Below are 56447 nucleotides of genomic sequence, written 5' to 3' on the forward strand. Positions count from 1 at the left end.
GTGATCAAGACCGTCGCCCGCGACGCCTACGGCTTCCGCAACCCCATCAATCAGCGACTACGCACCCGCTGCGCCACCACTCGACGAACCCGAGGACACCTCAACCCCCGCTAACTTCGCTGAGCCTCAATGTTGAGGCAGGGGTGCCGAGCTCTGCCGCGTTGCGGATCAGTGTTGTCGCATACTCACGGGTCTGCATGAGGCCAGGTAGAAGGGTGAGATTGTACGAGCAGATGCGCTCGGCGCGGCTCTCCAGCCAGGGGTAGTCGATGAAGGAGGCGTCGACCACGTCGCCGTAGTCCTCGTCCCAGCGGTCGGTACGCCACACCTCCTCCGCCAACCCCAGCAACCGAGCCCGTTCGGTGGCGTGGTGGAAGCCGTACAGGTCCAGCAGCGCGACCACGTCGCCCTTGCGGATCGGCCAGTCGCCACGTTCGTAGCGGCCGAGCGCGGACATGTCGCGGGCCAGATGCTCGGCGACGAGTTTCAAGGTCATCCCCCGCTCCTCGCGCAGCGCCCGCAACTGACTGCCGAGCCACTGCGCCCGCAGGGTGCGGATGAAGGGCTTGTGCGGCACGGTATCCACCACCTTCTCGAAGAATCTTGGAAAGGCCCGCGAAGGAACCATTGCTCCAGTTCAGACGCACTGGAAGCGTGGCCTTCGGGTGATGGTGATTACCGGCCCCCGGGAACCCCCGGTGCAAGCACGACAACCGCGGCTGTAGCCAACAGCCGAGAAGGTGTCGAGAGACGGCCTCGCGTATGGCAGACGCATATCGACTCTCGGCGGGTCTCAACTAGAGCGTCGAGATTCCCGCACAGGAATCCCGGCCCCGAACCGACTTACCGAAATACCTATCACAAACGACCGGTCCCCCGCGACCCCCCGAACACCAACGCGCCACCAGGAGGTGCAGATCAACTTGAAGAGAGCGTCTCCGTGGATGAGCCGGGTCCGGGTTCGGGACTACAAGAGCATCGCGGGGTGCGATGTGGCTGTGGGGCCGTTGACCTTGCTCGTCGGCCCGAACGGTGCCGGGAAGAGCAACTTCCTGGACGCGCTCGCCTTCGTCGCGGACGCCGTCACCACCACGCCGCACCAGGCGATCGAAACCCGGAAGAGGCTGTCGGAGATCCTGCGACGGGTGCCGGAGCCGGCACAGTCCTTCAGCGTCGTGCTCGACTTCGTCCGCGACCGGGGACGTGACGAGTCCGAGTGGGAGCGCTGGACGTACGGCTTCGAGATCGCGCCGGCGTCCGGCAGCAGTGCAGCGTTCGAGGTGCGCTGGGAAGAGTGCCGGATGACCCGAGGCCCGGAGAGGACTGCGGGCTTCCGGGTGGAGCGGGGAATCGTCGGACACCCGGACCGCTACCGGGGCGCTGCCGTCGAGCCGGGAAACCTGTTCGTGCCGACGATCGGCACGGTGAGCCCGCGACTGAGCCAGCTCACCGGGACCCTACGAGGGATGCGTTTCTACGACATCGATACCAGCACGCTGCGGCTTCCACAGCCATCGGTTGAGCGCGCTGTACTCGGCCGGCGCGGCGAGCACCTGGGCGATGTGCTGGGCGATCTGCTCACCACGTACCCGGAGGTCAAGGCCCGGGTGGATGACTACATGGCGGCCGTCGCTCCTGGGGTGACCGGCATCGAGCGGCAGACGGCCGGGCGGTATGTGACGGTCGAGATGCGGCAGCGTACGGAGGTCGGAGCGGAAGCGAGGTTCGGCCCGGATGCCGTGTCGGACGGGACCATCCGCGCGGCCGGTGTGCTCGCCGCACTGTTCCAGCCTCCGGTGCGCGATCGACACATCAACCTGGTCGGCATCGAGACGCCAGAAGCCGGGCTGCATCCGGCCGCCGCCGACGCTCTGTACGACGCGCTGACGGAAGCCGCCGAATCCGTCCAGGTGATCGCGACGACACAGAGCAACAGTTGGCTGGACCGGGACGACATCGACCCGGACAGCGTGCTGGCGTTCGCGAACAGCGCTGGTGCCACCATCATCGGACCGCTCGACGCGACCAGGCGACGGCTCATCCAGGATGGTCTCTACACCGTTGGCCGAACGACGTGACACCACTCATGCCGCGAGAAGGTCGGTAAGAGCCGAGAGGTGGGCAACCTTGTTCCGGTGCTGTCGGGCTTGGAGGACCAGGTTCGCCACCACGAGCGCGGGATCGATGTCGGGCACGTCGAGGCCGATGTGCTCGCGAATCCACGGCGCAACCTCACTCCAACGGTAGAAGGACGCGCCCTCCCGCGAGGGATTGACCGGGGGCGGGAAGCCTCCTGGCCCTCGCGCGCCAGTGGCATAGCGCCGAACGGACTCACGGCTTTGGCCGATCCGGTCGGAGATGTCGGCGAGCGTCAGCAAATCCTCATCCACCACGCGGACCGCGGTGAGTCCCGCCGATTCGATCGCCCGCACCGCTGACGCGATGGCATCGGCCAGGGTCGCGGCTTTTCGGTCGAACTGCGCTGTCGCAACTCCGTGGTCGACACCGAAGGCGGCGTCGTCACAGCCGGCCTCGAACAGTGCGTCAATCTCGTCGTCGGTCGGCGGATGGTCCAGGACAACGGTGAATACCTGAACCTTCACTGCTCAGCCCTCCCTTCGCTTGCCTAGTCCGGCAGCGAGCCGACCGGCGCGACGGGGTGGGTGTGGTTGCGAGTAAATCGGTCGATCTGCTTGGCATGGGTCGCCGGCACACGGGGCGTAGACCAGACCGACTGAGTCGCAGGGCAACGACGGCACCTTATCTCACCCCATCGATGCCCTTTGTGGACTTCGGTGACCACCAGGCCGCCAAGTTCCGCCCGGCGCAGGGCGGCTGCGATATCTTTGTTCTGGTGGCGTCCCGAACTGACCATGCTCTACTCCCGAGCGTCGAAACCGATTCACTCTTGATCATTGCGCCTCCATTAGTCGTCTTGCCAGTTGCCCTTTTGCAGTCTTGCCAGTTGCCCTTGTTGTATTGCTCAGTTGCTCACTTGTAATTTGAGGGCGTGTTTTCCAGTGTCCAGATCCGGGACACCACGACACTACACCAGTGTGGTGCACTAGTACACCACCGGCGGCAAAACGTCTCTCAACATCCCTGGTGCGGCTGTCACCGGCCCAGGAAGTCGAACTCACCCTCCTTGATACCGCCGACGAAGGCGTCCCACTCTTCGCGGGTGTAGACGATCACGGCGGCGTCGGGGGCCTTGCTGTGTCGGACGGCGACCCGACCGGACCCGTCCAGGATCGGCCCTGCCTCCACGCAGCTTCCGCCGTTGCTGTCGCTCTTGGTGCTGATGTGCCAGGCAACCGGGGACGAAATCTCGCTCATGACAACTCCTCCGCGATGGTCTCGATCAGCCGCGCCGACGCGCCTTCCTCCAGCGCGCTCTCCCAGAGCCGAGCGTACGCGCGGACGAAGCGCTCCGACTTGGGCGATTCGACGTAGAGGCGGCCCCCAAGGGACTCCACATAGGCCACCTCGGGGTAAGGGTCCGGAAGACGGAACAGCCAGAAGGTGCCGTCGAGTCCTTGGTGAAATCCGGTCGAGGCCGGCAGGACCCGGATCTGCACGTTGGGCCGGCGTTGGAGCCGGAGCAGGTGTTCGAGTTGCCCCCGGTGGGCAGCAGGACCACTGCCCTGACGACGGATCACCGCCTCGTCCAGGACCGTCGAGATCTTGATCGGGTGCTCCTTGCTCAGCACCTGTTGCCGTGACATCCGCAGCTCGATCCATCGTTGGATGGTCGACTCGGGCACGTCAGGCTCGGCAGCGTTGCGGATCACCGCCTCGGCGTACTCGCGAGTTTGGAGCAGTCCCGGCACGAGGGTGAGGTGGAAGCAGCTCACGCTCTCGGCTCGGCTTTCCAGCCAGGGGTAGTCGATGAAGGAGGCGTCAACCACGTCGCCGTAGTCCTCGTCCCACCGATCGGTGCGCCAGACCTCCTCCGCCAACGCCAGCAACCGAGCGCGTTCGGTGGCGTTGTGGAAGCCGTACAGATCCAGCAGCGCGACCACGTCGCCCTTGCGGATCGGCCAGTCCCCGCGTTCGTAACGGCCGAGCGCGGACATGTCCCGGGCCAGGTGCTCGGCGACGAGTTTCAACGTCATCCCCCGCTCCTCCCGCAGCGCCCGCAACTGACTGCCGAGCCACTGCGCCCGCAGGGTGCGGATGAAGGGCTTGTGCGGCACGGTATCCACCACCTTCTCGAAGAATCTTGGAAAGGCCCACGAAGGAACCATTGCTCCAGCCAGAACCCACTGGAAGCGTGGCCTCCGGGTGATGGTGATTACCGGCCCCCGGGGACGCCCGGTGCAAGCACGACAACCGCGGCTGTAGCCAACAGCCGAGAAGGTGTCGAGAGACGGCCTCGCGTATGGCAGACGCATACCGACTCTCGGCGGGTCTCAACTAGAGCGTCGAGATTCCCGCACAGGAATCCCGGCCCCGAACCGACTTACCGAAATACCTATCACGAATCACCGGTCCACCGCGACCCCCGAAACACAGACGTGTCACCAGGAGGTGCAAAAACGTGAACCGCGCTCCCCTCAACGAGCCCGACCCGCCCGACCACGGCGGCCCGTCCACGCAGGATCTGGACAACGCCGATCTCGTCCTGGCCAGTCACTCGCCCGTGGCCGTCGCCTGGCTGGCCTGCGCCTGCGGCGAGGACTACCCGTGTGACGAGGTCCGCTTCGCCCAGCTCGTGAAGGAGGGTTTGTGACCGGCCTGTCCCCCACCGACCTGACGGACTACGCCGACCAGCAGTTCGCCGAGGCACAACAGACCATCGACGCGCACACCACCTCCGCGTACACCGGTCTCTGCCTCGCCTGCGGACGGCCCGGCCCCTGCGAGACGCTGACCGCCGCGCGCGAGCAGGCCCGCGCCTACAGCCGGCCGGGCCTGCCGATCCAGGCCGCCGCGCCGCCGCCGCAGGCGCACGCCGTCACGTCGGCCGCCGGCGCGATGGAGGACATGCGGAAGGCGATGCTCGCCGCCATCGCCTCCGCCGACCGGACCACCGCCAACCTCAGCGGTGTGCCGGGTCTGCGCCGGTGGGTGGCGCCCTGGGAGCACGCGATCACCGCCGGCTGGGACGCGCTCGGCCACGTCCACGCCGGGCTCGGCCACGCCCGTCGGCTGCCCGACACCCCCGGCGGCAACGTCGGCGAACTGCTCGCCGAATTGCGCACCGCGCGCACCGACGCCGACCGCGCCGCCGCCCTGGCCGGCGCCGCGCGGCTGCGCCTCACCGTCGCCGAGGACCAGCTCCGCCGTACCGGAATGCCCGCCGGGCTGGTCGCGGCCCGCCGGTGGGCGGCGGCGATCAGGCGGCTCGACCTGCTCGCCGCCCGCCTGGCCGTCGCCGCCCGATCCCTCGACCGGTACGCGGACAACCTCACCGGCCTCCCGCCCAAGCCCCCGGCCGCGCTGCCGATCCGACGAGGCGGCCCGGTCCCGGACGTGACCGCCGCCGCGAAGCAGGCGGTCCACCTCGTCACGGCGGCCAGACACCGCACCCGGCCCGGCCTCCGGGCCACCGTCCGCCACTACCTACGACTGGAGAACCGCACGTGAACCAACCCCGCGCCGCCCTGCACGACCTCATCGGCGGCCAGGTCCGCCAACACGACCGACGGCTGCGCCGGTTCAGCGAACCGGACTGGCAACGCTACGCCGACCTGCTCTCCGGAGCGTTCCTGCTCGCCGTGCGCCGCCGCTTCCGGCCCGGCCAGGAACGGGCGCCGATCATCCGGTTCGTGGCCACCGTGCGGGAGCGGTTCGACCACACCGGCCACGACCTCGACCCGGTCATCGCCGAACGACTCGTCTGGGCCGCCCTCGGCGAAGGCAAGCCCGAACCGGCCACCTCGGCCGCGATGGCCGCACAAACCCTCCTCGTCCTCGGCCTGCTCGAAGACGAAGGCATGGCCGAAACCGAACTCGACGAATTCCTCGCCACCGCCGACACCCTGGCCCGGACCGCGCCCACCGGAGCCGAGGCGGCGCCGCCCGAGACCGACAGCCCGGTGGCCGACCAGGTCGCCGCCGACCCGGATGGCGATGGGGTGGCCGACGTGCCGGTGGCCGACGGTCCGGTGGCCGGCGTGCCGGTCCCTCGTGCCTCGGTGCCGCCGGTTGCCGCCGGCCCTGTGGCCGACATGTCCGACACGGACGGACGGGCCGGGCCGACGGACGGGTGAGTCAACTGCCGGCGGGCCGGCTCCCGTGGGGGCCGGTCCGCCGGCGCGCGGCGCACGCCGGTGGCCGGGCGGCGGCCGGACGGGTGGTTGTGCGGCGACAGACGGTAGGCGAGGATGATCGCCAATGGATGCCGTGCACACCGAGAAGCAGCTTGAGAACGCGATCGAGACCGCCCTGCTGGGCGCCGGTTGGCAGTCCGGGCCGGACAACTACCGCCCGGAGTTGGCGCTCGACACCGGCGAGCTGGTCACCTTCCTCGGCGCCACCCAGGCCAAGGTCTGGGAACGCCTGGTCGAACGGCACGGCGACCGAAACCGGGCCCAGGCCGAGTTCGGCAAGCTGCTGGCCGCCGAGATCGACGGGCGCGGCACCCTGGACGTGCTGCGGCACGGGGTGCGGGACCGGGGCACGCTGATCCGGCTCGCCTACTTCCGGCCCGGTCACACCCTCGCGGCCGGCGCGCTCGACCAGTACGACGCCAACCGGCTGACCGTCGCGCGGCAGCTCCAGCCGTTCGAGCGAGGCACCGGAGCGCCCGACCTGACGTTGTTCCTCAACGGCATCCCGGTCGCCACCGCCGAACTCAAGAACCCCGGCACCGGCAGCACCGTCGAGGACGCCAAGAAGCAGTACCGGCGCCGCGACCACCGGGAACGCTTCCTCGCCCGGCGTACCCTCGTGCACTTCGCGGTCGATCCGGACATGGTCTTCCTGACCACCCGGCTCGCCGGGGAGCAGACCCGGTTCCTGCCGTTCAACACCGGCTCGGCCGGCCCGGGACTGGACGGTGGCGCCGGGAACCCGCCGGCCGCCGGACCGGACCGGCACCGGACCGCCTACCTGTGGGAGCGGGTCTGGCAACGGGACAACTGGCTGGACCTGCTGCACCGCTTCCTGCACGTGGAGAAGCCCGCCGGCGCGAAGGGGCGGCGGGCCGCGGCCGGGCCGATGATCTTCCCGCGCTTTCACCAGTGGCACGCGGTGCGCGAGCTGACCGGGCACGCCGCCGCGCACGGCGCCGGCCACAACTACCTCGTCCAGCACTCGGCCGGGTCCGGCAAGTCGAACACCATCGGCTGGTTGGCGCACCGGCTGTCGTCGCTGCACTCGGCCGACAACGAGCTGGTCTTCGACAAGATCGTGGTGCTCACCGACCGGCTCGCCCTGGACCGGCAACTCCAGGACACCATCTACCAGTTCGACCACGTCGTCGGGGTCGTCAAGAAGATCGACCAGGACTCCGCCCAGCTCGCCGACGCGCTGACCGGGCAGACCGCCCGGATCATCATCACCACCGGGCAGAAGTTCCCCTTCATCCTGGAGAAGATCAGCCAGGCGGGCAAGGCCAAGGAAGTCGCCGGGCGGCGCTACGCGATCATCGTCGACGAGGCGCACTCCGGGCAGACCGGGGAGATCTCCAACAAGTTGAAGGAGGCGCTCGGGCAGCTCGGCAGCGAGGACGGCGACCTGCTCACCGCCGCCGCGCTGGCCCGCGGGCGGCACCCCAACCTGTCCTACTTCGCCTTCACCGCCACGCCGAAGCAGAAGACCATCGAACTGTTCGGCACCCCGCGCGGCGACGAGGTCCATCCGTTCCACATCTACTCGATGCGGCAGGCCATCGACGAGGGGTTCATCCTCGACGTGCTGCGCAACTACCTGATGTACCGGACGTACTGGCGGCTCAAGAACGCCGCCGCCGACGAGGCCGACCGGGAGGTCGACCCGCGCAAGGCCAAGGCGAAGCTGGTCCGGGCCGCCGAACTGCACCCCACCTCGCAGGAGCAGCGCGCCCGGATCATCGTCGACCACTTCCGCGAGCACACCGAGCACCGGCTCGACCACCGGGCCAAGGCGATGGTGGTCACCGGCTCCCGCGAGCACGCGGTCCGGCTCTACCACGCCATCCGGGCGTACGTGGCCAAGCGGGGCTTCACCGACTGCGGCACCCTGGTCGCGTTCTCGCAGACCGTCACCCTCGACGGGACCGACTTCACCGAGACCAAACTGAACGGCTTCGGCGAGAAGGAGCTGCCCGACCGGTTCGAGTACGTCGCCGCGGACGACCCGCACGCCGCCACCCGCAACCAGCCCGAATACCGGCTGCTGGTGGTCGCCGACAAATACCAGACCGGCTTCGACCAGCCGCTGCTCACCACCATGTACGTCGACAAGCAGTTGCGCGGCGTCGCGGCCGTGCAGACGTTGTCCCGGCTCAACCGGACCCACCCGCTCAAGGACCAGAGCGACATCTGCGTCCTCGACTTCGTCAACGACGCGCACGACATCCAGGAGTCCTTCCGGCCGTACTTCCGGGAGACGGTCACCCAGCCGACCGATCCCAACCTGCTCTACCAGTTGGAGCGGAACGTCAAGGAATTCCAACTGCTCGCCGACTCGGAGATCGTCGCCTTCGGCGAGGCGTTCGCCGCCGGCAATCAAGCCACCGCCACCCGCGCCCAACGGGAGAAGGCGCACGCCCAGCTTCAGCACCTCACCGACCCGGCCGTCGACCGGTTCGAAGCCCTCGCCGCCGAGGACCCGGAGGCCGCCGAGGAGTTCCGCGCCGCGCTCACCGACTACACCCGGGCGTACGGCTTCCTGTCCCAGGTGGTCGGCTACGAGGACCGGCAGTTGGAAGCCCTCTACTACTTCGCCCGCTACCTGTGGAACCGGCTGCCCCGACCGCGCGATCCGGGCGTCGACATCGGCGAGGTGGACCTGACCCACCTGCGGATCACCAAGCGGGGCGAGGCCGACGTCCGGCTCAGCGCCGAGGACGAGGCCGCACCGCTGCGCGGCCTGTCCGGCGAGGGACGCGGCGCGGCCGGCGAGGTGGAGGAGGTGCCGCTCGCCCAGGTCATCGCCGAACTCAACGAGCTGTACGGGCTCAACATGAGCACCGGCGACCAGATCCTGGCCGGCCAGTTGATCGTCGCGGTCGCCGAGGACCCGGAACTCAACCAGGCGGGCCGCGCCAACGAGCCGGAGAAGTACGGCCAGGTCTGCGACAAGAACCTCGACCGGATCGTCATCGAGAAGGCCGAACAGAACTCCGAGTTCATCCGCCGGTACTTCGACGACCGGGCGTTCCGGGAGGCGTTCACGGAGGTGGCGCGGCAGCAGTCGTACGCGATGATCCGCAGACCGCTGCGCCGCTCCGCCGAACGCCGCGCGACCGGCGGTGGGACGGGCGGGACGGGCCGGTCGTGACGGACGGTCTCGCCCGGGTCATCGCCGACCGGTACCGGTTGGAGCACCCGATCGGCCAGGGCGGCATGGGCGAGGTCTGGTCCGGCTACGACCTGCGGCTCGACCGGCGGATCGCGGTCAAGCTGATGAAACCGCCCAGCGGGCTGGCCGCCGTCGACCCGGACGCCGCCGACACCGCCCGCAAACGGTTCCTCCGGGAGGTACGCACCACCGCCGGGCTCAACCACGTCGGCATCCCGGCGGTGCACGACACCGGCGTCGACGACGTCTCCGGCGACCTCTACCTGGTGATGCAACTGCTGCGCGGCGCCGAACTGCACGACCTGATCGGCGAGGCCGACTACGACTCGGAGCCGCCGTCGGTCGCCTGGGCCGCCGCGATCGGTACCCAGATCGCCGCCGTCCTCACCGAGGTGCACCGGCTCTCGGTGGTGCACCGGGACATCAAGCCCCGCAACGTCTTCGTCACGCCGGGCGGCGTCGTGAAGGTGCTGGACTTCGGCATCGCGGCCCTGCTGGACGGCGGCGACGCGAGCCGACTGACCCGGGTCGGGATGACCGTCGGCACCCCGCCGTACATGTCGCCGGAGCAGGTGCTGGCCAGCCAGATCGGGCCACCGTCCGACCTGTACTCGCTCGGCTGCGTGCTGCACGAGATGCTCACCGGCCGGCCGCCGTTCGAGGAGACCACCGGCGTCTCGGTGCGGTACCAGCACATCAACTCCACTCCCCCGACGGTTCGGATGGCCCGGCCGGACGTACCCGGGGCGGTGGACGAGCTGATCCGGGCGTTGCTGCACAAGACGCCCGAGCGGCGGCCCACCAGCGACGAGGTCTACGACCTGCTGCTGCCGTACTCCCTGGGTCCCCCGCGGGACCGCGACGGCCGGCCGGGCGGCGGGCCACGGGACGACCTCGACCCGACCCGGCCGTTCCGCCGGCCGATGGCCGCGACCCCACGCGCCGCCCCGGCGTACGTCGTCCCGGCCGCGGCGCCCGACCTGCCGGCGCTGTCGGTCGACGAGGCCGAGGACGTGATGGACCGGGCGGCCGACCTCGCCGCGGAACGGCGGTTCACCCAGGCGGCCGACCTGCTCGGCGCGGCGATCGGCCGGACCGGCGCCGACGACGAACTCGCCGCGGAACTGCGACTCCGGCTCGGCCACGTCTTCCTGCTCGCCGGCGACTTTCGGCGTGCCGCCGCCGAGTTCGACGCCGCCGGATCCTGGTTCGGCGAACGGCACGGCAGCGACGACGAGACGGTGCTCGAATGCCGGTACTACGCGGCCACCTGCCGCGCCGCCGACGGCGAGGACAGTCGCGCGCTCACGGAATTCCGGATGTTCCTCGACGACTGGACCTCGATCGCCGACGAACGGGACGACCGCAGCATCGACGTACGCCGGCAGATCGGTGGTCTGCTCATCAGGCTCGGCCGGGCCGCTGAGGCTCGGGAGGAACTTGCCCGGCTGCACGCCGACGTCGTCCGCTGGGACGGCCCGGACAGCCTCCAGGCCCGCCGGATCGCCGCCATGCTGGAACGCGTCGAACGCTACGAACCCTGAGTCGGGCCTTTACCTTGACCTAGGCCGTCGCCCGCCCTCACTTGCCCGTCTCCCGCTCGCTCGGCCCCCGCCGCTTCCGCGCAGCCACCCGAAGCAGCGGCACCCCGCACGCCCGGCACGCCCGCACGCCCCGCACGCCCGCGCGCCCCGCGCGCCCCACCCGCGAAGCAGCAAAGTCCCCGACATTGCTGTTATCCGCCCACGCGAAGCAGCAATGTCGGGGATTTTGCTGTTATCCCGGCCAAGCGAAGCAGCAATGTCCCCGACATTGCTGCTTCCAGCCCTGCCGGGAGGGTGCGGCAGGCTTGGATGGCGTGCGAGGGACGGGGTCGGGGGTGAGGGGCGCGGGAGGACGGGGTCAGGAGCGGGAGCGGAGGGCGGCGCGGAGTTCGGCGACGAAGCCGTCGAAGTCCTCGCGCATCCGCTTGGCGGTCACGTGCAGGACAATCCAGTCCGAGCCGAGCAGCTTGTTCAGACGTCGACGATCACGGTGAAGTTGCTCCTCGGCCGCGTGCCAGACACCGTCGTACTCGACCGCCACCCGCAGTTCCGGCCAGGCCAGGTCCACCCGCGCCACGAAGGCGCCGGCACGCTCCACCACGAACTGGGCCACCGGACGGGGCAGGCCGGCCAGCACCAGACGTACCCGAAGTCGGGTCTCCTGCGGGGACTCGGCGGCCGGGTCCACCAGGTCGACCGCCCGCGACATCCGCCGGTGCCCGCGCCGCCCAGCGCGGTTCTCGGCGTACGCGCGGAGGGCCGGGACGGTGACCAGGCGGCGCTGGACCATCTGGTCGAGCAGGACGACCGCCTCCACCGGGTCGAGCCACTGGGCGAGGTCCCAGCAGGTGCGCGGCGGTGTGGTCAGCCGGATCCCACCGTGCGTTCGGATCTCGTCCGGTGGCACGTCCGCCAGGTGGATCCGCAGGCCGGCGACCGGGCCGAAACGCACGGCCCGCGGCGCCACCACCTCAACCGGATCGGTGTCCGCGAGGGAACCGACGCCGTAGAGGCTGGCCGCCGAGCTGCCGGCGATCGCCCCCTCGGGCGGCAACAGGTGGTCCGACGCCGCCAGACAGCGGTGGCGATGGCTGACCGGCAGCGTCGCGTCGGCGTAGATCCCCCGGAACAACGGACGCCACGCGGCGCTGCGCAACTCGGTGGGCGTCAGCAGCTCGGCCGCGATGACCTCGCGGGCCAGAAAGATCTTGCCGCGCAGCGGTGCCGGGCGGCGGGGTGTCTTCGGCATCGCGGCAGCCTGCCGCCCCACCTCGGGTCCCCACTGTCACCCACCCACCACTGTCGACAACCCGCCACCACCCCACCCACCCCACCCACCCCACCCACCGCGCCGGGATGAGACGACAATGTCGGGGACTTTGCTGCATCGCGGATGGGCGGAAGCAGCAATATCCCCGACATTGCTGCTTCCCCCGCGCGCCGTCCACGCGGGCGGAGGCCGGGTCCGCGGGGCGGGCCCGGCCTCCGGGGGTACCTCGACGGTCAGCCGGAGCAGCGGAGGGTGGGTACGGAGTTGGTGCCGGTCCAGGTGCCGAGGAAGCCGAAGCTGGCGCTGGTTCCCACCGGCACCGTGCCGTTGTGCTGGACGTTGCGGGCGGTGACCTCGGCCCCGAGGCTGGCGACGTTGGCGTTCCAGAACTGGGTGACCTTCTGACCGTTGGCAAACGACCAGCTCACCGTCCAGCCGCGCAACGGGAGCGAACCACTGGGGGTCACCTTCACCTCGGCCTGGAAGCCGCCCGGCCACTGCCCCGTGATCGCGTAGCTGGCGGTGCAGCCGGCGGCCGGCGGCAAAGTCGAGCTGGTCGGCCGCGTGGTCGGCGTCCCGGTCGGCAACCCGGTCGGGGTGCCGGTCGGCGGGTTGGCCAGGTAGACGGTCGCCTCCTTGGCGGTCTGCTTGATGCCGTTGGCGCCGTTGAAGATCCGCTGACCCCAGCTGGTCAACTGGCTAGGGTTGAAGTTGGTGACCATGTCGAGGTATTCGACGCCGCCGCCGTTGCCGCTCCACGACCAGCCGAGATAGCCGATCCCGTTGGCCTGGCTGTACGACATGATGGTGTCCTCGTCCACGTCACCGTCCGAGTGCCGGTCGCCGAACTCACCGACCACGATGGGCAGCCCGGCGGTACGGAACCGGCCGAGGTAGTCGGTGATCTCCGCGGCCGTGTCGAAGACGCCGTACATGTGGATCGAGAAGATGGTGTTGCGGTCGGCGTCGAACACCTTGGACGCGTTGTCGCGCATGGTGAACGTCCAGTCCTGACCCCAGTTCGGAGCGTCGACCATGAGCGTGTGGTGGAAGCCGGCGGCCCGGAGCCGCATGAGGGCGTCGATGGTGTCCGTCGTCCAGGTACCGTAGTTCTGGTTGCCGTACGGCTCGTTGCCGAGGTTGATGATGACGTAGCGTTCCTGGCCGTTGAGCACGTCCGCCAGGCTCAGCCAGTAGTCGACCGCCTTGCTGAGCGGAACCGCCGCGCTGTCCTCGCCGTACCCGGTGGTGTCGTGCACCTCCAGGACGCAGATCAGCCGGTTGGCCTTGCAGAGCGAGACGACGTTGGCGACGTCCGAGGGGGTGTTCCTGGTCCACCGGTCGCCACTGCTCAACACCACCCGTACGGTGTTGGCGCCGAGCGCCTTGATGTTGGCGAATGAACCGGTTTGGCTCGGGTACCAGGTGTGCGCGTGGCTGACCCCGCGCATCACGAACGGGTTGCCGTTGGCGTCGTAGAGCTTGCCGCCGCTGACGTAGAAGCCGGTCGCCGCGTGCGCCGGTTGCATCACCATCAACATCCCGGCGACCAGTGCGAACAGGGTCGTGACGGCGAGCGCTATCCGTGTCTTCATTGACCTACCTCAGGAAGTGCCCCATGGACGGGGTCGACACAATGACGGGAGGGCAGCCGCAGCCCGGCAGCTACCGCCCGGCTCCCTGGGCGTTGCGATCAGGGTAGGCGCATCGACGAAGGTGAGCAACCGGTTAAGTTCGTTCAGTGGCCGGTCGTCGGCCCCCGTCCAGTTGCCGCCCCGGACGGAGGTTGCCGCGCCGGAGCGTGGTTGCCGCTCCCGTTTCGGGGTATCCCGTCACCATCCGCGCCGACCGGGCGGTTGACCGCATCGAGGACGCCGGTCGGGCGATGACGACGACGGCCGGGCAGAACGCGGGAGGGGTCGAGAGATGGTGGCGGTGGGTTACACGCTGTTGGGCGAGCAGGCCGGCCCGAAGCAACTGGTGGACTACGCGATCCGGGCCGAGGACGCCGGCTTCGACCTGGCGGTGGCCTCCGACCACTACTACCCGTGGCTGGAGAGTCAGGGCCACTCGCCGTACACCTGGTCGGTGCTGGGCGCGGTGGCGCAGGCCACCTCGCGGATGTCGCTGATGTCGTTCGTGACCTGCCCGACCCGCCGCTACCACCCGGCGGTGGTGGCGCAGAAGGCCGCGACGGTGGGCCTGTTGTCCGACGGCCGGTTCACCCTCGGCCTCGGCGCCGGGGAGAACCTGAACGAGCACGTGGTCGGCGCCTGGCCGCACGTGCACCAGCGGCACGAGATGTTCGAGGAGGCGCTGCGGATCATCCGGCCGTTGCTGGACGGCGAGACGGTCACCTTCGCGGGCGACCACTTCGACGTGCCGGAGGCGTACCTGTGGGACCGGCCGGAGCAACCCGTCCCGATCGCCGTCGCGGCCTCCGGGCCGTCGTCGGCCGACCTGGCCGGCGAGTACGCGGACGCGGTGATCGCCACCGAGCCGGACCCGCACGTGCTCGACCTGTTCGACCGGGCCGGCGGCTCCGGCAAGCGCCGGTACGGGCAGGTGGCGATCTGCTACGGCCCGGACGAGGCCGAGTGCCGCAAGATCGCACACGACCAGTTCCGCTGGTTCGGGCTGGGCTGGAAGGTCAACGCCGACCTGCCCGGTCCGGAGTCGTTCGCGAGCGCCACCCAGTTCGTCCGCGAGGAGGACGTGGCGGCCAGCATCTCCTGCGGTCCGGACGTCGAGGCGCACGTGGCGGCGTTCAAGAAGTTCGTCGACGCCGGGTTCACCGACGTGGCGATCGTGCAGATCGGCGAGGACGGGCAGCCGCGGTTCCTGGACTGGGCCCGCGACGAGTTGCTTCCCCGGCTGCGGGAGCTGTGACGTCGAGGTGGGTGGGTCAACGTTGACCCGCCCACCTCGACGTCAACGCTTTTGTCAAGTTACCGCCAGCAGTCGACCGGCTACTGAGAATCATCGACACTGGAGCCCCCGAGCCGGAGGCTTCGATGACTCCTTCGCAACGGCGCGACCCGCTCGCCGACTTCGCCGCCGAGATCCGCCGCTGGCGTACGCTGCGCGGGTTGTCGATGAAACAGCTGGCCCGCCGGATGGGCTTCGACCCGTCGTACATCAGCCACATCGAGGGACGGCGTTACAGCCCCAGCCAGGAGTTCGCCTGGCGGGCCGAGATGGTCCTCGACTCGGGCCGGATGATCCTGCGCCGGTTCGCCGCGTACGAGGCGAGCCAGGCCGCCCGCCCGGAGGGCGACCCCGCCACCACCGTCCGCCGGCCGGTACGCCCGGCACCGCCCGAGATCCCCGGCGGGGTGCTGGTCGAGCGGGAGGTGGCCTGCCTGACCTACCGCGAGCACCGGTACCACTGCGACGTGCAGCGCACGATCTACAACGCCGGGTCGGAGCCGGTCAGCCGCTATCCGGTCCGGATCCATGTGGACCTGCGACCGGACGGGCGGGACGACTCCGACGGCTACTACCACGACCATCCACTGTCCTGGGACGAACTGTCCTTCTCGGCCAGCCTGGAGACCCCGCTCGGTCGGCCGATCGGCTGGCGGGTGCTGCGCGACCGGGACTCGTTCAAGAAGCTGATGCTGCTCTTCGACGGGCGCTCCGGCCCGCTGCCGCTCGCGCCCCGGCACCGGATGGAGCTGCGCTACTCGTACCAGGTCGGTGACGACAAGTGGGGTCCGTGGTTCCAGCGGAACATCCGGTTCCCGACCAGCCAGTTGCTGGTCCGGCTGGACTTCCCCGCGGCGGTCGCGCCGACGGTGTGGGGGGTGCAGTGCACGCACACCAACGACGTCGCGCTGCACACCCCGCCGCGGCGGATCGACCGCGGCGAACGGGTCACCTTCGAATGGGGCACCACCGACCCGACGCTGGCCACCGAGTACCGGTTGCACTGGCGGTTCGCCGACCGGGCGGCCTGAGCCGAGCCGGCACCGACCGGTCACGGGCGGGCGGTACGGAACGTCCACCGTTGACCGGTGCCCCGGTACTGGGCCACCGGAACCAGTAGGGCGTCCGGTGCCATCCGGCCCCGGTAGAGCCGGCCGTCGAGGTGGTCGATCTCGTGTCCCACCAACCGGGCGTCGGCCTCGGCGAAGGTGGTGACGAGTGGACGCCCGGCGAGGTCCTGGTGGCGCACCACGATGGTCACCGGCCGGACCACCATCCCGCGCACGTCGAAGAAGCTGAGGCAGCCCTCGTACTGCTCGTCGAGGTCCTCGGACTCCTCCGCCACGGTGGGGTTGACCAGGGTCAGGGTCCGGCCCGTCGCGGTGCGTACCAGTGCGGCGCGGCGGCCGACCCCGACCTGCGGGGCCGCGATGCCCATGCCCTTGGCGAACACGTGCAGGCCGGTGGCCCGGTCCGCGACGACGGCGAGCCGGTCGAGCAGCCGGCGGGCCGCGTCGGCCTCGCGGGGCAGGTCGAACTCGCGGGCCACCGCGTTGAGGATCGGAGCGCCGTCCTGGACGATCCCGATCGCCGCCATCCGCGCGCTGGGGGTGGGCGGCGTGGAGTTGTCGGCCCGGAACCGCGCCCGCCGCTGGGTCGGTACGCCGGTCGGGCGGGCCGGCGCGGCGCTGTCACCGGGCCGGCGGTCGATGTGCTCGTGCTTCACCGGGAACCTCCGAGGGGGCTGGAACGGTCGGTGACTGGTCTCGGCCGCGTTCACCCGTCAGCCGTCGACGCCGCGGGCAGGAGAGAATTGGGAGTGGACGGTGGGAATTCCCGGAATCGTGCGACGGATTCGGTGGGAGTTGCATTCCTACGCGATCAATAAATCGCCGGCGGATCGCGCGCCGGGCGAGCAGAGTGGCGCCGGGGAGGGGACCCTTGCAGGGTACTTCACCAGGTCAACAAAGGCAGTGGCCCCGATGCGGAATTTCGCATCGGGGCCACTCGCCCGTTGTCGCAATCGGCGCGGCGCGCCGGACGTCGGTTGTCGGTCAGGCGGTGGTGCAGGCGTTGCCGTTGAGCGTGAAGTTGGTTGGTTTGGCGCTGTTGCCGGTGTGGTTGGCTGGCGCCGTCCTGCGGCGCGGCGATGTGCCCGCCGTCGAAGGCTGCCCAGACCACCGGATAACCGGCCCGGCAGCCCGAGTAGGTGGTGACGATGTGGGTCAGGCTGCCCGTCCTCGGCTCGGCCGGGGTCTGCGGCACGCGACTCCCTTACCGGTATGCATTGATCGAGCTAAATGTCCATGCAAGGTAACCTGTTAGCGTTAACATGGCAAGACGTAGACGCCCTTCGGCGTCCCGGGACAGGTGGTCGTGCTCGTCACGCGGACCGACGAACACGACCACCGCGGGATGCCCGACCTCAGCCGGCCCCACCGTCGGTCGGGATCTGCGCGACATGGGTGATCACTTTGTCGATCATCCCGTACTCCCGGGCCTGCTCGGCGGTGAACCAGCGGTCCCGGTCCGAGTCCTGCTCGATCTGCTCGACCGTACGGCCGGTGTGCCGGGCCAGCAGTTCGTTGCCGGTCCGCTTGACGTGCAGCATGTTCTCCGCCTGGATGGCGATGTCCGCCGCGGTGCCGCCGAACCCGCCGGCGAGCTGGTGCATCATGATCCGGGCGTGCGGCAGCGCGTAGCGCTTGCCGGGGGCACCCGTGCAGAGCAGGAACTGCGCCATCGACCCGGCCAAGCCGATCGCGATCGTGGCCACGTCGCTGCGGACGTACTGCATCGTGTCGTAGATGGCCATGCCGGCGCTGATCGAGCCGCCGGGCGAGTTGATGTAGAGCATGATGTCGCGGTCCGGCTCGGCCGCGGCGAGCAGCAGGATCTGGCCGCAGATCACGTTCGCCGAGGCGTCGTCGACCTCGGAACCGAGGAAGACGATCCGCTCCTTGAGCAGCCGCTCGAAGACCCCGTCGTCGAACGACGTGCTGCCGCCGGCCGCCCGCATCCACACCTGGTGCTGTCTCATCGTCCTCGCCTCCACCCGGCCGGCCGGCGACGTGACAGGAGTCGCCTGGGGTACCGGCCCGTGAAGCGTGCCTCGCCGCGCGGTCGGGAAGCTTGGGTTTATGCCGTGCGGAAATTCGCTGTCAGCAGACGATCCGGTGCGCGCGTACCCCGGAACGCCAGGCCGACCCGGCGTCGGCGTACCGCGGAACGGAGACCGGTCCGGCACTGCGCGCCGGGCGGCCGGGAGACGCCGGGCCGGGAACCGGCCGGCGGGACCGACGCGGGCGGCGCGAGCCGGATCGCCGTGCCCGGCCGACCGGCGGCGAACCGCGGCGCCCGACGCATCGGCACCCGGGCCGGCACCGCCGGCTGCAGGCGGGCCACCTCCTCGCGGACCTCGTCCAGCAGGTCCACCAGGTGCAGCCCCAGCGCGCGGCAGATCGCGGCGAGCACCTCGGACGACGGTTCCTTACGACCGCGCTCCAACTCCGAGAGGTAGGGCACGGACATGTCCGCGGCACCGGCCACGTCCCGCAGGGTGCGTCCCTGCCGCTGCCTGATCCGTCGCAACACCGACCCGATCACCCGCCGCAGCAGCGGCGGCTGCGCCTGCCCCTCGAACCCCATGCCCCACCCTAACCGCATCCGAGGCCGATCCGCCGGGCCCGGCCCCGCCCGGCGGACCCGCCGACCACCGCCGAGCCCGGGACGGCGACCGCTCACCACGACGCGGTCAGTCGGTGAGGGTGAGGTCCAGCTCCGCCAGGACCGGGTAGTGGTCGGAGGCCCGGTCGGTGCCGGCGTCGCGGACCACCACGCAGCGGCGGGCCAGCCGGGCCGCCGCCGGGGTGGCCAGCAGGTAGTCCAGCCGCATGTCGGAGAACTCGACCCCGCCGTACGCGGTGGGCACGGTGGCCGGTGGTCCCGCGCCGACCAGCCGGAACAGGTCGACGTAACCGGCCCGGTGCAGCGCCGCCACCGCCCGGGTGTCCACCGTGACGCCATCGGACCGCAGGTGCCGACGCCGGTACGCGGGCGGCAGTCGACGGACCCGCTCGTCGTGCCCGGTCCACGGGTCCAGGGTGTTCAGGTCGCCGAGCAGCAGGCCCAGGCCGTCCATCCGGGAGGCCGCCGCCAGCCAGCCGGCCTCGCGCAGCCGGCGGCTCCCGGCGTACGGCTGCAGGTGGGTGCCGATCACGGTGAGCGGCCCGGCGTCCGTGGCCACCACGACTCGCTGCGCGGCGTGGTGGAACGGCCGGCGCACCGGCGCCACCCGCAGCACCCGGCCGGACGGCCGGACCAGCACCGCCACCGACTGGCCGAACCACGCCCGGGCCAGGTACGCCCGCATGCCCAGCGCGGCGGCGACCCGGGTCATCCGGCCGTCCCGGTGGAAGTCCCGCAACTCCTGCAGGGCCAGGACGTCCGGCCGATGGGCGGCGACCACCTCGACGACCCGGTCGAGCCGGGACGGGTCGGCCCCGTCCCGGCCACCGGTGCGGATGTTCCAGGTCATCACCCGCACCGGCGCGTCACCTCCCGTCGGGTCAGTTCGGCTCGGCGGCACCGACCGGCGCCGGCGCCGAGCCGGCCGGGCGACGGTCGACGCCGTCCGGGGCCGCCCCGGACGGCTGTGCCGGCCCGGCGTCGGCCGCCGGGACCTTCTCGGCCGCCGGAGCCTTCTCGGCCGTTGGAGCCTTCTCGTTCGGGCACAGGACGAAGTAGAGCGTGCCGATCCACAGCGTGCCGAGCAGGATCGCGCCCATGAAGTCGGTGGGGTGGTGCATGCCCCGGTACATCCGCGAGGTGGCCACCCCGACCGGCATGATCACGACGAGCGCCACGGTCAACCACCGCCACCACCGGTCGACCCGGCCCATCACCAGCACGCAGATCGCGGCGTAGAGGCAGATCGTCGCGGCGATGTGACCGGACGGGAAGGACGAGGTGGGCAGCTTCCCGTCCAGGTGCGTCACCTCGGGCCGGGGCCGGCCGACCACCGCGGCCGAGGCCAGGAACAGGCCCAGCTCGCCCATGATGGCCAGGACGATGAACAGCACCGGCTTCCACCGCCGCCAGGCGGCCAGGGCGAGCGGGCAGGCGACCAGTGAGACGATGGTGATGGCGTGCGTGTCACCGGCCTTGCTCCACCACCAGCTCACCTCGTCCCAGGTCGGCGTCCGCCGCGCCTCGAACCACTTCGGCACGGCCGTGTCCCACGCGTCGAGGAAGGTGCCGTCGGTGTGGAAGCTGACGTACCGGCCGAAGAGGTAGAGCGCGCCGAAGACCAGCACCCAGCCGACCACCAGCTCGGCGACCGTCAGCCACAGCCGCGGCAGCGGGCCCTGGTGGTCCGGGGCGAGGACGATCTCGTCGGCCGCCTCCGGTTCCAGGCCCTCGCGCAACGGCCGGACCCGCTCGCCCTGTTCCCGGCGCCACAGCCGGAACGCGTACGCGGTCACGCCGAGCCAGGCGAGGCCGAGCGCCCAACCGCCCAGCACGTCGGAGACGAAGTGCACGCCCAGCGCGATCCGGGTCAGCCCGATCGCCGCCACCAGGGCGGTCAGCAGGCCGATCACCGGCCGCCGCCACCGGCGGGGCAGCGCCGGCAGGAAGACCAGCAGCAGCGCGCCGTACATCACCAGGGAGTCCAGGGCGTGGCCGCTCGGGAAGCTGTTGCCCGGCGCGTGCGCCACCGGTACGTCGACCACCGGTCGCAGCCGCCCGACCAGCGCCTTCAACGTCGGGTCGAGGATCAACGCGCCGGCGTCGGTGACCAGCAGGTACACCGCGAGCCGGGGCTGCCGCCGGATGAGCAGGCCGAGCACGGCGACGACGACCAGCCAGATCATGATCGGCCGGCCACCGAGATCGGTGACCACCCGCAACGCGTCGACCAGCATCGGGCGCGGCGACACCAGACCGTTGAACCACTCAGCGGCCTCCCGGTCCGCGTGTTGCAGCGGCGCCCAGTGGAACCGGACCAGCATGAGCAGCACGCCGAAGACCACCCCGCCACCGGCGACGGCGCCCAGTCCGACCAGGCTCCGCCCGGTGAACCGTTCGACGGCCCGACCCGACACCTCTTTGTCCGTGGTCACCCGGGACCCTCCCTCCACGCCTTCTGGCGTGCCGGATTACCCGGTTGGGTGGATCGGTACACCGGGTCCGCGGCGAGTCGCCCGGGCCGCGGCGCCCGCACCGCCGGGCCGTTCAGAGGGCGGTCATCTCGCCGGTGTCGTACTCCGGGTCGCGCTGCGCCTCCGGCTCCCACAGGTCCGGCTGGGCCGGTTCCCGGACACCGATCCGCAGCCCCTCCAGCTGGGCCGCGAAGGCCAGCCCGCCGAACAGCGCTATGCCGGTCAGGTTGGCCCACAGCAGCAGGGCCATCACCCCGGTCAGCGCCCCGTACGTCTGGCCGAACGCGTCGCTGAACCGGACGTAGGCCGCCAGCAGCACGCTGGCCAGCCACCACAGCACGGTGCTGATGCCGGCGCCGAACAGCAGCCAGGACAGGCCCGGCTGCCGGCGCCGAGGGGCGTGCCGGAACAGCACCGCGACCGCGAACACGGTCAGGGCGAGGCTGGTCGGCCAGCGGACCACGTTCCAGATGTCCTTGGCCACCGGGCCCCAGGCGTAGTTGTGCTGCACCGCCGCGCCCATCGGGCCACCGGCGGCGAGCATCAGGAAGCCGAGCAGCGCGGGCAGGCCGGCGCAGACCGCGAGCACGGCGGCGCGCAGGTACTTCCAGTGCGCCGGCCGGTCGCGTTCCACCCCGTAGATGCGGTTGGCGCCCCGCTCGATCTGGGCCATGGTGCTGGTCAACGCGATCAGGCCGGTGATCAGACCGAGCACCAGGGCCAGGTCACCCGCGTCCTCGCCGTGTTCCCGGTTGCCCAGCAGCTCGGTGACCAGGTCGGCGCTGGCGCCGGGGGTGATCGCCACCACCGTCTCGGCCAGCACCTGGCCCCCCTTGCGGACGCCGAGGTCGGTGATCAATCCGGTCAGCGCGATCAGGAACGGCACCACGGCCAGGCAGAGCTGCAGCCCGAGGGCGCGGGCGTGGCTGAACCCGTCGCCGTACCGGAACCGGACGAAGGCGTCCCGCAGCAGGTGCCAACCGCCGTGCCGGCGCAGGGTTTGCCAGGCGTCGTCGGCGGACAACTCGTCGTCCGCCATCAGCCGGGTCTCGGGGACCGGCTGGGTGCTACTCACTCCGGGCTCCCTCCACAAGCTGCTCGCCGCGCTCGGCCGCCGCCTCGGCGTCCACCGACAGGTCCGGCTCCTCCGCCGGTCGGGGCACGCAGAGCCACAACGCCTTCGGCCGGATCTCGACGTGCAGCACCCGGCCCGGTTCGATCACGTCCCCGTCCAGCTCGCGGGGCTGCGCCCGGTTGCTGGTGATCTGCACCCGGCGGCCCCGGAACACCTCCATGCCGGGCACCCGCCGTCGGCGCCGCAGCACCGCCCAGCCGAGCGACGCCCAGTGCCCCAGCGTGCGGGGCGTCAGCACGGCCACGTCCAGCAGGCCGTCGTCCGGCTCGGCCTCGGCGAGCAGCGGTACGCCGCCCTGCAGCCGGCCGACGTTGGCGACCAACACCGAGCGGGCGCGCCGGCGTACCGGTGCCTGGCCGTCGATCCGGATGGAGACCCGCATCGGCCGGTCACGCAGGTGGCGCAGCGCGCCCATCACGTACGCGGGCCAGCCGATCCGCGCCTTCGTCGTCTCGGAGGTGGCGTCGAGCAGCTGCGCGTCGAAGCCCATCCCGGCCATCACGGTGAAGTACTGGTCACCGAAGGCGCCGACGTCGATCTGCCGGCGGCCCTGCTCGACGGCCACCTGGATGCCGGCGGTCAGGTCGGTGGACAGGCCGAGGTTGGCGGCCAGCAGGTTGCCGGTGCCGCTCGGCAGGACCGCCATCGGCACGTCGGTGCCGACCAGCGACGCGACGCAGGACAGGATGGTGCCGTCGCCGCCACAGACGAGCACCACCTGGGCGCCGGCCTCGATCGCCGCCTTGGTCTGGCCCCGACCGGGGTCCTCGACGGTCGTCTCGTACCACGACGGCTCCGGCCAGCCGGCCGCCGCCAGCGCCTCGGTGACGGTGCGGCGCAGCCCGTCCAGGTCGGTCTGCTTCGCCGGGTTGACGACGACGGCGGACCGCAGCGGGCCCCGGGGTGCGCTGGTATCGGCTCGACCGTTCACGGGCGTCAGTGTGCAGCACGATCGCGGTGACGGCGAGCCGACGCGAGGTGACGATCCGCGCACCGCCGGAAGGTTTGGAAACCGCAGGCACCGGCCCGGGAGCCCGGGCCCGCGGCGGGGGCCGGCGCGTCGCGCGTCGACCCCCGCGGACCTCAGGCCGCCGGGGGTAGTTCCTCGATCGTCCGGCGCAGGTCGTCGAGATCCACGCCGGCCCGGGCCAGGATCAGCGCGCCGAGGCCCTGACCCTCGCGGATCAGCCCGAGCAGGATGTGCTCCGGCCCGATGTGCCGGTGGTTGAGCCGCAACGCCTCGCGCAACGACAGTTCGAGGGCCTTCCGGGCCCGGCGGGACAACCGGCTCGACGGCAGCCGCCGGCCGTACCACAGGCGCCGGCCGGGTTGCGGCGGCGCCTCCAGCGCCCCCTCGCCGAACGTGCCCTCGACCGCGTCGCGCACCGCGTCCAGGTCGATGCCGATCGAGCGCAGCGCCTCGGCGTCGGCCGTGCCGAGGCCGCCCGGCCGGACGCCCACCTGCCGCTCGATCTCGGCCCGCACCCCGTCCGCGGTCAGTCCGGCGCCGCGCAGGATCTCCCCCGCCGCGCCGACCCGCTCGTCGAGCAGGGCGAGCAGCAGGTGCTCCGTACCGATGAAATCGTGCCGCAACCGGCGCCGCTCCGCCCGGGCGTCCATGACCACCTGCCGGGCCTGGCTGGTGAACCGTTCCAACATCACGACCCTCCCTGGGTACGCGCCGCCGGACGCCCGGCGTGCTTCTTGTGGACTGCCTGCCGACTGATTTCGAGGGCGTCGGCGATCTCCTGCCAGGACCAGCCCTGGCGGCGGGCGTTGTCGACCTGGACGGCCTCCAGCCGTTCCAGCAGGCGGCCCAGGGCCAGCACCGCCCGTAGCCCCACCCGGGGATCGGCGCTGCCGGCCGCCGCCGCGAGTTCCGTCGCGTGACTCATGCTGTCAATCTAGGTTGACAACCCGCCCCGTGTCAACCCAGGTTGACGGAGGGCTTCGGTCCGCCGCCACACCACGGGTTGCCGCGGCCCGTCGGGCCTGCGCGGCATACTGCGGTGATGCGATCAGAACCGGACACCGTCCACACCTTCGAGGCGGGCCGGACCCGGCTCATCACGGCGGGCGACAGCTGCGTCGGCAACCGGTACCCCGCCAACTTCGACGTCCTGCACGTCGACCCGGACCTCCCGTTCGTCGCGGTCGCCGACGGGATGGGCGGCGGCCGGGGCAGCACGGTGGCCGGCGAAACCGCGATGGCCACCGTGGTCGAGGCGGTGCGCACCGCCGGCCAGGGGGCGGGCCCGGCCGACCTGCGGGCCGCCGTTGCCACCGCCCAGGACCGGGTCGGCGCCGCCGGCCGGTCGCTCGGCGAACTGACCGGTTGCACGCTGACCGCGCTGCTCGCCGGGCCCACCGGCGCCGACGCCTGGATCGTCCAGATCGGCGACTCCCGGGCCTACCGACTGCGCGACGGCCTGCTGGAGCTGCTCACGGTGGACCACACGACGGCCTGGCTGGGCGCGGTGTACGGCTGGTACCCGGCCGACTCCCCCGAGGCGGCGGCGGCCCGCTACCAGTTGACCCGGTACGTCGGTCACGGCGGCCGGCCGGAACCGGACCTGCTGAACGTCTCGCTGCGGCCCGGCGACGTCTACTGCCTGTGCACCGACGGGGTCGCCGAGCAGGTCGACTACCAGCGGCTCCGGCAGCGGCTCGGCGGGCGTACCGGTCCGGTGGAACTCCTGCGCGGGCTGCTGGCCGACACCCTCGCCGCCGGCGGCCACGACAACGCCACGGCGGCGATCATGCGGGTGGAGCAACGACTGCCGGCGCACCAGCGGTAGGGACCCGATCGGGGCATTCCCGCGCAGAACCGGCAACCGGTGCCACCGGGCGGTTTAGCCTCGGTGCATGCGGCAGCACGGCACACCCGGCCGGCCGGACGCGCTCACCCTGGACACGCCGGACGTCCTGGCCCCGCCGGGCACCCTGCCGGAACCGGTGGCGCTGGACGCCCCGGCCCGGGAACCGGTCGTGGTCGGGGTGGACGGATCCGCGCTCAGCCTGGTCGCCGTCCGGCTCGCGGCCCGGGAGGCCGCCCGGCACCGCCGCGCGCTGCGGATCGTGCACTGTTTCAACTGGGAACCGGACCCGCGCGTGGACCCGACCACCGACCTGCGCCAGCCGGCCGAGGAGGTGATCGCACAGGCGGTCGCCACCGGCAGCGAGGAGGCCCCCCAGGTACCGGTCGCCGGCGCCATCGTCGAGGGCCCCGCGCTGACCACCCTGCTGCGCGAGTCGGGCGACGCGGCCCTGCTCGCCATCGGTGACGGCGGACTCCCCGAACGCGTCTGCGTACCGCTGGACGCCACCGCCCTGCAGATCGCCGCCCGGGCCGGCTGCAGCGTGCTGGTCGCCCGGGAGCACACCCGGCCGACCGGGCAGATCCTGGTCGGGGTCGACGGGTCGGAGACCTGCCAGGCGGCGCTCGAACTCGCCTTCGACACCGCCGCCTGGCGGGACGCCGAGCTGGTGGTGGTCCAGGCCTGGGATCCGGACGCGCGACCGCCGGGCGGCGAGGCGCACCTAGCGGCCCGGTTCGACGCCGCGCTCGAACCGATGCGGCGCCGGTACCCGACCGTACGGGTCACCCCGCGGGTGCTGCCCGGCGAACCGAAGGACGTTCTGGTCGAGCAGTCCCGGACCGCCGAGCTGGCGGTGGCCAGCGCACGCGGCGAGCAACCCTGGCGGGGAATGCTCGGCGCGGTCAGCCAGGCGCTGCTCTACCACTCGCCGGCCCCGGTACTGATCGTCCGTGGTCCGCACGAGGTGTACGTACAGGAATAGGGCCGGTCCGGTCGGGACCAACGGCCCTGAGCGGTTCCCCGGTCGCTGGGGCAGGCTGGACCACGGACCCGCAGCCGTGGTCCGGACGAACCGCGACCGGCCCCCGACACCCGAGAGGCTCTCCCTGATGGACACCGCCGTGGAAACAACCGGGACGCTCGCCGAGGACGACCTGCGCCGCCTCGACGCCTACTGGCGGGCGGCGAACTACCTCACCGTCGGACAGATCTACCTGCTGGACAACCCGCTGTTGCGCGAGCCGCTGCGGCCCGAACACGTCAAGCCCCGGCTGCTCGGCCACTGGGGCACCAGCCCGGGGCTGAACCTGCTCTACGCGCACCTGGACCGGGCGATCGTCGGCCGGGACCTCGACGCGATCTTCGTGACCGGCCCCGGACACGGCGGCCCGGCGATCGTGGCGAACACCTGGCTGGAGGGCACCTACAGCGAGCTCTACCCCTCGGTGGGGCAGGACGAGGCGGGGATGGCCCGGCTGTTCCGGCAGTTCTCCTTCCCCGGCGGCATTCCCAGCCACGTGGCCCCCGAGGTGCCCGGCTCCATCCACGAGGGCGGCGAACTCGGGTACTCGCTGATGCACGCGTACGGTGCCGCGTTCGACAACCCCGACCTGCTGGTGGCCTGCGTGATCGGCGACGGCGAGGCGGAGACCGGGCCGCTGGCCGCGAGCTGGCTGTCCAACGTGTTCCTCAACCCGGCCCGGGACGGGGCGGTGCTGCCCATCCTGCACCTCAACGGCTACAAGATCGCCAACCCGACCGTGCTGGACCGCCTCCCGATCGACGACCTGCGCGCGATGATGCACGGGTACGGCTACCAGCCGCACGTGGTCGACCTGGTCGACCCGGAGGACCCGACCCGCGGGATCGACCCGGACCGGGCGCACCGGATCCTGGCCGGCACGCTGGACACGGCCCTCGACGAGATCGCCGACATCCAACGGCGGGCCCGCGGCGGCGGGGAGGTCACCCGACCCCGCTGGCCGATGATCGTCCTGCGCAGCGTCAAGGGCTGGACCGGCCCGCACGAGGTGGACGGCGAGCCGGTCGAGGGCACCTTCCACGCCCACCAGGTACCGATCGCCGAGGTCCGGGACAATCCGGAGCACCTGGCCGCGCTGGACCGGTGGCTGCGCAGCTACCGCCCGGAGGAACTCTTCGACGCCACCGGCGCCCCGCAGCCGCTGATCGCCGGGCTGCCGCCGGCCGGCGACCGGCGGATGAGCGCCAACCAGCACGCCAACGGCGGCACCGTCCTGCGCGACCTGGTGCTGCCCGACTTCCGGGAGTACGGGGTCGCGGTGCACGAGCCCGGTCGTACGGTGGTCGGGCCGACCGCGCCGACCGGGGAATGGCTGCGCGACGTGATCGCGGCCAACCCGGACCGGTTCCGGCTGTTCGGGCCGGACGAGGTGGCCTCCAACCGGCTCGGCGCGGCGTTCGAGGTCACCGACCGGGCGTTCGTCGGACAGCTCCGGCCCGGCGACGACAACCTCTCCCCCGATGGTCGGGTGATGGAGGTGCTCTCCGAACACCTCTGCCAGGGCTGGTTGGAGGGCTACCTGCTGACCGGCCGGCACGGCGTCTTCACCAGCTACGAGGCGTTCATCCACATCGTCGACTCGATGGTCAACCAGCACGCCAAGTGGCTCAAGACGACCCGGCAGATTCCGTGGCGCCGGCCGGTCGCCTCGCTGAACTACCTGCTGTCCAGTCACGTCTGGCGGCAGGACCACAACGGCTTCTCGCACCAGGATCCCGGCTTCATCGACCACGTCATGAACAAGAAGGCCGAGGTGGTCCGGGTCTACCTGCCGCCGGACGCCAACACCCTGCTGTCCACGATGGACCACTGCCTGCGCAGCCGGCACTACATCAACGTCGTCGTGGCCGGCAAGCAGCCCGCCCCGAACTGGCTGTCGATGCCGGACGCGATCATGCACTGCCGGCGCGGGGTCGGCATCTGGGACTGGGCGAGCACCGACGCCGGCGAGGAGCCGGACGTGGTGCTGGCCTGCGCCGGCGACGTACCGACCCTGGAGACGCTGGCCGCCGCCGACCTGCTGCGCCGGCGCCTGCCCGACCTCAAGGTCCGGGTGGTCAACGTGGTGGACCTGATGCGGCTGCAACCGGAGAGCGAACACCCGCACGGGCTGCCCGACGTCGAGTTCGACAGCATCTTCACCCGGGACAAGCCGGTGATCTTCGCCTACCACGGCTACCCGTGGCTGATCCACCGACTGACCTACCGCCGACGCAACCACGAGAACCTGCACGTGCGCGGCTACAAGGAGGAGGGCACCACCACCACGCCGTTCGACATGGTGATGCTCAACGACCTGGACCGGTTCCACCTGGTCATCGACGTGATCGAGCGGGTGCCCGGACTGTCCGTACGGGCCGCGCACCTGCGGCAGGAGATGTTCGACGCCCGGCAGGCGTGCCGGGACCACACCCGGCGCCACGGCGAGGACTCGCCGCTGGTCACCGAGTGGAAGTGGGCGGGCGCGCAGGGCGCCACGCCGAGCTGACGGAACCAACCGGGCGGGAAGGCCCCGCCCGGACCACCGGGAGGGAGGCCGCGATGACCGCCGGACCGATCGTGGTCGGCTACGACGGGTCCGCCGACGCGCGGGCCGCCACGGCGTGGGCGCTCGACGAGGCGGAACGCTCCGGCGTGCCGGTCGTGCTGGCGTACGCCTTCGAGTGGGTCGCCGTGCGCGGCTGGATCGGCCCCGGCATCGGGCCCGGATCGTGGCCGGACCAGGAGGCCCGCGAGCAGATCGAGGCGATGCTGCGCGAGGCGGTCACCGCCGCCGAACAGCGGCACCCCGGGGTGGCCGTACGCCCGGAGGTGCTGGACGGTCCGACGGCGCTGCTGCTGCGCGAGCGGTCGGCGTCGGCGTCGCTGCTGGTGCTGGGCAGCCGCGGGCACGGCGGGTTCGCCGGCCTGCTCGCCGGGTCGACGGCGGTCACGGTCAGCGCGCACGCGCACTGCCCGGTGGTCGTGGTACGCGGCGAGCCGCACCCGCCGACCGCGCCGATCGTGGCCGGCTGGGACGGTTCGGACCGCGCCGACCTGGCGCTGGACTTCGCCTTCGCCCGCGCCGCGGCCCGACGGGCGCCGCTGCGGGTGGTCCGGGCCTGGTCGCCCCCGCCCGCGTTGCGCCGGCCGGCCGGGACGCCGCCCGACGAGGGCGGCCTGGACGAGGTCAGCGCCACCGAGCAGGCCGAACTGGACGAGGCGCTGGACCGGTGGCGGGACCGCTACCCGGGGGTGGAGGCATGCGCCGAGGTGGTCGACCGCAGCCCGGCCGAGGCGCTGATCGAGACCGGCCGACAGGCCCAACTCGTGGTGGTCGGCAGCCGGGGCCGCGGCGGCTTCGAGGGGATGCTGCTCGGTTCGGTCAGCCAGCAACTGCTGCAGCACAGCGCCTGCCCGGTGGCGGTGGTCCGGGAACTACCCGTCGGGACCGCCGGCTGACGACCGCGCCGTTCCCGACGGTGCGGCGGGCCCGGGCGGGGTGGGCGCGGCGGCGCCGGTGGTCGGCGGCCGGACCTGGGCGCGCGGGCCGATGGCCGTGGCGCCGGCCGGGACGTCGTCCAGCACCGTCGCACCGGCGCCGATCCGGGCGTGCGGGCCGACCACGATCGGGCCGAGCAGCACCGCACCGGCCCCGATGGTCACCCCGTCGCCGATCACCGGCGCGCCGGTGTCGTCCCGCCTCCCGATGGTGACGAACTGGTAGAGGCTGACGCCCGCGCCGATCCGGGCGCTGCCGTGCACCATCAGTCCGTACGGGTGGAACAGCCGCAGCCCCGGCCCGCAGGACACCTCGCGGGCCAGGTCGCTGTTGGTGCCGAACCGGACCACCAGGAGGTTGAGCACCTTGTACGGGACGGCGCAGAGCCGCCGCAGCGGGGTGTGCCGCGCCGCGGTCCACTGGCCGAACCGGAACACCGTGAGGACGAGCCGGGTCAGCGGGTCCCGGTTCCGCCGGAAGTCCTGACGCAGGGTGTCGAACATGCAGCGGACAGTAGCGTCAATGGCTCGTTACGGCGGTGCCGCCGCCGGTCGGAAACCCGACAGGCGGCGACTCAGAGTTCGGCCGTGCTGACCCGGGTCGGTTCGAGCACCCGGTGCAGGAACTCCCGGGTCCGCTCCTCGCGCGGAGAGCCGAGGACGTCGGCCGGCGGCCCGGACTCCACCACCACCCCGCCGTCCATGAACACCACCCGGGAGGCGACCTCCCGGGCGAAGCTCATCTCGTGCGTGACCACCAGCATGGTCATCCCGTCGGCCACCAGCGACCGCATCACGGCCAGCACCTCGCCGACCAGTTCCGGGTCCAGCGCGCTGGTCGGCTCGTCGAAGAGCATCAGTTCCGGATTCATCGACAGTGACCGGGCGATGGCGACCCGCTGCTGCTGTCCGCCGGACAGTTGGGCCGGGTACGCGCCCGCCTTGTCGGCCAGGCCGACCCGGTCCAGGTTCTCCGCCGCGACCCGGTCCGCCTCGGCCCGGCCGCGACGCAGCACCCGACGCTGGGCGATGGTCAGGTTCTCCCGCACGGTGAGGTGCCCGAACAGGTTGAACTGCTGGAACACCATGCCGATCCGCCGCCGGACGGCGTCGATGTCGCAGTCCGGGTCGGTCACCTCGACGCCGGAGACCCGGATGGTGCCGGCGGACGGCTGCTCCAGCAGGTTGACGCAGCGCAGCAGGGTGGACTTGCCCGACCCGGACGGCCCGATCACGCAGAGCACCTCGCCCGGTTCGACCGACAGGTCGATGCCGCGCAACACCTCCAGGTCGCCGAAGGACTTGCGCAGACCGTGGATCTCGATGGCGGACACCCGCCTCACCTCCCCTTCGCGGCCCGGCGTTCCAGCCACCGGACCACCTGCGACAGCGGCAGGGTCACCGCCAGGTAGAGCAGTCCGGCGACCACCAGCGGGGTGGGGTTCACCCGGGTGTTCAACGCGTCCCCGGCGTACTTGGTCAGCTCGATGGTGCCGGCGGTCACGCCCAGCACGTACGCCAGCGAGGTGTCCTTGGTGAGCAGGATGATCTCGTTGGTCAGCGGCGGGATGACGATCCGGAACGCCTGCGGCAGGATGATCGACACCATCGCCCGGGTGTGCGACATGCCCAACGTGCGGGCCGCCTCCAACTGTCCCCCGGGGACCGCCTGGATGCCGGCCCGGATGGTCTCCGCCATGTAGGCCGCGGCGGTCGCGCCGAGGCCGAGGGTGACCGAGCCGTACAGGCCGCCGGGGATTTCCCGGTCCGGGAACGCCAGCGGAACGCCGTAGCCGACCATGAACAGCACCAGCAGCGCCGGCAGGCCGCGGAACAGCTCGATGTAGGCGGTCGCCAACCACCGGTACGGCAGCACCGACGACAGCCGCATCAGCGCCAGCACCAGGCCGAACAGCAGGCCGAACACGAAGGCGAGCAGCGTGTAGACGATGGTGTTGCGCAGCGCCACGGTGACCACGTCGGGGAACATCCCGCGGGCCACGTCGACCCGGAGGAAGGCGTCAGCCAGCCGTCCCCAGTCGGCGGCCGCGGCGACCCCGACGACGACCAGCGCGAACACGGCGTAGCCGGCGCCCCGGCCGAGCCGCTGCCGCTGCCGCCGGCCCAGCCGGCGGCGGGCGGCCGGCCGGGCCGGGGCGACCGGTGTGTCGGTCACTTGGCGGCCGGCTTCGCGCCGATCCACTTCTCGTACAGAGTGTCGTACGTGCCGTCCGACCTGGCCGCGGCGAGCGCCTCGTTGAGGGCCTTGAGCAGTTCGGGGTTGCCGCCCTTCTTGACCGCGAAGCCGTACTGCTCACCGGTGTCGAAGCCGCCCGCGACGACGACCTTGCCGGGGTTGGCCTTGACGTACTCGTTCCACACCGGCAGGTCACCCACGGCGCCCTCGATCTGCCCGGTGGCCAGCGCCTGCTGCGCGGAGCCGAGATCCTTGTACGCCACCACCTCGATCTTCAGGTTCTGCTGCTTAACCTGGGCCTTGACGTACTCCTCACCGGTGGTGGCGGCCTGTACGCCGAGTCGCTTGCCGGCGAAGTCGGCCAGACTCTTGTACGGCTTGCCGGCCGGCACGGCCAGCGCCTGGGTCGCGTCGAAGTACGGCTCGGAGAAGTCCAGCACCTGCTTGCGGGCGTCGGTGATGGTCATGCCGGCGGCGGCCACGTCGCACTTGCCGGAGTTGAGGTCGGTGCCGGACCTGATGCCCTCGAACGGGGTGTCGACGATGTCCTGCGGCACGCCGAGCTTCTTGGCCGCCAGGTCGATCAGGTCGACGTCGAACCCGACCACCTTGCCGGCCGCGTCCTTCGCCTGGAACGGCGAGTACGGCAGGTGGGTGCAGGTGGTCAGCTTGCCGGCGTGCACCAGCTTCACCCCGGAGTCGGTGGTCGAGCCGGTGTCCTTCTTCGCACAGCCGGTGACGGCCAGCAGGGCGATCGCCACGACGGCGGCACCGCGCCGGGCACCTCGTAGCCTCTTCATCCGTTTTTCCTCCCCATGGGCGAAACCGCTGGTGACGCCGGGAGGCGCCGCCGAACGCGGACAGGTTACGCCAGGCGGCGCCGACCGGTCACCGGGGTGTTGATCGTCACAGACGGTCACCACCCATCCGACGGCCCGGCCAGGCCGGACCGGTACGCCAGCACCACCAGTTGTGCCCGGTCCCGCGCGCCGAGCTTCGCCATCGCCCGGTTGACGTGCGTCTTCGCCGTCGCCGGGCTCATCGTCAGCCGGGCGCCGATCTCCTGGTTCGACAGGCCCGCGGCGACCAGCCCGACGACCTGGCGTTCCCGGGCGGTCAACTCGGCCAGCCGGTGCGCCGGGACGGGTTCGTCGCCGGGCCGGCCGACGAAGGCGGCGATCAGCCGACGGGTCACCGGCGGCGCCAGCAGGGCGTCCCCCGCGGCGATGACCCGCACGGCCTGCCGCAGCGCGTCCGGCTCGACGTCCTTGAGCAGGAAACCGCTGGCTCCCGCGCGCAGCGCGGCGAAGACGTACTCGTCCAGGTCGTAGGTGGTGAGCACCAGTACCCGAACGCCGGGCAGCCGGTCCTCGGCGAGGATCCGGCGGGTGGCGGTCAGCCCGTCGGTGCCCGGCATCCGGACGTCCATCAGCACCACGTCCGGCCGGTGCGCCCAGGCCAGCCGCACCGCCTCGGCACCGTCGGCCGCCTCGCCGACCACCTCGATGTCGGGCGCGCGTTCCAGCAGCGCGCGGAAGCCGGCCCGGACCAGGTTCTGGTCGTCGGCCAGCAGCACCCGAATCATGTCTGCACCTCCCCGCTCGGCAGCCAGGCCCGGACCAGGAAGCCGGGTCCACCGTCGTCGGCCGGCCCGGCGGTCAACCAGCCGCCCAGGCTCGCGGCCCGCTCCGCCATCCCGCGCAGGCCGTGGCCACCGGCACCGCCGGACAACGCGGGACCGTCCCGGCCCGGACCGGGTCCGTCGGTGCCGGCAGCACCGCCCGCCGCCGCCGGGCCGTCGTCGCGGATCTCCAGGGCCAGCCCGTCGGCCCGGTAGTCCAACCGGACGTCCACCCGGCCCGCCCGGGCGTGCCGGTGGGCGTTGGCCAGCGACTCCTGGACGATCCGGTACGCCGAGGTCTCCACCAGCCGGGGCAGCGGGCGCCGGCTGCCGGCGTACCGGACCTCGACCGTCGGGCCGGTCGGCCCGTACGCGGTGGTCAGCCGGCCGAGCCGGTCCAGGCCCGGCAGCGGCGGCGGCACGTCGGCCGGCGCGGACCCGGCCGGTGGCTGGTCCGGCGCGGACCCGGCCGGGCCGCGGAGCACGCCGACGGCCGCGCGCAGTTCCGCCGTCGCCTCGCGACAGGCGGTCCGCACCGCCCGCAGCGCCCGCCGGGACCGCTCCGGCGCCTCGTCCAGATAGTCGGCCGCCACCCCGGCCTGCACGGTGATCACACCGAGCGTGTGCGCGGTGACGTCGTGCAGCTCGCGGGCCATGCGTACGCGTTCGTCGGCGACCCGGCGCTCGGCGGCGCGTTCGCGTTCCGCGGCGAGCAGCGCCAGCCGGACCTCGACCTCGTCCCGCCAGGCCCGGCGGCTGCGGACCGCGTCGCCGAGCAGCAGCGCCGACACGAACACCACCGTCGAACCGTCCAGCACCGCCTCGAACAGGTGCGTCCCGGAGATCGTCGTGCGCCCCAGGGCGTCGGCCACGATCAGCGCGCCCGCGACCATCAGCGCCGCCAGCCGGCGCGGCGCGACGGCCGCCGAGTACAGCGCGATCCAGACCGGCACCGCCGGCTCACCGCCGGGATAGTCCAGGACGTGGTACGCCAGCCAGCCCACCACCACCGCCGCCATCGTCACCGCCGGCCAGCGGCGATGCGGCAGCAGCGCCACCGACATGGCCAGCCCGATCCCGTACGCCGTCGCGTCCGGCGGCCGTTCCCCGGCGTCCACCGTGCCGGTGCGGATGCGGTAGCCGGTGGCCAGCGCGGCGAGCAGGCACAGTCCAATGTCGACGGCCCAGGGCGGGATCCGCCCCGCCGGCCGACGCGTCCGCCCGATGCGGTCGACGGTGACGGCCATGGCACCGAGTGTAGGAAGTCGACGTGTGGTACCCGCGGGCCGACCCGCGGCGGTGCACGGCGGCGCCGCTGCTGGAGGTGGACCCGGTCGCGGCCCGGTCAGACCGGGGGCAGGCCGAGTGCCTCGTCGACCCGGCCGAGGATCTCGGCGTCGTCGCCGCCGACGCCGCGCAGCAGGTCGATGGCGGTGGCCCGGACCTGACCGACGATCATGATGAGCGGCAGCGGTGGGCCACCCGTCAGCAGGCCACCGGCCGTACGTACGGCGGTCAGGGCGGCCTCGTCGGCCTCGTCGGCGTACCGGTCGGCGGCCTCGCCGTCACCGGTGAGGTCGGCGGCGAGCGCCTTGCCCGCCACGCGTACCGCCTCGGCGAGGGACCGGAGCGCGGCGGTGAGCTCCGGCGGTGCCGGCGTCGGCAGCCGGCTCAGCGTCACCGCGGCGCGGGCCAGCACGCGGACGTTGCGTACCGCGTAGTCGACCTGGCGGGTCGAGGCGTCGACCGCCCGGACCCGGCCGATGTGCCGGCGTCGGCGGACGTTGAGCCGTAGCGCCTCGCCGGCCGCCTGCACCTCGTCCTGCAACCGGTCGACGGCGGTGTCCATGCCGCGGGCCTCGGTGAGCGCCGTCCGGGCGGCCGGTTCGTCGTGGTCCTGCAACGCCTCGGTGATCCGGTCGACCAGGTCGGCCAGCGCGCCGAAGGTCTGCCGGGCCTCGGCGACCAGCGGGGCGAGCGGATCGCGGGCCGAGACGAGCTGGCTGGCCACCACCGCGACGCCGCCCCCGATCAGCGCGTCGACGAACCGGAACGGCACCCAGGTCTCCGCGCTCGGGGCGATCACCACCAGGTAGAGCGCGGAGACGGCGGCCTGCACCACGGTCACGGTGCTCGCGCCGATCGCCACCGCGAGACCGATGGTGAGCAGGATGACCGTGAAGATCGTCCAGGTGGTACGCGGACCGAGCGCCTGGATCACCAGGTCGGCGACGAGCACCCCGGCGGCGACGCCGAGGACCACCTCCACCGCCCGACGCATCCGCTGCCCGCGGGCCTGGCCCAGCACGATCAGCGCGGCGGCCGGGGCGAAGAACGGCTGCGGATGGCCGATCAACCGGGTGTCGATCACCCAGGCCACGGTGGCGGCCAGGGTCGCCTCGACCACCGGCAACCAGCCGTCCCGCAGCCGGCCGAAGGCGGTACGGAACCAGGTCACCCGAAGCGCCACCGCGCGTCCCCTCCTTCCCGGGCCGACCACCCACCACCCCCTCGGCGGTCCGAGATGTCCGCGGCGGCCCTACCTTACGAGGTCAGCCGGCCGACGCCGGCTCCGGGAAGCGGCAATGTCCCCGCCTGAACGGATAAATCACGTGTCGAGCCGACATATGCGCGTGAAAGGCCCGGCGTTCGGTCGCGCCCGCCGCCCGGTCGTCGGGCCGTCGCACGACCGGCGGGCTGCGGCGCATTCCGTCCCGCCGGCGAGACACCTGCCCGACATATCGCCCCCGGGGTGGCAATTGCCGCCGCTCATCGTGCTACTTGTCGCAAACTCGTCATAGGCTTACGCCGATGCGGTAACCCGGGGGGCGATCCGATGGCTCACGCAGGGCCAGCTGAAGTGCGGGCGAAACTGCTAGGCACCGTGACGGCGACCGCCGGGGGGCGGGACATCGATCTCGGTTCGCCGCAACAGCGCGCCATGTTCGCGGTGCTCGCGAGCAGGGCGGGCCAGGTGGTCAGCCGCGAGGAACTGGTCGACGCGGTCTGGGGGGCCACCCCACCGACCACGGTGGACAGCAGCATATACACCTACGTGGCCCGGCTGCGGCGCATCCTGGAGCCCGGCCGGCCGCTGCGCGCGCCGTCGACCCTGCTCGCCCACCACGGTGCCGGCTATGCGCTGCACCTGGGCACCGACCAGGTCGACGCGTTGATGTTCGACGACCAACTCGAACACGCCCGACACCTGGCGGCCACCGGGCAGTTCTGCGCCGCCGTCGCCGAGCTGGACACGGCGCTGGCGCTGTGGAAGGGCCCGGCCCTCGGCGGCGCCGTCGGCCCGTTCGCCGAGGCCGCCCGGTTGCGGCTGACCGAGCAGCGGTTCAGCGCCCGGCAGGAACGGGCCGAGTGCCTGCTCAACCTGGGCCGACCGGCCGACGTGATCGCCGAACTGTCGGAGTTGGTCCGCTGGCAGCCGCTGCGGGAGCGACTGCGGCAGCTCCGGATGATCGCCTTCTACCGGCTGGGCCGACGGGCCGACGCGCTGGCGGAGTTCCGGGAGATCCGCTGCCTGCTGATCACCGAACTCGGCATCGAGCCCAGTGACGACCTGCAGCGCTGTCACCAGCAGATCCTGCGCAGCGACCCGGACCTGGACGCCCTGCCGGTCGGCCGGCGGTATCTCGACGGGTCGGTCGACCCGCCGGTCGTCCCGGCCGCTCCGGCCCAACTACCCAGGGACACCCCGGGGTTCACCGGTCGGGCGGCCGAACTCCAGCGGCTGCACGCCCTGGTCCAGGAGGCCGAGGCGGCCGGGGACGCGGCGGTGATCATGATTGACGGCGGACCGGCAACCGGCAAATCCGCACTTGCCGTACATCTCGCCCATGAGGTGTCCGGGCGGTTCCCGGACGGGCACCTCTACCTCGACCTGGCCGGCACCGGCCAACCGGCCAGCGTCGGCAGCGCGGTGGCCCGGCTGATGGCCGACCTCGGTGACCACCGCGCCCTGCCGGCCACCGCGGACCGGCAGGCGGCGATGTTCCGCAGTGCCGTCTGGGGTCGGCGGATGCTCATCGTGCTGGACGACGCGGCCTCCACGGCCCAGGTCCGCGCCCTGCTGCCCGGCTCGCCGTCCTGCGTGGTGCTGGTGACCAGCCGGGCCAAACTGTCCGGGCTCGCCGCCCGGGAGGGCGCCGGTGGCATCACGCTCGGTCCGATGCCGACGGACGACGCGGTGAGCCTGGTCAGGCACAGCCTCGGCCTGGACGAGAACGACCACACCGACGATCCGGTGATCCGGGAGCTCGTCCGGGCCTGCAGCCGCCTGCCGCTCGCCCTGCGGGTCGCCGCCGAACGGGTGCTCAGCCAGCCCGGTCGCCCGGTGACCGAGGCGATCCGCGAGTTGCTCGACCGGGAGTCCCCGCTGGATCGGGTGGAGTCCAGCGACCCGGCGTCCTCGATCCGGGCCGTCTTCGCCACCTCGTACGCCGCGCTGCCCGGTCCCGCCGCGGAACTGCTGCGGCTGCTCGGCGTGCACGGCGGCACCGAGATCAGCCTCGCCGCGGTGTCGGCCATGGCCAACATCCACCCGACCCGGTCCCGGTCCCTGTTGCACACCCTCGTCGAGGCCCGGCTGATCGATCATGCCGGGCCGGACCGGTTCCGCCTGACCGGGCTGATGCACGCCTACGCCGCCGAGCGGGCGATCACCGAGGACGCACCGGCCCGCCGGTCCGAACTGGCCCGCCGGATGCTCGTCTTCTATCTCGGCCACGCCGCCTCGGCCCTGCGCGCCCTCGGGCTGTCCGGCGCCGGGCAGCCGTCCTGCGGGCTGCCGAGGGTCCCGATCGACGATCCGGACCAGGCCCGCCACTGGCTGCACGCCGAGACCGGGAACGTACTGGCCGCCGTCGCCGCCGGCCACCTGCACGGCCAGCCCGAGCTGGCGCAGCGGCTGCGTGAGCTGATCGAACCGGGTCCCCGTCCGATCGCCTGGCCGACGGCCGGCCTGCCCCGGCGGCCGGCGATCTGCGCCGACCCGGACTGGTCGGCGGTCACGCCGGTCGTGCCGACGGAGCGGGCGGGCGGGCGGAGGCGGTCCGCCACGGCGCCGCGACAATTGGCCCCCACCGACGAGCACGAACCGGCGGGCGCCCGCCCCGAAAAACGCAATCTCTTGGGGAAAATTTGAGGTAAACCCACCGACGCTACCGCAAAGGCGCGCGGCCCAGCAGCGAAGATGCGGCCACTACAGACTTCGTCTAGACCGCGTCGAGAAGGCACCGGCAGAATCAGCCGCCAATGTCCTGTAACTAGTGACACGGGGACGTGACAGCTTGAATCCGAACAGTCACGGAAATCTGACAGTGCAGCTGGGCCGGCCGGTGCCGCCGGCCGGCCCGCTGCGGCCCGCCGAGACCGCACGGTTATCCATCGACGGCGGCACGTTGAAGCGGCGTACCGCGTTGTTCATGCCGCAGGGAATGCCCATCTCCGCCTGGAGCCAGTTGGGCCGGCAGATATTCGTCGTGTCCGACGCGTCGTCGTGGTGGCTCGGGGACTGGCTCATCTACGGCCAGTCGCAGTACCCCGACCGTTACAAGCGGGCCATCGCCGAAACGTCGTTGGACTACCAGACGTTACGCAACTACGCCTGGGTCGCCCGCAGTTTCACGCCCGACCGGCGCCGCGACGCGCTCAGCTTCCAGCACCACGCGGAGGTGGCCGGGCTCTCCCAACCCGAGCAGGACGCCTGGTTGACCCGGGCCGAGCACCACGGCTGGTCCCGCAACGAGCTGCGCAGGCGGATCCGGGCCAGTCGGCAGCCGGAGGGCTCCGACCGGCAGGTGATCAACATCCAGATGAACGTCATCGCCGACCAGAAGCAGCGCTGGCAGGAGGCCGCCGAGACCGAGGACAAGGAGCTGCTGGCCTGGATGTCCTCGATCCTGGACGGCGCCGCACGCCGCGTCCTGGAGGCCCGCACCACGGACAACTGACCGCGCGCTGATCGCTGGCACTTCTCCGGCTCGACACGCCGGTCGGGCAACCGGAGAAGTGCCAGCGATCATGGTGCGTCCACCCGGTTTCCGGCAGTGGTGGGTGGGTAGGGGTTGGCGCATGGCGGAGTTGGAGCGCACGCCGGAGTTGGCGCAGTTGTGGATCGTGCGGCACGGGGAGAGCGTCGGCAACGTCGCCGCCGCCGAGGCCGAGGCCGCCGGGACGGACCGGATCGACCTTACCGACCGGGACGCCGACGTACCGCTGTCGCCGCTGGGTCGCGAACAGGCCGCCGCGACCGGGCGGTGGCTGGCCGGCCTGCCCGCCGACCGGCGGCCGCAGGTCGCGGTGACGTCCACCTACCGGCGGGCCCGGCAGACGGCCGACCTGGCACTGGCCGGCACCGGCATCCCGGTCAGCCGGGACGAACGCCTGCGCGACCGGGAGTTGGGCATCCTGGACCTGCTCACCGGCCAGGGCGTGCGGGCCCGCTACCCCGACGAGGTGACCCGCCGGCAACGGCTGGGCAAGTTCTACTACCGGCCACCGGGCGGCGAGTCCTGGGCCGACGTCGCACTGCGGCTGCGTGCCCTGCTCGGCGACCTGCGCCGGGACCACGCCGGCCAGCGGGTCATCCTGTTCGGCCACGAGGCGCTGGTGCTGCTGCTGCGTTATCTGATCGAGGGACTCGACGAGCCCGAGCTGACCGAGCTGACCCGTTCGACAAGTGTCGCCAACTGCTCGGTCACCGGCTGGTCCCGTGCCGGGTCCGGGCGGCTGGTGCCGGACGGGTTCAACGAGATCGGCCACCTGCGCCAGCAGGACACGCCACCGACCCGGGAGGACGACGTCCGTGCCGAGCCAGTCTGATCCGACCGTCATCACCCCCGGCCTGCTGCGCGACTGGGCGATGCCGGTGCCGGAGGGTGGCAAGAGTGCCCGGGGCACCGTGCTGGTGGTGGGCGGGTCCCGGTTCGTCCCGGGCGCCGTCCTGCTCGCCGGGTTGGCCGCCCTGCGGGCCGGCGCCGGCGTACTGCAACTGGCCTCGGCCGAGTCCAGCGCCGCGGCGTTGAGCATCGAGGTGCCCGAGGCGCTGGTCGTCGGCCTGCCGGAGACCGGGGACGGGGCGGTCGCCGGTGACATCGGCGACCGGCTCACCGACCTGGCCGGCGCGGCCGACGCCATCGCGATCGGACCCGGGCTCACCGACATCGAACAGACCCGGGCCCTGCTCCGCCGTACCCTCGCGGTGGCCGGCGACCGGACCGCGCTGGTGCTCGACGCGTACGCGTTGGGGGCGCTCAGCCACGAGCCGGAGTTGCTCGCCGACCGGAAGCTGCCGGCGGTGCTGACCCCGAACATGACCGAGGCCGAGCACCTGCTGGGCCACGAGCCGGGCGACGACGTCGCGGCCGCGGCGGTCGAACTGGCCGACCGGTACGGCTGCGTGGTGGCGCTGCGCAGCCACGTCGCCGCGCCCGACGGGCGGATCTGGCGGGACGAGAGTGGCGACACCGGGCTGGCCACCTCCGGCAGCGGCGACGTGCTGGCCGGCATCCTCGCCGGGCTGCTCTCCCGGGGCGCGGAGCCGGCGCAGGCGGCCTGCTGGGCCGCGTACGCGCACGCGGCGAGCGGACAGCGGCTGGTGCCCCGGTTCGGCCGGCTCGGCTTCCTCGCTCGCGAACTGCTCGACGAGGTGCCTCGGGTGCTGGCACAGATCTGACCGACACGACGACACGCGGGCGACGCGTCGCGGCGGGTCATTGACTCGACGAGGCGAAAACGACAATCATTGTCGTTAAGTCCCGCCGGCGCCGTCGGCGGCCGACCGTGAAGGAGCGTCATGTCTCTCACCGTCTCCCCCGACCTGCTGGCCGCCGCCGAACGCGGCCCGGTCGACGACGCCGCGTTCGTGGACTGCGTCCGACAGTCGTTGCCGTACGCCTGGCAGACCGTGAGCCGGGTCGTGGCCGACCTGGACTCCGCCGGTGGCCCGTTCGCCGACAACGCCGTACCGCCACCGACCGAGGCCGACCGCGGGCAACTGCTGCGCGCCCTGGCCAGCGACGCGATCCGGACCGGTCTGGAGCGCCACTTCGGCGTCCGGCTGGCGTTCCAGAACTGCCACCGGGTGGCCGCGTTCCGACCCGACGCGATTGATTCCGACAGTTACCGCCGGTTCGTCTCCGCCCGTGGGCAGCTACTGAACCAGTCCCCCGAACTGCGCAACTGCTGACCTTCGTAGGACCGGCGGTCGCGTTACCCGACCGCGCCGGCCGCCGCCCGGAACGCCCGGTAGCCTGTCGCGATGACAGGTGCCCGCGTACGGGCGACGGCCGGCGACCCGGCGGCCGACCGACCACCGCACCGGCGAGCAGCGCGGATGGCCGTCCCGCCCGGCCTGGTGGTCGCGCTGATCGGCGCCGTCCTGCTGATCGTGCTCTCACCCACCGGGGACCCGGCGGCGGTCCCGACCGGACCGGTCCCGGCCGACCAGGCGTGGGCCGGAGCGCGGCGCGCGGAGACTCCCGGTCCGATGCCGGACGGACCGGCCTACCGGCCCGGGTACTTCCTGACCCTCGACACCTCCGTCGGTACCGCGCCCACTCCGGACGGGCGCCAGTTGCGGCTGGTGAGCCGGGCCACCGACGGGACGGGCCGGGAACTGCGCCGGCTACCGATCACCTCGTCGCCCCAGTTCGACGGCTTCGTCGCCGCCGACGGGCGGTTGGCCTGGGCCGAGTCGACAGTCGGCTCGGCCGGACAGGCCCGGGTCCGGCTGTGGACGGCGGATCTGGCGCGTGGCGATCCGCCCCGTGAGCTGACGGCCGACACCGGGGCGGTGGCGTTCTTCAACGCGGATCACGACATGGTGATCGCCGACGGTCGGTTGCACTGGGTGGCGGTCGCACCCGGCGACGAGCCGGCCACCGAGATCCGGTCGGTCGCCCTCACCGGCGGTCCGGTGGCGGTTCGCCGGGAGCGGGGCGCCTGGGCCCTCGACCGCTGGCCGTGGCTGGTTAGCGTGACCGCGGGCGTCGAACCGGTACGGCTGCGCAACCTGACGACCGGTGTGCTGATCACGGTCAAGTCGGCACCGACCGAACAGCTCTCCTGCGGCGGCACCTGGTGCCGGGTGTCCACCGTGTCCGGTGCCGGCCCGGTCAACATCGACCTGATGCGGCCCGACGGCAGCGACCGGCGGCCGGTCGTCAACGGTGTCGGCGTCGTCTCCGTCACCGACGTCGCCCTGCTCGACCGGTTCGAGGTGTACGCGGTGGGCGCCGCCGATGCCAGCCTCACCGCCGGTCAGCACCTGATGGCGTACGACCTGAAAACCCGACGGACCGTGGACATCGTCCCGGACGCGGGTGTCGTGCAAGCTCGGGCCGGGGTGCTCTGGTGGTCGACCGGCCGGGATGAGGCCACCGTCTGGCACGCGGTCGACCTGCGCACCATCGGCTGACCGTCGGTCCGTGGCGGTACCTCGTCCCGCCGGTCGCAGGCCGGCCGGGCCGGTCCGCCCCCGTAACATCTGATCGCCGCCCCACAGAGAGGCAGTCGTCATCATGCCCGACACCGAACGCGTCGCCGTCGCCGGCGGCGTGGGCGACGGGATCGACTGGTCGGTCCCGGCCGAACCGGCCGACGACACCCATCCGCGACGCGGGGGTCCGGCCGAACGCCGACGGCACACCCGCCCCCGAGTCGGCTCGGTCGAGGTGCTCGCCGGATTGCTGATCCTGCTGGTGCTGCTGCGTGGCAGGCTGACCGGGCTGGTGGACAGCCCACGCTGGCAGACCTGGACCACGGTGTTCGTCTCCGTCGTCGTGCAGGCCATCCCGTTCCTGGTGTTCGGCGTGCTGCTGTCGGCCGTCATCGCCGTATTCGTACCGCGCTCGTTCTGGGCCCGCGCCCTGCCCCGGCACCCGGCCCTGGCCGTACCGGTGGCCAGCTGCGCGGGTGTGGTACTGCCGGGTTGCGAATGCGGATCGGTGCCGATCGCCGGCTCGCTGATTCGTCGTGGCGTGACGCCGGCCGCCGCGCTGGCCTTCCTGCTCGCCGCGCCGGCGATCAACCCGATCGTGCTGACCGCCACCGCGGTCGCGTTCCCGGACAACCCGGAGATGGTGGTCGCCCGCGGCCTGGCCAGCCTGGTCGTCGCGATGCTGATCGGATGGTTGTGGCTGCGGCTGGGCCGGACCGAGTGGATCAGATTGCCGGCCCGGGCGGAGCCGGAAGGCTCACGTGCCCGGGCGTTCTGGGCCGCCTGTCGACACGACGTCATCCATGCCGGAGGATTCCTCGTCCTCGGGGCGATGGCGGCGGCCACGATCAACGTCTTCGTGCCGGAGGTGTGGCTACGGCAACTGGCCGGCAGCCCCTTCCTGGCGATACCGGCCCTGGCGGTCCTCGCCGTGCTGCTGTCCATCTGTTCCGAGGCCGACGCGTTCGTCGCCGCGTCGTTGTCCCAGTTCTCGCTGACGGCCCGGCTCGCCTTCCTCGTCGTGGGACCGATGGTGGACCTGAAACTCATCTCGATGCAGGCGGGCATGTTCGGTCGTGGCTTCGCCCTCCGCTTCGCACCGGCGACGTTGGTGCTGGGCGTCGGGGTCGCCACCCTCGTCGGGGCGGTGCTGCTGTGAACCGACAAGCTCAAGCGGTGGTCATGTTGTTGCTCGGTGGCGCCGTGGTCAAGGCCAGCGTCACCGAGGTCTACCTGCGCTACGTCAAACAGGGTCTACAACCGTTCCTGATCGGCGCCGGCCTGCTGCTCGTCGTCGCCGCCGTGATGACCCTCTGGTACGACCTGCGTCCCAAGCCGGTCGCGCCCGCCAGATCCGACACCGACGAGCCGGGCGACTCCTGGCCGGACAGCGACGATCACGGACACCACCACGGCGGGACGGCACACCGTGAACCCCGGGTCGGCTGGCTGCTCGTCCTGCCCGTCCTCGGGCTACTGCTGGTCGCCCCGCCGGCCCTCGGCTCGTACGCCGCGGGACAGGCCGGCTCCGCACTCGCCGGGAAACAGGCGTCGGCCTACCCGCCGCTGCCCGCGGGCGACCCGGCGAGGGTTTCCGTACTGGACTACGCGTCCCGGGCCGTGTTCGACAAGGGCGTGTCGATCGGTGACCGCACCGTACAGCTCACCGGGTTCGTCGCCACCGGACCGGACGGGCAGCCCATGCTCGCCCGGATCATCCTGTCCTGCTGCGCCGCCGACGGCCGGCCGATAAAGGTCGGCCTCACCGGGCAGGTGCCGACCGGTGTGCCCGTCGATCATTGGATCGAGGTCACCGGCCGGTACAGTCCACGGACCGCCACCGACCCGGTCAACGACGCCCCGGTGCCGTACCTGGAGGTCACCGCCTGGCGGGAAATCCCGCCGCCGCACCAGCAGTACGAGTGACGGGCCGCGGCTCGCCGGCCGGGCCGGCGGGCCGTGCGGCACTAGGATCGGCCGGCGAGGGACCACCGACCGCAGGGAGGCGGGCACATGATCTTCATTACCGCGAGGTTCCGGGTGCTGCCCGAGTACGCCGACCGTTGGCCGGAGATCGCCGACGAGTTCACCCGGGCCACCCGCGCCGAACCCGGTTGCCTGTGGTTCCTCTGGTCCCGCAGCGTCGACGAGCCGACCGAGTACGTCCTGGTGGAGGCGTTCCGGGACGACGCGGCGGGCGCGGCACACGTCCAGTCCGACCACTTCCGGCGGGCCCGGCAGACCCTGCCGCCGCATCTCGCCGAGACGCCGCGGATCGTGAACACGACGGTGCCGCAGGACGACTGGTCACTGCTCGGCGAGATGGCCGTGCCGCAGCGCTGACCACCACCCCGCGCCGCCCTGCGCGGCCAGCCCCTGAGCTGGCGTGACGTCGATCATCGGGGTTGTTTCCGGGGCGGTCCCCGATGTGGGCGAGCGGCCGGGCGCGGGACGCTGGTGGCATCACATCGAGGGAGAGAAGGCCATCATGAACACCGTCCACGACTCGCTCCACCGGCAGGGCCTCACCCGGCCGCGCGCGGACCGGGTGCTCGGCGGGGTCTGCGCCGGACTGGGCCGCCGGTTCGGCATCGACCCGTGGCCGGCCCGGCTGCTGTTCGTCCTCGTCCTGCTGGTGATCCCCGGCAGCCAGATCCTGATCTATCCGATCCTGTGGCTCCTCATGCCGTCCGAGGATGTGGCCGTCACCGGCTCGTACACCACGCCGGGCCGGCCCACACCGCCCGGCCCGGCCGTCTGAGCCGGCCACACCGACCGGGTGCGGGCAGATCGATCCTCTGATCTGCCCGCATCATCACGTGCGGCCGGTCCCGTCAGTGATTCCCTCGTTGGCGAGTCAGCGACATAAGCCATGGTTTATAGTCTGGGTATGTGGGAGGTCGTGCTGGTCGCCTCGGTCGAGGAGTGGTTCCTCGACCTGTGCGAGTCTGATCCGATCAGCGCCAGTCGGGTAATGGAGGCGATCGACCACTTGGCGGAGGCTGGTCCCGGCCTCGGTCGGCCCATGGTTGATCGGATTCACGGCAGCCGGCTTCACAACTTGAAAGAGTTGCGGCCCGGTTCAGCCGGACGAACGGAGATACGCCTCCTGTTCGTTTTCGACGTCGAGCGGGAGGCAGTGATCCTGGTCGCCGGAGACAAGGCTGGCCGATGGAGCCAGTGGTACCGGGAGAACATCCCAGTCGCAGAGAGCCGGTACGAGGAATACATGACCGAACGGAAGAGTGAGGAGTGGTCATGACCGGGGGCCGGTGGAGTGATGTTAAGGCTGAGGCGATGGCCCGACAGCCGTGGCTCGCCAGCGCGGAAGCCCAGGCGCAACGGGCCACGATCCGCGCAGAAAATCTTGGTCGCATCCGGGGACACGAGTTGGCCGAGATGCGCAAGTCGGCGGGGCTCACTCAGGCTGAAGTCGCCGTCGCGCTCGGGGTCAGCCAGGCCAGGATCTCCCAAATTGAGCATGGCCAGGTCGACAGCTTGGACACCTTGCGTGCGTACGCCGAGGCGCTGGGCGCCGAGGTTTCCATCGTCGTGTCCCGAGGTCCGCTCACTCTGCGAGTCGCCTGACGGAACGGCGGTCGGCCATAGTACCGCCGGACCACAGGCTCCGAGAGTTCCAGTGTGGACGGTCCGCGCGACCGGCCTCTTGGGACACTCAGGGCCGAACGCTTGTCGTGGCCGAGATATTGCTGAAAGTAGTCGGCGGCACCGTTGAACCGCTCCCACGCCCGGTTGCGTACCTGTAGCCAGAGAGGATGACCATCCGGGCGCGCTGGTCGGGCCGGCCGGTTGGGGATCCGACCACTCGGTGTCGTAGGAGGCAACGGGTGCGTCGTCGCACCAGGGACGACGCGCCGTCGGTTGAGGCCAACTCCGGCGCACCGACGTCCTCTCGATCGTCATGTCGCACCGTCGGCGGCGTCCGCGTACGCGGATCGAGTCCTGTCCGCGGTCCATCGAAGGAGAGGTGCATGGTCAGCCGTACGCAAAAACAGGGGATCGCGAAGGTCGCCGGCATCGGCATCGTCGCAGCGGTGATCGTCGGAGCCGGGCTGCACTTCGCGTCCGCCGGTGAGGTCGCCAAGGCGCCCGCGGGCAACAAGGTCGCGGCGGCCGGAGCCCAGACGGTGAACTGCCCGACGGTACGCGGCCGGTTCGCCAACATCCCGGCCCAGGCCAGCGCCGAGGTGGAGCGGAACCTCGCCCAACTCGACGAACAGATCGCCGAGGCCAACAACCGGCTGGCCCAACTCGCCGTCAACCCACAGGGCGGACCGAACTTCATCCAGAACGCCATCCTCGGACCACTGAAGGACAAGCGCACAGCGGTACTGAACCGGATCGCCACCGCCATCGGCCGGGGCGACAACAACCGCCCCGACCCGCAACTCAACCTGGCCACCTGCGGCCTGAACGGCAACGCCGGAAACAACGGCAACGCGGGCAACAGCAACGCGGGGAACGCGGGCAACGGCAACGCGGGCAATGCCGGCAACGGCAACGCCGGCAACGCGGGCAACGGCAGTGCCGGTGCGGGTAACGGCAGTGCCGGTGCGGGTAACGGGGGCGCGGTGGCCGGGGCCCAGACGGTGAACTGCCCGACGGTACGCGGCCGGTTCGCCAACATCCCGGCCCAGGCCAGCGCCGAGGTGGAGCGGAACCTCGCCCAACTCGACGAACAGATCGCCGAGGCCAACAACCGGCTGGCCCAACTCGCCGTCAACCCACAGGGCGGACCGAACTTCATCCAGAACGCCATCCTCGGACCACTGAAGGACAAGCGCACAGCGGTACTGAACCGGATCGCCACCGCCATCGGCCGGGGCGACAACAACCGCCCCGACCCGCAACTCAACCTGGCCACCTGCGGCCTGAACTGAGCACCACCGACGAGACCCGCGCCCGGCGGAGGGCCCCCACCCCTGCGCCGGGCGCGACCTCGGGTACCCGCTCCCGGTCGGTCGTCCGGCGCCAGCGCGGCGGCGCTACGCCCTGGTTGGCCGGCTCGACCACAACGCCGCGGCCAGCCAGCACAACCCCACCCCGAGCAGTACGCCGTGCCCGATCCGGGCCGCCGGCGGGGTGTAGAACTGCGGCAGGAACAGCACGAACCCGAGCGCGTACGGCACCCCGCTGAACCGGGGCAGTACGCCCGAGCGCCAGACCGCGACGGCGGTCAGCACCGCGCCCACCGCCAGCAGCACCAGCCCGAGACCGAAGGTGGTGGCCGCGACGGCGCCGAAGCGGACCGCCTCGGCCAGGCCCAGGACGTCGAGATTCTGCCCGGCGCCGGCCTTACCGGCGATGGCGTGCAGCGCGAAGTCCTCCGCGCCGAAGTAGGGCAGCGTCAGCCCCGCCCCGATCCAGGTGGTCACCACGGCGGCCGAGGCGGACGACCCGGCCCGCCCGGTGCCCACCACGTGCCGCACGGAAAGTAGCCCCAGCGGCAGCAGGATGAAGCCGAGCATGGCGAACAGGTGAGCGGCGACCCAGGCCCCGGAACTCATCGAGGCGATCGCCCCGTCCGTCGTGGACTCGTCGTGCCAGGGCCGCAGGGCCGGGTAGAGGACGAACAGGACGCCGGCGAGGGCGAACGCGGCGGCGCCCGACCGAGGGCGCGCGAAGGGACCGGACATGAGGATGCTCCAACGATCGAGGGGTGGGTGTGGACCGGCGATCACGCTGCGCGGGCCGATCGGACGGTCCGCGGATCAGCTAGACCCCATAGCCAAAAAGCTAATACTATTAGCCTGCCGTGTCAACCCGGCCACGGCGGCACCACCCGTCGTGCCAGCGCGGCGGGGCCGACCCACCCGGGCCGACATCGGCCCCATCCGATCGGCCGAGCGGATCCGGCACGGCCCGGCGAAAAACCTGTACGACGATACGAGGAATAATCGGCCGCTCCGGTGAACGGCAATGAGAAATGCCGCCCACCACCCTTTACCGAAATGATTCGGACCGCTCGACTCCGATCCCCGGTGATATCCCCGGCATGACGGGGTCCGACCTCCATGTCAAGGTTGGCAGGCGTCCGGAGCACCGGAGCCACGCCACCGGCCCAATCCGTCATGACCGGGCGGAAACCGACAGTGATGGCTTGTCACGTTCCGCTGTAACCGGTTTATTAGCGGCGATTGCCTCGGCCGTCCCGTTACAGGGCAATGGTCGAGACACGCCCACATGGCGAGCCGTCGATATTCACGCTTGGATGACGTTCCCAGCGAATTCGCGGAGGCTCGGATGCTGCAGCTGCTCCTCCTCGGTCCGGTCGAGGTCCTCGTGTCCGGACTGGCGGTATCGCTGTCCCCGCTGCAGCGGAACCTGCTCGCCGTCCTGGCGCTGGCCGACGGTGCCGTGGTCTCCACCGAGCGGCTCGTCGACGCGCTCTGGGGCGACCACTACCCTGCCGCGCCCCGGTCCCGGGTGCAGGGCCTGGTCTCCGAGATCCGCCGGAAGGTGGGGGCGGCGCTGGTCACCCGGCACCCCGGCTACCTGCTCGACCCGACCGCCTGCGACACCGATCTGCGCCGGCTGACCGATGCGGTGCGTCGGGCCCGGCGGGCCGACCTGCCCGGTAGCACCGTCGCCCACCTGCGGGACGCGCTGGCGCTGTGGCGGGGCGAACCGCTGGCCGGGGTCTGCGCGCCGGGCGTCGAGGTGGACCGCACCCGGTTGACCGAGTTACGGGTGGGGCTGCTGGAGGACCGCTTCGAGGCGGAGTTGAAGCTCGGTCAGCACTACGAGCTGGTCGCGGAACTGACCGCAACCGCGGCTGCGCACCCGTTGCGGGAGCGGCTGGCCGGTCAGCTCATGCGCGCGCTCTACCGGTGCAACCGGCAGGCCGACGCGCTGCGGGTCTACCAGACGCTCCGTGACCAGCTCGCCGAGGAGGTCGGCAGCGACCCGTGTCCGGACCTGCGCGGCCTGCACGCCACCATCCTGCGCGGCGATCCGGAACGACCGCCGACGCCCCCCGGCGCCGCCGGCCCGGCCCCGCGCCCCGCGTTGACGCCGGCCCAGCTGCCCGCCGGGGTCGGCCACTTCACCGGCCGGGACGGCGAGCTGCGGGCGCTGGACCGGGCGGCCACCGGCCACCACGACGAGCCCCGGGTGCTGATCGTCTCCGGGCTCGGCGGGTTGGGGAAGACGGCGTTGGTGGTGCGGTGGGCCCGCTCGGTCGCGCACCGCTTCACCGACGGGCAGATCTTCGTCGACCTGCACGGCCAGGATCCGGTCCGGACGTTGAGCGGGCGGGCCGCGCTCGGCGCCGTGCTGGTCGCGCTCGGCGTACCGCGGGGGGATCTGCCGGACGGCCTGGACGAACGGCAGGCGATCTACCGCACGCTGGTCAGTGGGCGACGGGTCCTGATCGTGGCGGACGACGCCCGCACGGCCGACCAACTGTTGCCGCTCGTCCCGCCGACCGGCGCCAGCCAGTTGGTGGCGACCAGCCGGCTGCGGCTGGCGGAGCTGGCCGCCCATCACGCGGTGCACGCGCTGCCCCTCGCGCCGCTGGACCCACGGGCCACCCACGACCTGCTGGAACGGATCGTCGGCGCCGAACGGTTACGCGATCCGGCCGCGTCCCGGGTGGTGAACTGGTGCGGCGGTTACCCGTTGGCGATCCGGCTGGTCGGTTCGAAGTTGGCCGCGCGACCGGGCCAGGAACTGGCGTCGTTCGCCGACGAACTCGTGGAGAGCGCGGACGACCTGCTCGTGGGCGACCTGCGCAGCGTCCACGCGGCGCTGGCCAGCGCGCACCGGTCGCTGAGCCCGGCGGCCGCCCACCTGTTCGGCCGGCTGGGTCTGGACCCCAACTCGGCGCGGTGCATCCACACCACCGTGCCGACCGCGGACGCGAGCGCCCGCCGGGTCCGCCGGCTGATCGACGAGTTGATCGCGGTCAACCTGGTCGCCGAGGCCGGACCGGACTGCTACCGGTTCCATGACCTGGTCTACCGGTTCGCCCGCGCCCGGGGGGCGGAGCTCGTCGACCAGGACCTGGTCGACGAGTGGATGCGGCACCGCCGTACGGCCGCGGTGGCGGCGGTCGCCTGTGGCGGATCCGCACCCGATCCGCAGTGAATTCCGAGTCGTCGATGTGACCATTGCTCGCGTTCGTCTCCGGGGCCTACCAGGTGAGGTGGCATCATCGAGAACCTCGTCGACGCGATCCGCCACGCTGCCCGGGCGCGTCCGGACTCGCCGGCGGTCGTCCACAACGGGCGCACCATCAGCTACTCCCGATTGGTCGCCGCGGCGACCACGGTCGCCCACCGCCTGGGCCCCCGACCCGGGGTGGTGGCGGTGCCCGCGGGCCACGGGCCGGCCACCGTGGTCGGTCTGCTCGGCGTGTGGACCGCGGCTGGCACGTACTGCCCGGTCGATCCCGGCTTCCCGCCGGCCCGGCGACGGTCGATGCTGACCGCGGTCGGCTGCCGAACCGCCCTCGGCGCCGCCGCCCTGGACGCCGCCCTGGACGCCACCCTGGACGCCACCCTGGAGCCGGCCGCCCCGGCAGGACCGGCAGACCCGGCGGGACCGGCGGAACCGGCCGACCTCGCCACAGCCGGCCTGACCGACACCGACCCGGACGCGCCGGCCTACATCCTGTTCACCTCCGGCTCCACCGGCCGACCCAAGCCCGTGGTCACTCCGCACCGGGCCATCGGCAGCGCGGTGCCCGCGCTGGGTACGGCGTTCGGCCTCACCGCCGCCGACCGGGTGCTGCAGTTCGCGTCGCTGAACTGGGACACCTGCTTCGAGGAGATCCTGCCCACGCTGACCACCGGCGCGACGGTGGTCTTCGACGACGAGGCGTACACCGGCTCGTTCCGCCGGTTCCTGCGGATGGTGGACCGGCAGCGGCTCACGGTGCTGGACCTGCCCAGCGCGTACTGGCACGAGTTGGTGCGGCATCTGGTCGAGGAGCCGGCCGCGCTGCCGGACAGCCTCCGGCTGGTGGTGATCGGCGGAGAGGCGGTCAGCCCGGCGCGGCTGGCCGACTGGCGGCGCCTGGGCACCGACCGGATCCGGCTGCTGAACACGTACGGCTGCACGGAGACCACCCTGGTCACCCACGCCGCGGAGCTGCACGGCCCGCTGGCCGCCGGGACGACCGCATCCGCCGCCGGGACGACCGCGTCCGCCGGGCCGGTGCCGATCGGGCGGGCCCTGCCGCACGTCCGGGAACACGTCACGCCCGACGGTGAACTGCTGATCGGCGGGCCGGCGCTGGCCACCGGGTACCACGGCCTGCCGGCCGCCACGGCCGACCGGTTCACCACCCTGGACACCGGCGACGGGCCGCGCCGGTACTTCCGCACCGGTGACCGGGTCGAACGGCTGCCCGACGGCGCGCTGCTGCACCGGGGCCGGCTCGACCACGAGGTGAAGATCCGCGGGGTCCGGGTGGACCCGGGTGAGGTCGAGGCCCACCTGGCCGGCCACCCGGCGGTGGGCGCCGCCGCGGTGGTCGGGGTGGGCACGGCCGACCACGTCACGCTGGCCGCGTACGTGCTGCCGCTGCCGGGGACCGACACCGCCGGGCTGGCCCGCGAGCTGACCCGGTTCCTGCGCGACCGGGTTCCCGGGCACCTCGTACCCGGCCGGATCACCGTCGTGGCCGACCTCGCCTGGACGGCGAGCGGAAAGGTCGACCGGGCGGCGTCCCACCGCCGGCACACCACCGGGCACCATCCCAAGGAGGCAATCGCGTGACCGTCGACGGCATCTCGGACATCTTCCGCCGGGTTTTGGAGACCCCGGACATCGGACCGGAGTCGGACTTCTTCGACTCCGGCGGCGACTCGCTGCTGGCCACCCGGGTGCTCAGCGCCGTGGCCCGGACGTACGACGTCGAGTTGTCCTTCGACGACTTCCTGCTCGCCCCGACGCCGGGCACGCTGGCCAACCGGATCGCGAGCACCCTGCGGTGAAGGTCGTCGTCGTCGGGGCCGGACTGGCCGGCCTGACCGCCGCCACCCGGCTCGCCGCCGACGGGGTCGACGTGACGGTGCTGGAGGCCCGCGACCGGGTCGGCGGCCGGACGTACGGCATCGAGGTCTCCCCCGGCAGTTGGGTCGACGCGGGCGCGGCCTATCTCGGCGACCGGCACACGGCGCTGACCGCCCTGCTCGACGAACTCGGCCTGAAGACCGTGCCCACCTCGGTCACCGGGGACAGCCGGTTCGCCCTCGGCACGGCCACCGGCACCCGGCCCGGCCGGTTCCCGCCGCTGCACGCCGTCGCCCTCGGCGAGCTGTTCGACCTGCTCGACGAGCTGACCCGGCGGGTCAACCCGGAGGCGCCGTGGCTGACCCCCGACGCGGCCGAGCTGGACACGCTGACCGCCGCCCAGTGGGCCGAACGGCACATGAACCACCCGGACGCCCGGCTGTTCTTCCCGCTCTTCCTGGGCGAGATGATGGCCGCCGACCCGGCCGCCGTCTCCGTCCTGCACATGGCCTTCTACCTGCGTTCGGGCGGTGGGCTGCGGTACCTCAACGCGTTCGAGGGCGGCGCCCAGGACGCCCGGGTCGACGGCGGCGCGCACCAGGTGTGCGAGCGGCTCGCCGGCCGGCTCGGCGACCGGGTACGACTCGGCGAGCCGGTCCGCGCGATCGACCAGGAGGCCGCCGGGGTCACGGTGCGCACGACGACCGGCCGGTACGACTGCGCCGCGGTCGTGCTGGCGGTGCCGCCGCTGCTGGCGGACGCCATCGCGCACACCCCGGAACTGCCCGAGCGGCGGGCCGGCCGGCGGACCGCACCGGGCTGCGCGGTGAAGGTGCACCTGGTCTACCCGCGCCCGCTGTGGCGCGACCGCGGCCTGTCCGGCTGGTCGGTCAGCGCGGCCGGACCGCTGCTGTCCACCGTGGACGACTCGCCGGCCGACGGCGCCGTCGGCGTGCTCACCGGGTTCGTCACCGGCGCCGAGGCGCACCGGTTCACCGCCCTGCCGCACCAGCGGCAACGGGACGAGGCGGTGGCCCAGGCCGCCGAACTGTTCCCCGGGCTGCCCGCCCCGCTGCGGGTCGAGATCACCGACTGGGTGCACGAGGAGTACAGCCGCGGCTGCTACGCGGCCCTGTTCGGCCCCGGCGACTGGGTCCAGCACGGCGCGCACCTGACCACCCCGCACCACCGGGTGCACTGGGCCGGGACCGAGACGAGCACCGAGTTCTTCGGGCTCATGGAAGGCGCGATCCGCTCGGGCCTGCGGGCGGCCGCGGAGATCACCACCCACCACCAGAGCATCGGGAGACCACTGTGAGCGAGACCGCGCCGACGTCCGTCGCCCCGCTGGAGGCCCGGAAACGGCTGATGACCGAGCCGGACCTCGGTGCCGGCAACTTCCTGGCGTACGCCGTGGACAGCAACCCGAACCGGGCCGTGCCGTTCGTGTTCAGCCACCACACCGACCACCGCGGCCAGGTGGTGCTGCGCGGACACAGCCTGCTCGACCTGGCCGTGCTGCGCGACCGGTACGCGAAGTGGTACCACTCCAGCGGGGTACGCCCCGGCGAGCCGGTGGCGGTGGTGGTGGCCGAGGGGCTGGAACCGCTGCTGCACTTCCTCGCCCTGACCGCCCTGGGCGCCATCCCGGCGATGGTCAACGACGCGATGCGGCCGGACGTCATGCTCCGCTACCTGGAGCACGTCGGCGTGGTCGGTGTCGTCGCCGACGACACCACCCGGCTCGCCTCGGCCTACCGGGCCGACCCGCGCCGCCGCCCCCGGTTCCTCGCCCTGACCGCCGAAGTGCAGGCCTTCGACGCGGCGTCGGTCGAACTGCCGGCGCAGTACCCGTACCGGCCCGGGCCGACGGACGTGGTGGCGCTGATCCACTCCTCCGGCACCACCGGCACACCGAAGTCGACGATGCTCGCCCACCGGCAGTTCTGGGAGGGCAAGCAGCCGCGGATGGTCCGCTTCCCGGCCGAGCCGTACGACCGGCTGATGTCGCTGATGCCGCACACCCACGCCGGCGGGCTCAGCTACTTCCTCACCGCGGTCCTGCTCGGGCTGCCGACCGTGGTGATGGCCGACTGGCGCCGGGCGGCGGTGGAGCCGGTGATGGAGGTCTTCCAACCGACGATGATCGCCTCGTTCCCGCGTACCTTCGTGGAGCTGGCCACCGGCGAGCTGCCGGTCAAGGGCGCCGCCCGGGTGCACTCCTGGTTCAACACCGGCGACTCGGCGCACCACGGGCACATCCGCCGGCTGGTCCAGCTCGGCGAGCGGCCGGCCGGCCTGATCAAGCCGTGGCTGCTGCCCAGCGAGGCGGCGACGGAGTCGGCCCTGCCCGGTTCCCAGTTCGTCGACGGGCTCGGTTCCTCGGAGATGGGGATGGCGCTGTTCGGCGGGATCACCACGCCGGAGACCCCGCGCAACGACCGCTGCGTGGGCAAGCCGTTGGAGGTGGTCACCGCCGCCGCCGTGCTCGACGAGAGCGGACGGGAACTGCCGGACGGCACCGTCGGCCTGCTGGGCGTCAAGACGCCGTCCCGGACCCCGGGCTACTGGCACGACGCCCGGTTGACCGCCAGCTTCGAGCTGGACGGGTACTGGCTCACCGGTGACGTGGCCCGCCGGGACGCCGAGGGCAACTTCTACCACCTGGACCGCACGGTCGACGTCATCGACACCGCGACCGGCCCGGTCTACAGCCTGCCCGTGGAGGAGGTGCTGCTGGCCGACTGCGCGGACGTGGTCCAGGACTGCTCGGTGATCGGCGTGCCCGGCCCGGACGGCCAGGGCCAGGTGCCGATCGCGGTGGTGCGGACCCAGGCCGGTGCGCGGGACCGGACCGCCGAGGCGATCCGGGACAAGGCCAACGCCGAACTCGTCGCGGCCGGGCTGGCGCCGCTGGCCGCGGTGCGGATCGCCCGTACCGAACGGGACTTCCCGCTCGGCCCGACCGGCAAGGTGCTCAAGCGCGAGCTGCGGACCCGGTACGCCACCCTGTTCACCGAGCCGGCCGCATTCACCGAGCCGGCGGCGGAGCCGGCCGACCGGGTCGGCGCCGAGCCGGTGGCGGTCGGCGACCCGGCCTGACCGGCGGGTCCGCCGCGACGGACCCGCCGGGCCCGGACATCGGCCCCGGTGCGCGCCGCGCACCGGGGCCGTTCCGCACCGTGGGTCGGCTCAGCCGTCGCGGTGGACCAGGTTGCCGACCTTCCCGGTACGGGGATTGGCGATCAACGCGTCCACCACGGTCACCTCCAGCGCGTCGGGGTTGCGCTGGAACACGATGCTCGGGCCAAACCCGGAACCGAGCAGGTGCCGCCGTACCTGGTCGGCCAGGTCCGGCCCGGCGTCCC

Annotated in this window: 55 protein-coding genes (1 of these 55 running past the window's edge); 30 read left to right on the forward strand and 25 right to left on the reverse strand. The window is 72.1% G+C overall.

Annotation, left to right across the window (positions count from 1 at the left end; all coding sequences use genetic code 11):
- Positions 1–100: 100 nt before the first annotated feature.
- Entirely contained in the window at positions 101–589 is a 489-nt protein-coding gene (locus ACFOX0_RS26540; protein ID WP_377550874.1) for a Scr1 family TA system antitoxin-like transcriptional regulator, read from the reverse strand.
- Positions 590–944: 355 nt separating this feature from the next.
- Here ACFOX0_RS26540 and ACFOX0_RS26545 point away from each other — a divergent pair, with 355 nt between their 5' ends.
- Entirely contained in the window at positions 945–2078 is a 1134-nt protein-coding gene (locus ACFOX0_RS26545; protein WP_377550876.1) for an AAA family ATPase, read from the forward strand.
- A 6-nt stretch (positions 2079–2084) separates the two neighbouring features.
- On the opposite strand, the gene ACFOX0_RS26550 is transcribed toward ACFOX0_RS26545, so the two are convergent.
- The 3 genes from ACFOX0_RS26550 to ACFOX0_RS26560 all read right to left on the reverse strand — a co-directional run bounded on the left by ACFOX0_RS26550 (position 2085) and on the right by ACFOX0_RS26560 (position 4196).
- A complete protein-coding gene (locus ACFOX0_RS26550; protein ID WP_377550878.1) occupies positions 2085–2603 on the reverse strand; it encodes a helix-turn-helix transcriptional regulator in 519 nt (172 codons plus the stop codon).
- A gap of 511 nt (positions 2604–3114) precedes the next feature.
- The gene (locus ACFOX0_RS26555) at positions 3115–3336 is read right to left on the reverse strand and encodes a DUF397 domain-containing protein (RefSeq protein ID WP_377550880.1); all 222 of its coding nucleotides are present in this window, start codon (positions 3334–3336) and stop codon (positions 3115–3117) included.
- Positions 3333–4196: a helix-turn-helix domain-containing protein gene (locus tag ACFOX0_RS26560; RefSeq protein ID WP_377550882.1), complete on the reverse strand. Its 864-nt coding sequence runs from the start codon at positions 4194–4196 to the stop codon at positions 3333–3335. The genes ACFOX0_RS26555 and ACFOX0_RS26560 overlap by 4 nt, the downstream gene beginning before the upstream one ends.
- 344 nt (positions 4197–4540) lie before the next feature.
- Between ACFOX0_RS26560 and ACFOX0_RS26565 the strand changes: the two genes are divergently transcribed.
- The 5 genes from ACFOX0_RS26565 (at position 4541) to ACFOX0_RS26585 (ending at position 10994) form a co-directional block, all read left to right on the forward strand.
- Complete coding sequence (locus ACFOX0_RS26565) at positions 4541–4732, forward strand: hypothetical protein (RefSeq protein WP_377550884.1); 192 nt, start codon at positions 4541–4543, stop codon at positions 4730–4732.
- Positions 4729–5589, forward strand: coding sequence for a hypothetical protein (locus ACFOX0_RS26570; protein ID WP_377550886.1), 861 nt, complete (start codon positions 4729–4731; stop codon positions 5587–5589). Before ACFOX0_RS26565 ends, ACFOX0_RS26570 begins: the two co-directional genes overlap by 4 nt.
- On the forward strand, positions 5586–6215 hold the full coding sequence (locus tag ACFOX0_RS26575) for a hypothetical protein (protein WP_377550888.1): 630 nt from the start codon (positions 5586–5588) through the stop codon (positions 6213–6215). The genes ACFOX0_RS26570 and ACFOX0_RS26575 overlap by 4 nt, the downstream gene beginning before the upstream one ends.
- Before the next feature lie 124 nt (positions 6216–6339).
- Positions 6340–9429 (forward strand): type I restriction endonuclease subunit R, encoded by a 3090-nt coding sequence (locus ACFOX0_RS26580; protein WP_377550890.1) that lies wholly within the window; start codon positions 6340–6342, stop codon positions 9427–9429.
- On the forward strand, positions 9426–10994 hold the full coding sequence (locus ACFOX0_RS26585; RefSeq protein ID WP_377550892.1) for a serine/threonine-protein kinase: 1569 nt from the start codon (positions 9426–9428) through the stop codon (positions 10992–10994). Before ACFOX0_RS26580 ends, ACFOX0_RS26585 begins: the two co-directional genes overlap by 4 nt.
- Positions 10995–11352: 358 nt before the next feature.
- Here ACFOX0_RS26585 and ACFOX0_RS26590 read toward each other — a convergent pair whose 3' ends face one another.
- Positions 11353–12243 carry a hypothetical protein gene (locus ACFOX0_RS26590; RefSeq protein ID WP_377550894.1) on the reverse strand — a complete coding sequence of 297 codons (891 nt, stop codon included), beginning with the start codon at positions 12241–12243 and terminating at the stop codon, positions 11353–11355.
- A 254-nt stretch (positions 12244–12497) separates the two neighbouring features.
- The gene (locus ACFOX0_RS26595) at positions 12498–13859 is read right to left on the reverse strand and encodes a cellulase family glycosylhydrolase (protein WP_377550896.1); all 1362 of its coding nucleotides are present in this window, start codon (positions 13857–13859) and stop codon (positions 12498–12500) included.
- Between the two features lie 331 nt (positions 13860–14190).
- On the opposite strand from ACFOX0_RS26595, the gene ACFOX0_RS26600 reads away from it, so the two are divergent.
- Together ACFOX0_RS26600 and ACFOX0_RS26605 are read left to right on the forward strand one after the other, a co-directional pair.
- On the forward strand, positions 14191–15153 hold the full coding sequence (locus tag ACFOX0_RS26600; protein ID WP_377550898.1) for a TIGR03557 family F420-dependent LLM class oxidoreductase: 963 nt from the start codon (positions 14191–14193) through the stop codon (positions 15151–15153).
- A 125-nt stretch (positions 15154–15278) separates the two neighbouring features.
- The gene (locus ACFOX0_RS26605; RefSeq protein ID WP_377550900.1) at positions 15279–16223 is read left to right on the forward strand and encodes a helix-turn-helix domain-containing protein; all 945 of its coding nucleotides are present in this window, start codon (positions 15279–15281) and stop codon (positions 16221–16223) included.
- 20 nt (positions 16224–16243) lie between these two features.
- Here ACFOX0_RS26605 and ACFOX0_RS26610 read toward each other — a convergent pair whose 3' ends face one another.
- The 10 genes from ACFOX0_RS26610 to ACFOX0_RS26655 form a co-directional block, all read right to left on the reverse strand.
- Positions 16244–16918, reverse strand: a complete 675-nt coding sequence (locus ACFOX0_RS26610; RefSeq protein ID WP_377550902.1) for a peptide deformylase — start codon at positions 16916–16918, stop codon at positions 16244–16246.
- Positions 16919–17145: 227 nt separating this feature from the next.
- Positions 17146–17457 (reverse strand): hypothetical protein, encoded by a 312-nt coding sequence (locus ACFOX0_RS26615; protein ID WP_377550904.1) that lies wholly within the window; start codon positions 17455–17457, stop codon positions 17146–17148.
- 160 nt (positions 17458–17617) lie between these two features.
- The gene (locus tag ACFOX0_RS26620) at positions 17618–18232 is read right to left on the reverse strand and encodes an ATP-dependent Clp protease proteolytic subunit (protein WP_377550905.1); all 615 of its coding nucleotides are present in this window, start codon (positions 18230–18232) and stop codon (positions 17618–17620) included.
- Positions 18233–18330: 98 nt separating this feature from the next.
- Complete coding sequence (locus ACFOX0_RS26625) at positions 18331–18840, reverse strand: helix-turn-helix domain-containing protein (protein WP_377550907.1); 510 nt, start codon at positions 18838–18840, stop codon at positions 18331–18333.
- A 106-nt stretch (positions 18841–18946) separates the two neighbouring features.
- Positions 18947–19729 (reverse strand): endonuclease/exonuclease/phosphatase family protein, encoded by a 783-nt coding sequence (locus tag ACFOX0_RS26630; protein ID WP_377551046.1) that lies wholly within the window; start codon positions 19727–19729, stop codon positions 18947–18949.
- Between the two features lie 31 nt (positions 19730–19760).
- Positions 19761–21314, reverse strand: coding sequence for a phosphatase PAP2 family protein (locus ACFOX0_RS26635; RefSeq protein ID WP_377550909.1), 1554 nt, complete (start codon positions 21312–21314; stop codon positions 19761–19763).
- A 112-nt stretch (positions 21315–21426) separates the two neighbouring features.
- A complete protein-coding gene (locus tag ACFOX0_RS26640) occupies positions 21427–22428 on the reverse strand; it encodes a YihY/virulence factor BrkB family protein (RefSeq protein ID WP_377550911.1) in 1002 nt (333 codons plus the stop codon).
- Positions 22421–23419 carry a diacylglycerol/lipid kinase family protein gene (locus ACFOX0_RS26645; RefSeq protein WP_377550913.1) on the reverse strand — a complete coding sequence of 333 codons (999 nt, stop codon included), beginning with the start codon at positions 23417–23419 and terminating at the stop codon, positions 22421–22423. The genes ACFOX0_RS26640 and ACFOX0_RS26645 overlap by 8 nt, the downstream gene beginning before the upstream one ends.
- 152 nt (positions 23420–23571) lie before the next feature.
- The gene (locus tag ACFOX0_RS26650; protein WP_377550915.1) at positions 23572–24147 is read right to left on the reverse strand and encodes a Clp protease N-terminal domain-containing protein; all 576 of its coding nucleotides are present in this window, start codon (positions 24145–24147) and stop codon (positions 23572–23574) included.
- Positions 24147–24383, reverse strand: a complete 237-nt coding sequence (locus tag ACFOX0_RS26655) for a helix-turn-helix domain-containing protein (RefSeq protein WP_377550917.1) — start codon at positions 24381–24383, stop codon at positions 24147–24149. Before ACFOX0_RS26655 ends, ACFOX0_RS26650 begins: the two co-directional genes overlap by 1 nt.
- 117 nt (positions 24384–24500) lie before the next feature.
- Here ACFOX0_RS26655 and ACFOX0_RS26660 point away from each other — a divergent pair, with 117 nt between their 5' ends.
- The 4 genes from ACFOX0_RS26660 (at position 24501) to ACFOX0_RS26675 (ending at position 29790) form a co-directional block, all read left to right on the forward strand.
- On the forward strand, positions 24501–25286 hold the full coding sequence (locus ACFOX0_RS26660; RefSeq protein WP_377550919.1) for a PP2C family protein-serine/threonine phosphatase: 786 nt from the start codon (positions 24501–24503) through the stop codon (positions 25284–25286).
- A gap of 67 nt (positions 25287–25353) precedes the next feature.
- On the forward strand, positions 25354–26289 hold the full coding sequence (locus ACFOX0_RS26665) for a universal stress protein (protein ID WP_377550921.1): 936 nt from the start codon (positions 25354–25356) through the stop codon (positions 26287–26289).
- A gap of 127 nt (positions 26290–26416) precedes the next feature.
- Positions 26417–28837, forward strand: a complete 2421-nt coding sequence (locus ACFOX0_RS26670; RefSeq protein WP_377550923.1) for a phosphoketolase family protein — start codon at positions 26417–26419, stop codon at positions 28835–28837.
- Between the two features lie 53 nt (positions 28838–28890).
- A complete protein-coding gene (locus ACFOX0_RS26675; RefSeq protein WP_377550925.1) occupies positions 28891–29790 on the forward strand; it encodes a universal stress protein in 900 nt (299 codons plus the stop codon).
- Here ACFOX0_RS26675 and ACFOX0_RS26680 read toward each other — a convergent pair.
- From ACFOX0_RS26680 to ACFOX0_RS26710, 7 genes are all read right to left on the reverse strand, one after another.
- Positions 29767–30333: a serine acetyltransferase gene (locus ACFOX0_RS26680; RefSeq protein ID WP_377550927.1), complete on the reverse strand. Its 567-nt coding sequence runs from the start codon at positions 30331–30333 to the stop codon at positions 29767–29769. The genes ACFOX0_RS26675 and ACFOX0_RS26680 overlap by 24 nt on opposite strands.
- A 71-nt stretch (positions 30334–30404) precedes the next feature.
- Positions 30405–31163: an amino acid ABC transporter ATP-binding protein gene (locus ACFOX0_RS26685; RefSeq protein ID WP_377550929.1), complete on the reverse strand. Its 759-nt coding sequence runs from the start codon at positions 31161–31163 to the stop codon at positions 30405–30407.
- Between the two features lie 5 nt (positions 31164–31168).
- Positions 31169–32005, reverse strand: a complete 837-nt coding sequence (locus tag ACFOX0_RS26690; protein ID WP_377550931.1) for an amino acid ABC transporter permease — start codon at positions 32003–32005, stop codon at positions 31169–31171.
- Positions 32002–32826, reverse strand: coding sequence for an ABC transporter substrate-binding protein (locus tag ACFOX0_RS26695; RefSeq protein WP_377550933.1), 825 nt, complete (start codon positions 32824–32826; stop codon positions 32002–32004). The genes ACFOX0_RS26690 and ACFOX0_RS26695 overlap by 4 nt, the downstream gene beginning before the upstream one ends.
- Positions 32827–32942: 116 nt before the next feature.
- Entirely contained in the window at positions 32943–33611 is a 669-nt protein-coding gene (locus ACFOX0_RS26700) for a response regulator (protein WP_377550936.1), read from the reverse strand.
- Positions 33608–34894 carry a sensor histidine kinase gene (locus ACFOX0_RS26705; protein ID WP_377550939.1) on the reverse strand — a complete coding sequence of 429 codons (1287 nt, stop codon included), beginning with the start codon at positions 34892–34894 and terminating at the stop codon, positions 33608–33610. The genes ACFOX0_RS26700 and ACFOX0_RS26705 overlap by 4 nt, the downstream gene beginning before the upstream one ends.
- 98 nt (positions 34895–34992) lie before the next feature.
- Entirely contained in the window at positions 34993–36117 is a 1125-nt protein-coding gene (locus ACFOX0_RS26710) for an FUSC family protein (protein ID WP_377550941.1), read from the reverse strand.
- 414 nt (positions 36118–36531) lie between these two features.
- Between ACFOX0_RS26710 and ACFOX0_RS26715 the strand changes: the two genes are divergently transcribed.
- From ACFOX0_RS26715 to ACFOX0_RS26775, 13 genes are all read left to right on the forward strand, one after another.
- Complete coding sequence (locus ACFOX0_RS26715; protein WP_377550943.1) at positions 36532–38802, forward strand: AfsR/SARP family transcriptional regulator; 2271 nt, start codon at positions 36532–36534, stop codon at positions 38800–38802.
- Positions 38803–38977: 175 nt separating this feature from the next.
- Positions 38978–39610: an LmbU family transcriptional regulator gene (locus ACFOX0_RS26720; RefSeq protein WP_377550945.1), complete on the forward strand. Its 633-nt coding sequence runs from the start codon at positions 38978–38980 to the stop codon at positions 39608–39610.
- Positions 39611–39731: 121 nt separating this feature from the next.
- On the forward strand, positions 39732–40481 hold the full coding sequence (locus ACFOX0_RS26725) for a histidine phosphatase family protein (protein WP_377550948.1): 750 nt from the start codon (positions 39732–39734) through the stop codon (positions 40479–40481).
- Positions 40465–41334: an NAD(P)H-hydrate dehydratase gene (locus tag ACFOX0_RS26730; protein ID WP_377550951.1), complete on the forward strand. Its 870-nt coding sequence runs from the start codon at positions 40465–40467 to the stop codon at positions 41332–41334. The genes ACFOX0_RS26725 and ACFOX0_RS26730 overlap by 17 nt, the downstream gene beginning before the upstream one ends.
- A 120-nt stretch (positions 41335–41454) precedes the next feature.
- Positions 41455–41847 (forward strand): SCO5389 family protein, encoded by a 393-nt coding sequence (locus tag ACFOX0_RS26735; protein ID WP_377550954.1) that lies wholly within the window; start codon positions 41455–41457, stop codon positions 41845–41847.
- A gap of 72 nt (positions 41848–41919) precedes the next feature.
- Positions 41920–43077, forward strand: coding sequence for a hypothetical protein (locus ACFOX0_RS26740; RefSeq protein WP_377550957.1), 1158 nt, complete (start codon positions 41920–41922; stop codon positions 43075–43077).
- Between the two features lie 103 nt (positions 43078–43180).
- Positions 43181–44257: a permease gene (locus tag ACFOX0_RS26745; RefSeq protein WP_377550960.1), complete on the forward strand. Its 1077-nt coding sequence runs from the start codon at positions 43181–43183 to the stop codon at positions 44255–44257.
- Between the two features lie 23 nt (positions 44258–44280).
- Complete coding sequence (locus ACFOX0_RS26750; protein ID WP_377551048.1) at positions 44281–45024, forward strand: TIGR03943 family putative permease subunit; 744 nt, start codon at positions 44281–44283, stop codon at positions 45022–45024.
- Positions 45025–45111: 87 nt separating this feature from the next.
- Complete coding sequence (locus tag ACFOX0_RS26755) at positions 45112–45441, forward strand: putative quinol monooxygenase (RefSeq protein WP_377550962.1); 330 nt, start codon at positions 45112–45114, stop codon at positions 45439–45441.
- A 145-nt stretch (positions 45442–45586) separates the two neighbouring features.
- The gene (locus ACFOX0_RS26760) at positions 45587–45859 is read left to right on the forward strand and encodes a PspC domain-containing protein (protein WP_377550965.1); all 273 of its coding nucleotides are present in this window, start codon (positions 45587–45589) and stop codon (positions 45857–45859) included.
- A 129-nt stretch (positions 45860–45988) separates the two neighbouring features.
- The gene (locus ACFOX0_RS26765; protein ID WP_377550967.1) at positions 45989–46360 is read left to right on the forward strand and encodes a type II toxin-antitoxin system RelE/ParE family toxin; all 372 of its coding nucleotides are present in this window, start codon (positions 45989–45991) and stop codon (positions 46358–46360) included.
- Positions 46357–46686: a helix-turn-helix domain-containing protein gene (locus ACFOX0_RS26770; RefSeq protein ID WP_377550970.1), complete on the forward strand. Its 330-nt coding sequence runs from the start codon at positions 46357–46359 to the stop codon at positions 46684–46686. The genes ACFOX0_RS26765 and ACFOX0_RS26770 overlap by 4 nt, the downstream gene beginning before the upstream one ends.
- A 404-nt stretch (positions 46687–47090) precedes the next feature.
- On the forward strand, positions 47091–47999 hold the full coding sequence (locus tag ACFOX0_RS26775) for a hypothetical protein (RefSeq protein ID WP_377550972.1): 909 nt from the start codon (positions 47091–47093) through the stop codon (positions 47997–47999).
- A 105-nt stretch (positions 48000–48104) separates the two neighbouring features.
- Here ACFOX0_RS26775 and ACFOX0_RS26780 read toward each other — a convergent pair whose 3' ends face one another.
- The gene (locus ACFOX0_RS26780) at positions 48105–48755 is read right to left on the reverse strand and encodes a hypothetical protein (protein WP_377550974.1); all 651 of its coding nucleotides are present in this window, start codon (positions 48753–48755) and stop codon (positions 48105–48107) included.
- A 607-nt stretch (positions 48756–49362) separates the two neighbouring features.
- On the opposite strand from ACFOX0_RS26780, the gene ACFOX0_RS26785 reads away from it, so the two are divergent.
- The 5 genes from ACFOX0_RS26785 to ACFOX0_RS26805 all read left to right on the forward strand — a co-directional run bounded on the left by ACFOX0_RS26785 (position 49363) and on the right by ACFOX0_RS26805 (position 56181).
- Positions 49363–51207, forward strand: coding sequence for an AfsR/SARP family transcriptional regulator (locus ACFOX0_RS26785; RefSeq protein WP_377550977.1), 1845 nt, complete (start codon positions 49363–49365; stop codon positions 51205–51207).
- 87 nt (positions 51208–51294) lie between these two features.
- Positions 51295–52842, forward strand: a complete 1548-nt coding sequence (locus tag ACFOX0_RS26790; protein WP_377551050.1) for an AMP-binding protein — start codon at positions 51295–51297, stop codon at positions 52840–52842.
- Positions 52839–53060 (forward strand): acyl carrier protein, encoded by a 222-nt coding sequence (locus ACFOX0_RS26795; protein ID WP_377550979.1) that lies wholly within the window; start codon positions 52839–52841, stop codon positions 53058–53060. Before ACFOX0_RS26790 ends, ACFOX0_RS26795 begins: the two co-directional genes overlap by 4 nt.
- Entirely contained in the window at positions 53057–54397 is a 1341-nt protein-coding gene (locus ACFOX0_RS26800; RefSeq protein WP_377550982.1) for a flavin monoamine oxidase family protein, read from the forward strand. The genes ACFOX0_RS26795 and ACFOX0_RS26800 overlap by 4 nt, the downstream gene beginning before the upstream one ends.
- On the forward strand, positions 54394–56181 hold the full coding sequence (locus ACFOX0_RS26805; RefSeq protein ID WP_377550984.1) for a class I adenylate-forming enzyme family protein: 1788 nt from the start codon (positions 54394–54396) through the stop codon (positions 56179–56181). The genes ACFOX0_RS26800 and ACFOX0_RS26805 overlap by 4 nt, the downstream gene beginning before the upstream one ends.
- Before the next feature lie 90 nt (positions 56182–56271).
- Here ACFOX0_RS26805 and ACFOX0_RS26810 read toward each other — a convergent pair whose 3' ends face one another.
- On the reverse strand, positions 56272–56447 hold the end of the coding sequence (locus ACFOX0_RS26810; RefSeq protein ID WP_377550987.1) for an AMP-binding protein. Its footprint extends 1045 nt past the window's final position; 176 of the gene's 1221 nt are visible here — the last part of the coding sequence; the start codon falls outside the window, past its right edge; it ends in the stop codon at positions 56272–56274.

The sequence above is a fragment of the Micromonospora zhanjiangensis genome, from assembly GCF_042650605.1.
Taxonomy (GTDB): domain Bacteria; phylum Actinomycetota; class Actinomycetes; order Mycobacteriales; family Micromonosporaceae; genus Micromonospora_J; species Micromonospora_J zhanjiangensis.

What these genes read in the sequence shown, in the direction of transcription:
- ACFOX0_RS26770 (WP_377550970.1), top strand. Translation starts at nt 46,357, where the DNA reads ATGACCGGGGGCCGGTGGAGTGATGTTAAGGCTGAGGCGATGGCCCGA.
- ACFOX0_RS26655 (WP_377550917.1), bottom strand. Translation starts at nt 24,383, where the DNA reads ATGAGTCACGCGACGGAACTCGCGGCGGCGGCCGGCAGCGCCGATCCC.
- ACFOX0_RS26670 (WP_377550923.1), top strand. Translation starts at nt 26,417, where the DNA reads ATGGACACCGCCGTGGAAACAACCGGGACGCTCGCCGAGGACGACCTG.
- ACFOX0_RS26660 (WP_377550919.1), top strand. Translation starts at nt 24,501, where the DNA reads ATGCGATCAGAACCGGACACCGTCCACACCTTCGAGGCGGGCCGGACC.
- ACFOX0_RS26625 (WP_377550907.1), bottom strand. Translation starts at nt 18,840, where the DNA reads ATGGGGTTCGAGGGGCAGGCGCAGCCGCCGCTGCTGCGGCGGGTGATC.
- ACFOX0_RS26745 (WP_377550960.1), top strand. Translation starts at nt 43,181, where the DNA reads ATGCCCGACACCGAACGCGTCGCCGTCGCCGGCGGCGTGGGCGACGGG.
- ACFOX0_RS26765 (WP_377550967.1), top strand. Translation starts at nt 45,989, where the DNA reads ATGTGGGAGGTCGTGCTGGTCGCCTCGGTCGAGGAGTGGTTCCTCGAC.
- ACFOX0_RS26630 (WP_377551046.1), bottom strand. Translation starts at nt 19,729, where the DNA reads ATGACCTGGAACATCCGCACCGGTGGCCGGGACGGGGCCGACCCGTCC.
- ACFOX0_RS26590 (WP_377550894.1), bottom strand. Translation starts at nt 12,243, where the DNA reads ATGCCGAAGACACCCCGCCGCCCGGCACCGCTGCGCGGCAAGATCTTT.
- ACFOX0_RS26580 (WP_377550890.1), top strand. Translation starts at nt 6,340, where the DNA reads ATGGATGCCGTGCACACCGAGAAGCAGCTTGAGAACGCGATCGAGACC.
- ACFOX0_RS26780 (WP_377550974.1), bottom strand. Translation starts at nt 48,755, where the DNA reads ATGTCCGGTCCCTTCGCGCGCCCTCGGTCGGGCGCCGCCGCGTTCGCC.
- ACFOX0_RS26725 (WP_377550948.1), top strand. Translation starts at nt 39,732, where the DNA reads ATGGCGGAGTTGGAGCGCACGCCGGAGTTGGCGCAGTTGTGGATCGTG.
- ACFOX0_RS26555 (WP_377550880.1), bottom strand. Translation starts at nt 3,336, where the DNA reads ATGAGCGAGATTTCGTCCCCGGTTGCCTGGCACATCAGCACCAAGAGC.
- ACFOX0_RS26705 (WP_377550939.1), bottom strand. Translation starts at nt 34,894, where the DNA reads ATGGCCGTCACCGTCGACCGCATCGGGCGGACGCGTCGGCCGGCGGGG.
- ACFOX0_RS26600 (WP_377550898.1), top strand. Translation starts at nt 14,191, where the DNA reads ATGGTGGCGGTGGGTTACACGCTGTTGGGCGAGCAGGCCGGCCCGAAG.
- ACFOX0_RS26605 (WP_377550900.1), top strand. Translation starts at nt 15,279, where the DNA reads ATGACTCCTTCGCAACGGCGCGACCCGCTCGCCGACTTCGCCGCCGAG.
- ACFOX0_RS26650 (WP_377550915.1), bottom strand. Translation starts at nt 24,147, where the DNA reads ATGTTGGAACGGTTCACCAGCCAGGCCCGGCAGGTGGTCATGGACGCC.
- ACFOX0_RS26755 (WP_377550962.1), top strand. Translation starts at nt 45,112, where the DNA reads ATGATCTTCATTACCGCGAGGTTCCGGGTGCTGCCCGAGTACGCCGAC.
- ACFOX0_RS26750 (WP_377551048.1), top strand. Translation starts at nt 44,281, where the DNA reads ATGTTGTTGCTCGGTGGCGCCGTGGTCAAGGCCAGCGTCACCGAGGTC.
- ACFOX0_RS26740 (WP_377550957.1), top strand. Translation starts at nt 41,920, where the DNA reads ATGACAGGTGCCCGCGTACGGGCGACGGCCGGCGACCCGGCGGCCGAC.
- ACFOX0_RS26665 (WP_377550921.1), top strand. Translation starts at nt 25,354, where the DNA reads ATGCGGCAGCACGGCACACCCGGCCGGCCGGACGCGCTCACCCTGGAC.
- ACFOX0_RS26775 (WP_377550972.1), top strand. Translation starts at nt 47,091, where the DNA reads ATGGTCAGCCGTACGCAAAAACAGGGGATCGCGAAGGTCGCCGGCATC.
- ACFOX0_RS26680 (WP_377550927.1), bottom strand. Translation starts at nt 30,333, where the DNA reads ATGTTCGACACCCTGCGTCAGGACTTCCGGCGGAACCGGGACCCGCTG.
- ACFOX0_RS26675 (WP_377550925.1), top strand. Translation starts at nt 28,891, where the DNA reads ATGACCGCCGGACCGATCGTGGTCGGCTACGACGGGTCCGCCGACGCG.
- ACFOX0_RS26695 (WP_377550933.1), bottom strand. Translation starts at nt 32,826, where the DNA reads ATGAAGAGGCTACGAGGTGCCCGGCGCGGTGCCGCCGTCGTGGCGATC.
- ACFOX0_RS26545 (WP_377550876.1), top strand. Translation starts at nt 945, where the DNA reads ATGAGCCGGGTCCGGGTTCGGGACTACAAGAGCATCGCGGGGTGCGAT.
- ACFOX0_RS26700 (WP_377550936.1), bottom strand. Translation starts at nt 33,611, where the DNA reads ATGATTCGGGTGCTGCTGGCCGACGACCAGAACCTGGTCCGGGCCGGC.
- ACFOX0_RS26785 (WP_377550977.1), top strand. Translation starts at nt 49,363, where the DNA reads ATGCTGCAGCTGCTCCTCCTCGGTCCGGTCGAGGTCCTCGTGTCCGGA.
- ACFOX0_RS26760 (WP_377550965.1), top strand. Translation starts at nt 45,587, where the DNA reads ATGAACACCGTCCACGACTCGCTCCACCGGCAGGGCCTCACCCGGCCG.
- ACFOX0_RS26620 (WP_377550905.1), bottom strand. Translation starts at nt 18,232, where the DNA reads ATGAGACAGCACCAGGTGTGGATGCGGGCGGCCGGCGGCAGCACGTCG.
- ACFOX0_RS26735 (WP_377550954.1), top strand. Translation starts at nt 41,455, where the DNA reads ATGTCTCTCACCGTCTCCCCCGACCTGCTGGCCGCCGCCGAACGCGGC.
- ACFOX0_RS26595 (WP_377550896.1), bottom strand. Translation starts at nt 13,859, where the DNA reads ATGAAGACACGGATAGCGCTCGCCGTCACGACCCTGTTCGCACTGGTC.